Origin of the sequence: Olleya sp. Ti.3.14 (assembly GCF_038154885.1) — a bacterium.
Lineage (GTDB): Bacteria > Bacteroidota > Bacteroidia > Flavobacteriales > Flavobacteriaceae > Olleya.
On the sequence record NZ_JBAKAO010000002.1, the window covers coordinates 288,358 to 346,028 of the forward strand.

Annotated in this window: 51 protein-coding genes and 1 tRNA gene (2 of these 52 only partly in view); 32 read left to right on the plus strand and 20 right to left on the minus strand. The window is 32.0% G+C overall.

The features are described 5' to 3' along the window. Positions 1–512, plus strand: the 3' end of a protein-coding gene (locus tag V6251_RS05465; protein WP_341587346.1) for an alpha-amylase family glycosyl hydrolase. It extends 910 nt beyond the left edge of the window; only the last 512 of its 1,422 coding nucleotides appear in the window; the start codon falls outside the window, past its left edge; its stop codon occupies positions 510–512. A 138-nt stretch (positions 513–650) separates the two neighbouring features. Next, the gene (locus tag V6251_RS05470) at positions 651–3,032 is read left to right on the plus strand and encodes a GAF domain-containing protein (RefSeq protein ID WP_341587347.1); all 2,382 of its coding nucleotides are present in this window, start codon (positions 651–653) and stop codon (positions 3,030–3,032) included. Here V6251_RS05470 and V6251_RS05475 read toward each other — a convergent pair. Next, on the minus strand, positions 3,029–4,294 hold the full coding sequence (locus V6251_RS05475) for a Pycsar system effector family protein (RefSeq protein WP_341587348.1): 1,266 nt from the start codon (positions 4,292–4,294) through the stop codon (positions 3,029–3,031). The genes V6251_RS05470 and V6251_RS05475 overlap by 4 nt on opposite strands. A gap of 55 nt (positions 4,295–4,349) precedes the next feature. On the opposite strand from V6251_RS05475, the gene V6251_RS05480 reads away from it, so the two are divergent. After that, entirely contained in the window at positions 4,350–8,060 is a 3,711-nt protein-coding gene (locus V6251_RS05480; RefSeq protein ID WP_341587349.1) for a metallophosphoesterase, read from the plus strand. Between the two features lie 10 nt (positions 8,061–8,070). Further along, positions 8,071–9,357, plus strand: a complete 1,287-nt coding sequence (locus tag V6251_RS05485; RefSeq protein ID WP_341587350.1) for a DUF2254 domain-containing protein — start codon at positions 8,071–8,073, stop codon at positions 9,355–9,357. Here the strand turns inward: V6251_RS05485 and V6251_RS05490 are convergent. Continuing rightward, positions 9,352–10,158, minus strand: a complete 807-nt coding sequence (locus V6251_RS05490) for a hypothetical protein (RefSeq protein ID WP_341587351.1) — start codon at positions 10,156–10,158, stop codon at positions 9,352–9,354. The two genes, V6251_RS05485 and V6251_RS05490, sit on opposite strands and share 6 nt — an antisense overlap. Positions 10,159–10,243: 85 nt before the next feature. On the opposite strand from V6251_RS05490, the gene V6251_RS05495 reads away from it, so the two are divergent. Genes V6251_RS05495 through V6251_RS05505 form a run of 3 tightly spaced genes read left to right on the plus strand, consistent with a single transcriptional unit; the run spans position 10,244 to position 12,673 of the window. Further along, a complete protein-coding gene (locus V6251_RS05495; protein WP_341587352.1) occupies positions 10,244–10,930 on the plus strand; it encodes a glycerophosphodiester phosphodiesterase in 687 nt (228 codons plus the stop codon). After that, positions 10,927–12,138 (plus strand): NAD(P)/FAD-dependent oxidoreductase, encoded by a 1,212-nt coding sequence (locus V6251_RS05500; protein ID WP_341587353.1) that lies wholly within the window; start codon positions 10,927–10,929, stop codon positions 12,136–12,138. Before V6251_RS05495 ends, V6251_RS05500 begins: the two co-directional genes overlap by 4 nt. Position 12,139: 1 nt before the next feature. Beyond that, complete coding sequence (locus tag V6251_RS05505) at positions 12,140–12,673, plus strand: DUF1697 domain-containing protein (protein ID WP_341587354.1); 534 nt, start codon at positions 12,140–12,142, stop codon at positions 12,671–12,673. On the opposite strand, the gene V6251_RS05510 is transcribed toward V6251_RS05505, so the two are convergent. Then, positions 12,670–13,230, minus strand: a complete 561-nt coding sequence (locus tag V6251_RS05510) for a TetR/AcrR family transcriptional regulator (RefSeq protein ID WP_341587355.1) — start codon at positions 13,228–13,230, stop codon at positions 12,670–12,672. The two genes, V6251_RS05505 and V6251_RS05510, sit on opposite strands and share 4 nt — an antisense overlap. 207 nt (positions 13,231–13,437) lie before the next feature. On the opposite strand from V6251_RS05510, the gene V6251_RS05515 reads away from it, so the two are divergent. The 4 genes from V6251_RS05515 (at position 13,438) to V6251_RS05530 (ending at position 17,453) form a co-directional block, all read left to right on the plus strand. Continuing rightward, a complete protein-coding gene (locus V6251_RS05515; RefSeq protein WP_341587356.1) occupies positions 13,438–14,520 on the plus strand; it encodes a diphosphomevalonate/mevalonate 3,5-bisphosphate decarboxylase family protein in 1,083 nt (360 codons plus the stop codon). 27 nt (positions 14,521–14,547) lie between these two features. Next, a complete protein-coding gene (locus V6251_RS05520; protein WP_341587357.1) occupies positions 14,548–15,477 on the plus strand; it encodes a mevalonate kinase family protein in 930 nt (309 codons plus the stop codon). 145 nt (positions 15,478–15,622) lie between these two features. After that, complete coding sequence (locus tag V6251_RS05525) at positions 15,623–16,528, plus strand: geranylgeranylglycerol-phosphate geranylgeranyltransferase (RefSeq protein ID WP_145006087.1); 906 nt, start codon at positions 15,623–15,625, stop codon at positions 16,526–16,528. Between the two features lie 76 nt (positions 16,529–16,604). Next, the gene (locus V6251_RS05530) at positions 16,605–17,453 is read left to right on the plus strand and encodes a pseudouridine synthase (RefSeq protein ID WP_341587358.1); all 849 of its coding nucleotides are present in this window, start codon (positions 16,605–16,607) and stop codon (positions 17,451–17,453) included. 91 nt (positions 17,454–17,544) lie between these two features. Here the strand turns inward: V6251_RS05530 and yihA are convergent, their stop codons facing one another. Both yihA and V6251_RS05540 read right to left on the minus strand, forming a co-directional pair. After that, positions 17,545–18,150, minus strand: coding sequence for a ribosome biogenesis GTP-binding protein YihA/YsxC (yihA, locus tag V6251_RS05535; RefSeq protein ID WP_292946873.1), 606 nt, complete (start codon positions 18,148–18,150; stop codon positions 17,545–17,547). 72 nt (positions 18,151–18,222) lie between these two features. After that, positions 18,223–18,987 (minus strand): alpha/beta fold hydrolase, encoded by a 765-nt coding sequence (locus tag V6251_RS05540; protein WP_145006095.1) that lies wholly within the window; start codon positions 18,985–18,987, stop codon positions 18,223–18,225. A gap of 279 nt (positions 18,988–19,266) precedes the next feature. On the opposite strand from V6251_RS05540, the gene mraZ reads away from it, so the two are divergent. From mraZ to V6251_RS05625, 17 genes are all read left to right on the plus strand, one after another. Then, on the plus strand, positions 19,267–19,737 hold the full coding sequence (gene mraZ / locus V6251_RS05545; protein WP_341587359.1) for a division/cell wall cluster transcriptional repressor MraZ: 471 nt from the start codon (positions 19,267–19,269) through the stop codon (positions 19,735–19,737). Beyond that, positions 19,721–20,620 carry a 16S rRNA (cytosine(1402)-N(4))-methyltransferase RsmH gene (gene rsmH / locus V6251_RS05550; protein ID WP_341587360.1) on the plus strand — a complete coding sequence of 300 codons (900 nt, stop codon included), beginning with the start codon at positions 19,721–19,723 and terminating at the stop codon, positions 20,618–20,620. The genes mraZ and rsmH overlap by 17 nt, the downstream gene beginning before the upstream one ends. Positions 20,621–20,622: 2 nt before the next feature. Then, positions 20,623–20,940 (plus strand): FtsL-like putative cell division protein, encoded by a 318-nt coding sequence (locus V6251_RS05555; protein ID WP_145006103.1) that lies wholly within the window; start codon positions 20,623–20,625, stop codon positions 20,938–20,940. A gap of 62 nt (positions 20,941–21,002) precedes the next feature. Then, positions 21,003–22,955, plus strand: a complete 1,953-nt coding sequence (locus V6251_RS05560) for a penicillin-binding protein (RefSeq protein WP_341587439.1) — start codon at positions 21,003–21,005, stop codon at positions 22,953–22,955. Next, on the plus strand, positions 22,952–24,415 hold the full coding sequence (locus tag V6251_RS05565; RefSeq protein WP_341587361.1) for a UDP-N-acetylmuramoyl-L-alanyl-D-glutamate--2,6-diaminopimelate ligase: 1,464 nt from the start codon (positions 22,952–22,954) through the stop codon (positions 24,413–24,415). The genes V6251_RS05560 and V6251_RS05565 overlap by 4 nt, the downstream gene beginning before the upstream one ends. Positions 24,416–24,480: 65 nt before the next feature. Continuing rightward, positions 24,481–25,713, plus strand: a complete 1,233-nt coding sequence (gene mraY, locus V6251_RS05570; RefSeq protein WP_341587362.1) for a phospho-N-acetylmuramoyl-pentapeptide-transferase — start codon at positions 24,481–24,483, stop codon at positions 25,711–25,713. A gap of 43 nt (positions 25,714–25,756) precedes the next feature. Next, positions 25,757–27,094: a UDP-N-acetylmuramoyl-L-alanine--D-glutamate ligase gene (gene murD / locus V6251_RS05575; RefSeq protein ID WP_341587363.1), complete on the plus strand. Its 1,338-nt coding sequence runs from the start codon at positions 25,757–25,759 to the stop codon at positions 27,092–27,094. 45 nt (positions 27,095–27,139) lie between these two features. Continuing rightward, positions 27,140–28,348 carry an FtsW/RodA/SpoVE family cell cycle protein gene (locus V6251_RS05580; protein WP_341587364.1) on the plus strand — a complete coding sequence of 403 codons (1,209 nt, stop codon included), beginning with the start codon at positions 27,140–27,142 and terminating at the stop codon, positions 28,346–28,348. A 53-nt stretch (positions 28,349–28,401) separates the two neighbouring features. After that, complete coding sequence (gene murG / locus V6251_RS05585; RefSeq protein WP_341587365.1) at positions 28,402–29,508, plus strand: undecaprenyldiphospho-muramoylpentapeptide beta-N-acetylglucosaminyltransferase; 1,107 nt, start codon at positions 28,402–28,404, stop codon at positions 29,506–29,508. Further along, a complete protein-coding gene (gene murC / locus V6251_RS05590; RefSeq protein WP_341587366.1) occupies positions 29,508–30,860 on the plus strand; it encodes a UDP-N-acetylmuramate--L-alanine ligase in 1,353 nt (450 codons plus the stop codon). The genes murG and murC overlap by 1 nt, the downstream gene beginning before the upstream one ends. Then, entirely contained in the window at positions 30,850–31,569 is a 720-nt protein-coding gene (locus tag V6251_RS05595; protein WP_145006118.1) for a cell division protein FtsQ/DivIB, read from the plus strand. The genes murC and V6251_RS05595 overlap by 11 nt, the downstream gene beginning before the upstream one ends. 3 nt (positions 31,570–31,572) lie before the next feature. Continuing rightward, positions 31,573–32,898, plus strand: a complete 1,326-nt coding sequence (ftsA, locus tag V6251_RS05600) for a cell division protein FtsA (protein WP_341587367.1) — start codon at positions 31,573–31,575, stop codon at positions 32,896–32,898. Positions 32,899–32,969: 71 nt separating this feature from the next. Continuing rightward, complete coding sequence (gene ftsZ / locus V6251_RS05605) at positions 32,970–34,943, plus strand: cell division protein FtsZ (RefSeq protein ID WP_341587368.1); 1,974 nt, start codon at positions 32,970–32,972, stop codon at positions 34,941–34,943. Between the two features lie 152 nt (positions 34,944–35,095). Beyond that, a complete protein-coding gene (locus V6251_RS05610; protein WP_341587369.1) occupies positions 35,096–35,545 on the plus strand; it encodes a GatB/YqeY domain-containing protein in 450 nt (149 codons plus the stop codon). Between the two features lie 10 nt (positions 35,546–35,555). Next, positions 35,556–35,629: transfer RNA gene (locus V6251_RS05615), tRNA-Arg, on the plus strand. Between the two features lie 170 nt (positions 35,630–35,799). Continuing rightward, positions 35,800–36,681, plus strand: a complete 882-nt coding sequence (locus V6251_RS05620; RefSeq protein WP_341587370.1) for a zinc-dependent peptidase — start codon at positions 35,800–35,802, stop codon at positions 36,679–36,681. 80 nt (positions 36,682–36,761) lie between these two features. Next, positions 36,762–37,181, plus strand: a complete 420-nt coding sequence (locus tag V6251_RS05625) for a CBS domain-containing protein (protein WP_341587371.1) — start codon at positions 36,762–36,764, stop codon at positions 37,179–37,181. A 64-nt stretch (positions 37,182–37,245) separates the two neighbouring features. Here V6251_RS05625 and rpe read toward each other — a convergent pair whose 3' ends face one another. The 4 genes from rpe to V6251_RS05645 all read right to left on the minus strand — a co-directional run bounded on the left by rpe (position 37,246) and on the right by V6251_RS05645 (position 40,542). After that, complete coding sequence (gene rpe, locus V6251_RS05630) at positions 37,246–37,908, minus strand: ribulose-phosphate 3-epimerase (RefSeq protein ID WP_099568010.1); 663 nt, start codon at positions 37,906–37,908, stop codon at positions 37,246–37,248. 43 nt (positions 37,909–37,951) lie between these two features. Continuing rightward, a complete protein-coding gene (locus V6251_RS05635) occupies positions 37,952–38,359 on the minus strand; it encodes a BLUF domain-containing protein (RefSeq protein WP_341587372.1) in 408 nt (135 codons plus the stop codon). Between the two features lie 139 nt (positions 38,360–38,498). Continuing rightward, positions 38,499–39,362, minus strand: a complete 864-nt coding sequence (locus V6251_RS05640) for a sigma-70 family RNA polymerase sigma factor (protein ID WP_038527047.1) — start codon at positions 39,360–39,362, stop codon at positions 38,499–38,501. A gap of 211 nt (positions 39,363–39,573) precedes the next feature. Next, positions 39,574–40,542: a hypothetical protein gene (locus V6251_RS05645; RefSeq protein ID WP_341587373.1), complete on the minus strand. Its 969-nt coding sequence runs from the start codon at positions 40,540–40,542 to the stop codon at positions 39,574–39,576. Positions 40,543–40,659: 117 nt separating this feature from the next. On the opposite strand from V6251_RS05645, the gene V6251_RS05650 reads away from it, so the two are divergent. Continuing rightward, the gene (locus tag V6251_RS05650; protein WP_292946969.1) at positions 40,660–41,322 is read left to right on the plus strand and encodes a hypothetical protein; all 663 of its coding nucleotides are present in this window, start codon (positions 40,660–40,662) and stop codon (positions 41,320–41,322) included. A 58-nt stretch (positions 41,323–41,380) separates the two neighbouring features. Here V6251_RS05650 and V6251_RS05655 read toward each other — a convergent pair whose 3' ends face one another. The 6 genes from V6251_RS05655 to rpsO all read right to left on the minus strand — a co-directional run bounded on the left by V6251_RS05655 (position 41,381) and on the right by rpsO (position 48,777). Further along, a complete protein-coding gene (locus V6251_RS05655) occupies positions 41,381–42,580 on the minus strand; it encodes a glutamate-5-semialdehyde dehydrogenase (protein WP_341587374.1) in 1,200 nt (399 codons plus the stop codon). Positions 42,581–42,596: 16 nt separating this feature from the next. Further along, a complete protein-coding gene (gene proB / locus V6251_RS05660) occupies positions 42,597–43,376 on the minus strand; it encodes a glutamate 5-kinase (protein ID WP_145006143.1) in 780 nt (259 codons plus the stop codon). Then, positions 43,366–44,184 (minus strand): pyrroline-5-carboxylate reductase, encoded by an 819-nt coding sequence (gene proC, locus V6251_RS05665; RefSeq protein ID WP_341587375.1) that lies wholly within the window; start codon positions 44,182–44,184, stop codon positions 43,366–43,368. Before proC ends, proB begins: the two co-directional genes overlap by 11 nt. A 281-nt stretch (positions 44,185–44,465) precedes the next feature. Next, positions 44,466–45,890 carry a glycosyltransferase gene (locus tag V6251_RS05670; protein ID WP_341587376.1) on the minus strand — a complete coding sequence of 475 codons (1,425 nt, stop codon included), beginning with the start codon at positions 45,888–45,890 and terminating at the stop codon, positions 44,466–44,468. Positions 45,891–46,084: 194 nt separating this feature from the next. Beyond that, complete coding sequence (locus V6251_RS05675) at positions 46,085–48,337, minus strand: polyribonucleotide nucleotidyltransferase (protein WP_292946983.1); 2,253 nt, start codon at positions 48,335–48,337, stop codon at positions 46,085–46,087. A 170-nt stretch (positions 48,338–48,507) separates the two neighbouring features. Continuing rightward, positions 48,508–48,777 carry a 30S ribosomal protein S15 gene (rpsO, locus tag V6251_RS05680; protein WP_145006839.1) on the minus strand — a complete coding sequence of 90 codons (270 nt, stop codon included), beginning with the start codon at positions 48,775–48,777 and terminating at the stop codon, positions 48,508–48,510. 158 nt (positions 48,778–48,935) lie between these two features. On the opposite strand from rpsO, the gene V6251_RS05685 reads away from it, so the two are divergent. Together V6251_RS05685 and def are read left to right on the plus strand one after the other, a co-directional pair. After that, positions 48,936–50,036, plus strand: a complete 1,101-nt coding sequence (locus tag V6251_RS05685; protein WP_341587377.1) for a sensor histidine kinase — start codon at positions 48,936–48,938, stop codon at positions 50,034–50,036. Positions 50,037–50,078: 42 nt separating this feature from the next. Beyond that, entirely contained in the window at positions 50,079–50,702 is a 624-nt protein-coding gene (gene def / locus V6251_RS05690; protein WP_341587378.1) for a peptide deformylase, read from the plus strand. A gap of 47 nt (positions 50,703–50,749) precedes the next feature. Here def and accD read toward each other — a convergent pair whose 3' ends face one another. From accD to tamL, 3 genes are all read right to left on the minus strand, one after another. Then, positions 50,750–51,607: an acetyl-CoA carboxylase, carboxyltransferase subunit beta gene (gene accD / locus V6251_RS05695; RefSeq protein ID WP_145006161.1), complete on the minus strand. Its 858-nt coding sequence runs from the start codon at positions 51,605–51,607 to the stop codon at positions 50,750–50,752. Positions 51,608–51,926: 319 nt separating this feature from the next. Further along, positions 51,927–52,994, minus strand: a complete 1,068-nt coding sequence (gene fbaA / locus V6251_RS05700; RefSeq protein ID WP_028284305.1) for a class II fructose-bisphosphate aldolase — start codon at positions 52,992–52,994, stop codon at positions 51,927–51,929. A gap of 115 nt (positions 52,995–53,109) precedes the next feature. Beyond that, positions 53,110–55,647: a translocation and assembly module lipoprotein TamL gene (gene tamL, locus V6251_RS05705; protein WP_341587379.1), complete on the minus strand. Its 2,538-nt coding sequence runs from the start codon at positions 55,645–55,647 to the stop codon at positions 53,110–53,112. Between the two features lie 163 nt (positions 55,648–55,810). On the opposite strand from tamL, the gene V6251_RS05710 reads away from it, so the two are divergent. After that, entirely contained in the window at positions 55,811–56,521 is a 711-nt protein-coding gene (locus V6251_RS05710; RefSeq protein ID WP_341587380.1) for a TrmH family RNA methyltransferase, read from the plus strand. A gap of 27 nt (positions 56,522–56,548) precedes the next feature. On the opposite strand, the gene porT is transcribed toward V6251_RS05710, so the two are convergent. Then, positions 56,549–57,274, minus strand: a complete 726-nt coding sequence (gene porT / locus V6251_RS05715) for a type IX secretion/gliding motility protein PorT/SprT (RefSeq protein WP_145006170.1) — start codon at positions 57,272–57,274, stop codon at positions 56,549–56,551. Next, positions 57,274–57,671, minus strand: the 3' portion of a protein-coding gene (gene ubiE, locus V6251_RS05720; RefSeq protein WP_445933616.1) for a bifunctional demethylmenaquinone methyltransferase/2-methoxy-6-polyprenyl-1,4-benzoquinol methylase UbiE. Its footprint extends 331 nt past the window's final position; 398 of the gene's 729 nt are visible here — the last part of the coding sequence; the start codon falls outside the window, past its right edge — the gene reads right to left on this strand; the stop codon is at positions 57,274–57,276. The genes porT and ubiE overlap by 1 nt, the downstream gene beginning before the upstream one ends.

The following is a 57,671-nucleotide window of genomic DNA, read 5'->3' on the forward strand; positions in this document are numbered from 1 at the left end:
CAAGTGACGATATTTTAATGAATTTTGTTACCAATCACGATGAAAACTCATGGAATGGTACCATTAAAGAACGTATGGGAGAAGCTAGTGAAATGATGACTGCTTTAGCTTATGTAACTCCAGGAATGCCATTAATTTATTCTGGTCAAGAGTATGATTTAGACCATAGATTATTATTTTTTGAAAAAGATAGTTTCCCTCATACCAAAGGAACCACTTGGAAATTATTAGAAAAATTAGCAACATTAAAACAGAATAATGCAGCTTTACATGGCGGAAAAGCTTCCGCTAAATACAACGCAATTGATAATGGAAAAGATGTAATTTCATTTTCAAGAACAAAAGATAATGAAGAGGTTGTATTTATTGCAAATGTTTCAAAAGAGAATACTAAAGTAAACCTTGTACAAAAAGGAACATATTTAGATTATTTGTCTAATAAAACCGTAGAATTAGATGGTGATGCAATCCCTTTAGCGGTTAATGAATTTAAGATTTTAGTTAAAAAGTAAAAGAATTAATAATTCTACTTCATAAAAATATAGAAAAGTGCCTGATGGTGCTTTTCTGGTTTAATTAATTGTCAGTTTTTACAAGAAAATGCGACTAATCATAATAATGCGTATTTTTGCATTACATTATTAGTATAAATGATCGATTTAAACGACAATATAAATTTACCTTTTTCGTTACAAATAAGTTTTAACAAACTTATTGAGCGCTATAATGACTTGGCTAAAAGTGAAGATTCCTTTATCGCAGCCAAAGCAAATCGCATATTAGAAATAGGACAGGCTAATCCTTTATTAAAAGAGGGATTTAGTAAGATTTCTGTATTGAAAAAATATGAGAAAGAAATCGCAATATTATTGGAAGATTCGTTTAGCGAGGTTTTAAGTCTAAATGAAATTAAAACAGCAAGTGTACCTTATCATAATTTTATTTTTAATGCTTCAAAACGTTTTGAAAATATAATAAAATCAGCTGGTCCTGATTTTGAATTGGTAATTAAAAATATGCCAGAAAATGATTGGTATATTCTTGGTTGTACGATTATAATGAGTTTTTGTTATAACTATGACACTAATTTTAAAAGGCCATTATATTATGAGATTCCGAATGAAAATGGTATTGTAAGAATTTACAAGATTACTTATAATGCAGATTTTATGGAAATTATTCCTACTGAAGCTGCTCCTAAATTAACTGATAAAGATTTTGACGAATTATTAGATAATTTTGAAAATATAGAGTTGTGGAAAGAAAAATTTCCTCCTAACAGTTATGTGTCAAAAGGATTTGTAATATCTAATATATTTGATGTTACGGACGACCAGTCTATTTCAAATATAAAAACAACCTTAATAAAAAACAGTAAACGTAAAGACGAAAGTTTTATGGTAGATTTTCAAAAAGTCTTCCGTTCGCTATTAGGGGTTACTGATTTGGAGGTCGGATTTTCTATTTATAATAAAGAAGAAAATACCTTAATGAAGGTGCATGATTCTAGTATTAATAGTTTCTTGCTTAAAGCTAAAGAAGAGTTTAAGTGTGAGAACTTATTTTGTCATTATAGTTATGATAAGATTTTAAAAAGTAAAACAAACTTTGCTATATCAGATGTAGATGCTAATTTAAAAAAATCAAAAGGTAAGTCTCCGCAGGTTAAAGTTTTAAAAGATCAAGGTTTTAAAAGTGCTATTTTTGCTCCAATAGCAGAACAAGGTGATTTACTTGCTGTTTTGGAGTTAGTATCTAAGACGCCCAAAGCATTAAATAGCATTAATGCAAATAAACTAGCAGACGTTATGCCTTTTATTTTATCTGCTGTCAAGCGTTCTAAATTAGACGAGGAAAACTTAATTCAAGCTATTATACAACGCGAATGTACTTCTATACATCCAAGTGTAAAATGGAAATTTGAAAGTGCTGCACGTAAGTTTATGCAAGAGGAGTATAATGGTAATGAAAACCCATCTTTTAATAAAATTAGTTTTGATAATGTTTATCCATTATTTGGTCAGATAGATGTTAAAGGGTCGTCTGATGCTAGAAATAATGCAACACAAAAAGATTTAGCACTTCAATTAAAATTAGTAGAAAAGATTGTTGAAAAAGCTTTTGATCATCAAAATTTACCAATTTTTGAGCAATTATTATTTCAGGTTAAAAGTTATCAAATTGCTTTAAAAAATGATTTTAAAGTTGATAGTGAGCAAAAAATCACTCATTTTTTTAAATATGAAATAGAGCCACTTTTTAAATTTCAACTTAAATCAAAATCATTTATAACCCAAGACATTGACGATTATTTTGCTAAAGTAGATGCTAATCTTGAAGTTATATATTATTATCGTAAAAATTATGATGATACTATTAGCTTGATAAACAAAAATATGTCTGCCTTGTTAGATAAAAAACAAGTAGAAGCACAGGCTATGTATCCTCACTTTTTTGAGCGTTTTAAAACGGATGGTGTTGAGCATAATATGTACATTGGAGAGTCCATTACAAAAGAAGATTCGTTTAACGAGTTGTACTTATATAATTTAAGATTGTGGCAAATGCAAGTCATGATTGATATGGAAACGTCTTTTTACACCAAACAGCACAAATATCCTATCGCGCTTGATGTTGCATCAATGATTTTAGTGTTTAATCAACCGTTATCTATTAGATTTAGAGCAGATGAGAAACACTTTGATGTGGATGGTACTTATAATGCAAGATACGAGGTGGTTAAAAAACGTGTTGATAAAGCTAATATTAAAGGTACAGACGAGCGCATTACTGCTAAGGGTAAGTTAACAATTGTCTATTCTCAGCAAGAAGATGAATTTGAATACTTAAAATATGTTAGATTTTTACAATCAAAGCATAAATTAGGTGATGAGGTAGAAATATTAGAGTTAGAGGATTTGCAAGGAGTAACTGGCTTAAAAGCTATTAGAGTTAATATCTTGTATCAAGACCAAAACAATACAAAGCAGTTTTACACGTATAACGATTTAATGCAGGCTATAAAATCCTAACCAACTAAAAGTTGGTTAAGATTTTGAGGTAATATGTATTGTATTTGCGATGTTGTATCTAATACATCCTGAATATTGACACCTGGATTGTTTTTTACAGCAATACCAAACGCAAGTAGCGATATAATAATACCTATCATAAATACAGTGTATGTTATTCTTAATAAACGGTATTTTCGTTCTAAAACAATTCCTAAAAAATACAAATCTTTAGTCAGAGACTTGTAAATGTACTCTTTGTCATTTATCATTTCATTAATAGCCCATTCAAATTCGTTGAGTTTCATTTTATGAAAATTCCCAAAAAACGTTAAGTTAACTTCTTTGTTTTTTACATCTTCTTTAGTGAATTGACCACTAGTTACATTTGGTCGTGTAGCAATTATAGACATTACCATTGATACAACACTAAACAGAGTAAAAATCACAGTAGGCCAAGTTAGATAAGGGTTGGTGTCTAATTTAGAAATTAAATTAGCCAATACAACCGATATTATAATAGCATTAACAGATAATAAGATGTTGGCTTTAGTGTCCGCAATGTCACTTAATTTAATGTGATTTCGTAACGCAGTTCTGTAAAACGACTGAATAGCACGTTCTGGACTTTCGTTTTTATATTGGGCTTTGTACTTAGCCTTTAGCTCTTCTGTGTTTTGTTTCTTTTTTTGTTTCTTCTTTGCAAGGATTAGCTTAGCAAGATTTTTCTCTTTTCTTTGTTGCCAATTTTGTAAGGCATAATCCGTATAATAACTGTGTTTTTTAGATAAGACTTTAATGTTCTCGTCAAGCCATTCTCTTGGTGTGTAGTTTGCAATACCTGCTAATTCTAACTCTTTTCTTAAAAACTCGCTAGCTTCCGGAAAATATTTTTTTCCAAAATGAGAGGCATCAGCATCGCGTAAAATTTTCTCTAATTCGGTTTCTGGCTTACTATCAAATTTTGTAGCTAGTATACAATCTTCAACAGCTTTAATAGTTTTTTCGTCTACATTTTCTGTAGTCAAAAATTCTCTAGCTATTTGTGCACTAACCTCCTCATGGCCTTCTCTTTTTTTAGTATAGCCTACATCATGTAATAATGCTGCTAATTGAAGTATTTGCGCATCATTAACATCAATTTTAGAGTTTTCTATAATTTCTTTCGTACTTTTAAATACTCGTAAGGTATGCGTGTGATTGTGATAGACTATCGTGTTTGGTAGCTCATTTTTAAGGAGTTCAAATACAAAAGCTTCGGTTTTTTCAATTAGTTTTGACATGAGTGCATAATTATTCTTATCCAAAGTACTAAAAAAATAAAACTCTCAACCTTTAATGACAAAAAATAACATATTTCTAACGTTTGTTTTAGCTTTTCTATTGACTAATTGTGCCAGTTTTGAGGCGCAATATAAATCAGAAGATAAAACAGTAGTTGCATTACCAAATAAACCAATTGACAAAACGTTTTACTTGGTTGGTGATGCAGGAAAATCACCAATGGGTGGATTTAGTAGTGGGTTAACTGCATATAAAAATCTAATAAAACAGAAAGATACCAAAGGTGATTATACTATATTTTTAGGAGACAATATTTATCCTGCAGGTCTACCAACAAAGGAAGATCCTTATTATGACGAAGCTAAAAACCATTTGCAAGCACAAGTAAATGCTGTTTCTGGTTTTAATGGTGAAGTGTTGTTTATTCCTGGAAATCACGATTGGTATGCAGATGGTTTAAATGGTTTAAAAGATGAAGAAAAATTTATTGAAGACGCATTGGGTAAAAACACATTTCAGCCAGAAAACGGTTGTCCGTTAGAAGTGGTCGAGGTTAGTGATGGTATTGAGTTAATTATCATTGACACACAATGGTATTTAGAAAACTGGAATGATCATCCAACTATAAATGATGAGTGTGAAATTAAAACAAGAGAACGTTTTTTATTAGAATTAGAAGGCGAGTTTAAAAAAGCACAAAATAAAACTGTTGTAGTTGCTATGCATCATCCCATGTATACTAATGGTACTCATGGTGGATTTTATAGCGCAGATAAACATTTGTACCCTACACAAAGTAAAATTCCAGTTCCAATATTAGCTTCTTTTTTAACGCAAGTTAGAACACAAGGTGGTGTGTCTATTCAAGATAGGTATAACGAGCGTTATAATAAGATGATGAATCGTATTGAAACCTTAGCTTTAGAGTATACAAATATAATTTTTACATCTGGACACGAACACAATTTACAATACATAGAAAATAATGGAATCAAACAAATTGTATCAGGTTCTGGCGCTAAACAATCTGGAGCAGCCTTAAGTAATAATGGTTTATTTGCCTATGGTAAACAAGGTTTTGCAACACTAACAGTATATAAAGACGGAAGTAGTTATGTTAGTTTTTATGGTGAGGATAATGAGCAGCCAAAACTGTTATATACCAAACAGATTGCTGAAAAAAACGCGTCTGAATTTGATTTATCAACATTACCAGATAGCTTTTTACCGACTATTCAAGCCTCAATTTATACTGAAGAAGAAACCAAAAAAACAGGTGTTTATAAAACATTTTTTGGAGAGAAATATCGTGATATCTATAGCCAAAAAGTAGAGGTTCCTGTTGCTACATTAGATACGCTTTATGGTGGTCTAGAAATTGTAAGAGAAGGTGGAGGTCACCAAACACGATCTTTAAGATTGCAAACAAAAGATGGTCGACAATTAAATATGCGTGCGTTGCGTAAAAGTGCTACACAGTATTTGCAAACGGTTTTGTTTAAAGAAACATACTTAAAAGATGATTTTGATAAAACTAAAGTCGAAGATTTAATATTAGATTTTTACACAGCAGCACATCCTTATGCGTTTTCAGTAGTTCCAGATCTGTCACATGCAGCAGGTGTGTACCATACTAATCCTAAATTGTTTTATATACCAAAACATAAATATTTAAAGGATTACAACTATAACTATGGTGGCGAATTATATTTAATTGAAGAACGTCCTGAAGATAATTATACAGATGAAAAAAACTTTGGTTATGCAGATGATATTGAAAGTACGCATGACATTATTAAAAAAATTAGAACTGATGAAAAATATAAAATAGACGAAAATGCTTTTATTAGAGCACGCCTTTTTGATATGCTTTTAGGAGATTGGGATAGACACCAAGACCAATGGAGATGGGCTCAGTTTAACCAAGATAATGGAGATAAATTATATAAACCTATTCCTAGAGATAGAGATCAAGTGTTTTCTAATTTTGATGGTGCTTTATTAGATTTTATGCGTTTTATTTCTGGATCAACTAAACAGCTTCAAGTGTATGATGGTGAGTTGAAGGATATAAAATGGATGAATAGTGCAGGTATTAAATTGGATAAAGTGTTAATTCAAAATTCTGATAAATCTGTTTGGATTAAGCAAGCACAATACTTGCAAGATAATATTACAGATGCTGTTATTGAAGAAGCTTTTAGTAAAGTTCCAAAAGAAGTACAAGAAGAATCTTTATTGCAGATAAAAACATTTTTAAAAGAAAGAAAAAATAACTTACTAGATATAGCAGAGCGTTATTCTGATTATCTTAATCAATTGGTGATACTAACTGGTACAGATAAGGATGATTATATTGAAGTTAATAGGATTGCAGATAATAAAACGCAAGTTGTAATTTCAAGAATAAAAGATGGTAAAAAAGCAGATGTTATAGTAGATCGTACTTTTGATAAGGATATAACTAAGGAGTTATGGATTTATGCTTTAGATGATGATGATATAATTGAAGTTAGCGGTAAAGCTAGTAACTTGATTTTTACACGTATTATTGGTGGGCAAAATAACGACGAATATATTATTAATAATGGAAGACGTGTACGTATTTATGACCATAAATCAAAACCAAATACCATAACAAAAAACAATGGAGCTAAGGTTAAATTTACAGATATTTACAACAATAACCTGTTTGATTTTCAGAAAAATATAGTTAAAACAAGTGTGGTTACCCCAAGTCTTGGGTATAATCCAGATGATGGTTTTAAAGTAGGTGTTGGCTTAAATTATACTGTCAAAGGATTTTCTCGTAACCCATACTCGCAACAACATCGTTTTAAAAGTGGTTACTTTTTTGCAACTAGTGGTTTTAGTTTAAATTATGATGGTGAATTTGCAAACCTTTTTGGCGAATGGAACTTACATGTTGCAGGACAGCTAACCAGCGAGAATTTTACTAATAACTTTTTTGGTTATGGTAATGAAACCGTTAATAATGATGATGACTTAGATTTAGATTATAATAGAATTAAAACAAGTATTTATGCTGCTAGTGTAGGAGTCCTTAAAAAAGGAGATTTTGGATCTGATTACGGAATAAAAATAACTACAGAAGCTGTAGAGATTGGAGAAACACCAGACCGTTTTATTGAAACACAAGAACCGTCTGTAAACACAACAGACTTTTATAATAGACGCTTTTTCGCAGGTTTAGAAGGGAATTTTAATTATCATAGTTTTGATAATGCTATAAATCCATCCAGAGGGATGACCTTTGATTTAGGTGTAGGAGGTAAAACCGAAGTTAAAGACTCTAAATATACATACGGATTTGTAAATACTGCTTTAGGGTTTTACAACGCGCTGTCTACAAACAGAAAACTAGTTTTAAAAACAGATGCAAGAGCACAAATGCGATTTGGTGATGATTTAATATTTTATCAAGCAGCAAATATTGGTGGAGCTAATGGACTACGTGGTTACAGGTTACAACGTTTTACAGGTCAAAACAGTTTAACTGGTAGTGCAGATATTAGATATAGCTTTAATCAGTTTAAAACAAAAACGTTACCATTACAATTAGGTGTCTTTGTTGGAGGTGATGTAGGACGTGTCTGGACAAAAAATGATGCATCAAAAATTTGGCATAATGATTATGGTGTTGGATTTTGGGTAACTGCAGCAGACAGCGTTTCTGGGACATTTAACTTTTTTAATAGCGAAGAAGGATTACGTTTTTCTTTTGGATTTGGATTAAATTTTTAAAACCCAATTAATGAAAAATGTTATAGTTAATGGTTTTGAATATTTAAAAAAACTTGAAAGTAAAATAGCTTTTTACCCTTCGGTTTATAGCCTGACAGGGTTACTGTTTACATTTTTTATGTACTATGCAGAAAATAGAGGTATATCGTCTTATTTAGTAGACAACGTACCTCTGTTGGTTATAAATAATTCAGAAACTGCATTTAATATTTTAACTACGTTTATTGCTGGACTAATCTCAATAATGGTTTTTAGTTTTTCCATGGTAATGATATTGTTAAATCAAGCATCAAGCAACTTTTCGCCTAGAGTATTACCTGGTTTAATATCTAATAAGCGTCATCAAAAAATATTAGGTATATATAACGCAACGTTACTATTTTGCATATTTACTATGGTAGGTATAGAGCCTGATGGAGGTGAGAACCAATTGCCTGGCTTTTCAGTATTATTGGCTATTGTATTTATGGTTATCTGCTTAGGTGCTTTTATTTATTTTATACATTCCATTTCGCAAGAGATTCAGGTTCATAGTATCATGCAACGTATATTTGATGAGGCTAAAAATAGACTTGATAAACTTATACATTCAGAAGAAGATACAACTCAAGGGTTTCCAAATACGGATGAATGGACGGTTTATAAGTCTCCAACAACAGGCTTTCTACAAGATATTATATTAGACCCTTTTAGTCAACATGCAAAACAAAATGACAATCAATTTGAAATTGTAGCAATTAAAGGACAATACATATATAAGGACAAGCCTTTATTTAAATGTAAAACAAAACTTAAAGACGAAGCTCTTGAAGATTTACTAGCTTATTTTCTTTTTTCTAGAGACGAGATTATAGAAGATAACTACGTTTTAGGCTTTAAACAAATTACCGAAATTGCTGTAAAAGCGATGTCTCCTGGTATTAATGATCCTGGAACAACTATTATTGCGATAGATTATCTTGCAGAACTTTTTCAAAGCAGAATGTTTAAAAACGATATAAGTATCTTGTTGGAAGATAATAAACCAGTAGTAAAAATTTCCTCTGTGACATTTAAAGAGTTACTGTATTTTGTAATGGCTCCAATTAGGACTTATGCAAAGCACGACGTTATTATAGTTAATAAATTAATTAACCTATTTCAGCATTTAGCATTTAATATAGATTGTGATAATAAAGGCTATTTAGCAGATATTGATAACGAAGTTAAACGCTTATCAATAGATGCTAATAGTGCTATAAGTAATCAGGAGGATTTAAAATTAATAAACGACAGGTTAAAATCTTTTAATCTATAATTTAAACTTATAAATATTATTATCTTCTTTACCAGAGTCCTCGTCTGTAATATAAATAGACGTGTTATTTATAAAGCAAATACCTTCTTTTTGACTATCATGATTTAATGAGATGCTCTCTACATTACCATCAAAAAAAGCATCGAATTTAAAGTTTGTAAGTTTCCAAATTCTATCATGATTTAATAGTATAATGGTAGAGCCATCAGGACTGATGTCTGCAGATGTTACACGTGTATCTTTTCCTTTTAGTTTGTAGTCTGTAACGTGCGTTGCCACGTGAGACCCAATGGTATTTGGTACTTTAATAACCATTGTTTTTTTATTCTCTTTACTAAAAATATAAAAGTCATTATTCCATAAAAAGAAAGCTTCAAAATCTTCAGACTTAATATCATCAGGTAATGTAAAGCGTATAGTTTCAGCTTCGGTTTTGTCCTTAATGTTTGCTATGTTATTGACTTTATATATAAAAAAGTGGTCTCGTTTTCTTGAGTTATTTCCAAAATCTCCAATGTATAAATTACCATTGGTGTCAGCAGCTAAGTCTTCCCAGTCATGGTTTTTAATATTGCTAATATCTATATCTTTAATAATATTACCTTTTTTGTCTAAACCATACACATTGTTTTTATTACCTGCATCCTCAATAGTCCAAATTAAATCAGATCCACTAATTAATTGTGCTGCAGAAGCTTCGTCCAAATCACCATCTATGGATCCTACTACAGTTAGTTTTCCTGTATTGCAAGACATAAAAAGTAATGCTAAAACTAGTATTGGTTTTAAATGAAAAGTCATAAATTGTCATGTTTAAAATAAGATTAAATATAGGCATATAACAAGTCAGACTAAAGTTTGTAATCTTAAAGTATTTATAAAATTAATGAACAAAATATTAAAATTTGGTCATAGAGGAGCAAAGGGTCATGTGACAGAAAATACCATGGAGTCAATCCAAAAGGCTTTGGATTTGGGTGTCGATGGGATCGAAGTTGATGTACACGTGTGCAAAACAGGAGAGCTAGTTGTTTTTCATGATTTTACGTTAGATAGAATTACGGATGGTACAGGAGAAATTGGTAAATTTTCGTTATCGGAATTAAAGCATTTAAAGGTTGAAAATCTATATAGCATCCCAACGCTAACTGAAGTATTAGATTTAATTGATAATAAAATTTGTATAAATATTGAATTAAAAGGCGAACATACCGCTAATCCAACTTGTGCTATAATTAAAGATTACGTGGATAATAAAAATTGGACAATGGACCATTTTATTGTTAGTAGTTTTCAAGAAAAAGAGTTGCTTGACGTGTTTAGTTGCAACCCTAATATAGCATTAGGCGTTTTAACAAAAGCAAGTGTAAATCAAGCAATTGCTTTAGCTAAGCGGATTAATGCAAAAGCAATACACCCTAATTTAGCATTGTTAAGCAAGGACAATGTTAAACAAACACAAGATCAAGGTTATAAAGTTAATGTGTGGACAGTCAACACTAAGCAAGCTATTGCACGTATGAAAAGCTATAATGTTGATGCTATAATAAGTGATTTTCCAGATAGATTATGAAACAGTACGATGTAATAATAATAGGTGGTGGTGCAGCTGGTTTTTTTGCAGCAATTAATATTGGCGAGTTGTATCCCAATTTAAAAATAGCTATTTTAGAAAGAGGTAAAGATGTACTAGGTAAGGTTAAGGTCTCTGGTGGTGGACGTTGCAATGTAACACATGCCGAGTTTGTTCCGCAAGAATTAACCAGTTACTATCCAAGAGGAGAAAAGGAACTTTTAGGACCTTTTCATACCTTTATGACAGGAGATACTATGGAGTGGTTTGAAAATAGAGGTGTGTCATTAAAAATTGAAGACGATGGACGCATATTCCCAACCAGTAATAATTCGCAAACCATTATTGATTGCTTTTTAAACGAAGCTGATAAATATAATGTTGAGGTATTAACAAATCAATCCGTAACAAGTTTTAGTCCAATCGACCAGCAATGGGAAGTGGTTACAAAATCGGACCAATTTACAGCTCAAAAACTTATTGTTGCTACAGGAAGTAATCCTAAAATTTGGTCTTTTTTAGAGCAGTTAGGGCATACTATTATTAAGCCAGTACCTTCATTGTTTACTTTTAATATTAATGATGCAAGGATTAAAGATATTCCAGGTGTTGTGGCTCAAAACGTAACAGTTAAAGTAATAGGGACTAAGTTAGAGTCTTCTGGTCCTTTATTAATTACACATTGGGGAATGAGTGCGCCTTCCATATTAAAACTATCAGCTTTTGGTGCTTTAGATTTGGCTAAAAAAGAGTATAAATTTGATATTGAAGTTAATTTTGTTAACCAAGATTTTGAGGACGTGCTGTCAGATTTAAAAACATATAAGCAAGACTTGTCTAAAAAAACAGTGTTTAAAGCAGCGCAATTTGATATGCCAAAACGGTTATGGAAAACGTTAGTTGAAGCTGCAGGAATAACTGAAGATACGCGTTGGGCAGATTTAAATAAATCCCAATTAGATGATTTAGCTGGTCAATTAACTACAGCAATTTTTAAAGTAGACGGGAAAAGTACGTTTAAAGAAGAATTTGTTACAGCAGGAGGAATAGATTTAAAGGAAGTTAATTTTAAAAATTACCAAAGTAAATTGCATAGTAACCTATATTTTGCTGGCGAAATTATTAATGTTGATGCCTTAACAGGTGGGTTTAATTTCCAAAATGCATGGACAGGAGCTTACATTGTGGCTAAAAATATTGAGATTTAGTATGGAGACTTTTTTTATATTTTTAAGAGGTATTAATGTTGGAGGACACAACAAAATAAAAATGCTAGATTTACGTCAAGTGTTATCAGATATAGGCTTTAATGATGTAAAAACGTATATTCAAACAGGTAATATTATACTAAAAACGGATTTAAAAGACAAAGCAATTATAACCAGTAAAATAGAGGAGTCTATTTTAAATCATTTTGGTTTTAACATACCAACTCTAGTAAAAACAAAAGCAGACCTTGATTTAATTTTAAAAAAATGTCCTTTTACTGATGCAGAAAAAGAAAACAGCTATTTTGCTCTACTTTATAACGCTCCAAGTCAAAGTCAAATCACAACATTATCAAGTTATGATTTTCCAAATGAAAAATTTACAATAACTAACCAGTGTATCTATCTTTATTCAAGTGTAGGTTATGGAAGGACTAAGGCAAACAGTAATTTTTTTGAAACTAAATTAAAAATCAAAGCTACCGCCAGAAATTTTAAAACACTTACTAAGGTAGAGTCGCTAATAAAAAATTAGTTTTTGTTTCTAATAGCATCCCAAGACATTTCTATTGCTAGATCTATTTCGGCTTTTGTCATTTCCAATTCTTCGTTACTCTTAAGTCTAACTGCAGATATTACGGTTCCAAAAGCCATTTGCAAAATTAATCTTATAGGTACATTTCTAACATGCTTTTCTTCAATTCCTTTTAAAAAGAAATCTCTAATGTTAGCAATATAAGGTACAGATTGATTAACAATCTCTTTAGATATAATTGGTGGTGCAGCAACGTACTCGATAAATTGAAAAGCTAAGGGGTTTCCAACAAAGTAGTTGTACAAATTGGACCACATGGATTCAAATTGTGCTTTAAAATCGCCTTCAGGTAAATTAGCCATTAAAACCACACCATAATCTTGAACAATCATCATGTATAGTTCTTGTATAACCTCATTTTTATTTTCAAAATAATGGTATATCGTACCAACAGCTACATTAGCTTCTTTGGCGACTTGAGACATAGGTGTAGCGTGTACACCTTGTTTAACCACTAATTCTAACATAGTGATTATTATGCGTTGTTTTTTGTCCATTTAGACAGGTTGTATTTTATGGTAAAAAGCGGTGAGGCGAAGTTTTAAGGGAACTTTTTTACCTATCAGTTAACATTATATATTTTTTTAGAAAGACAAACGATTTGTTAAGGGTTGTTAATAAGTAAATTGAATGTTCATTCGGTAGTCAAAATTAATAAATTAGTTTAAATATTAAAGCTATATTTGTATAAATTTAATTATTAGATGGATTTATCACGTTTTTTATTAAAAAACTATCAAAATAAGCTAAATAACGGAAGTGTAACTTGGTCTTCTCCAAGTAATATTGCACTAGTTAAATATTGGGGAAAAAAAGAACATCAAATTCCAGAAAACCCATCAATCAGTTTTACTTTAGATTCTTGTAAAACAATTACTGAGTTGCACTATATTAAAAAGCAAAAAGGTAATAATAGTTTTGATTTTAAGGTTTTTTTAGATGAAGAATTAAAGCCTGACTTTCATCCTAAAATCGAAACGTTTTTTAAGCGTATTGAAAGTTATGTGCCTTTTTTAAAAGAATTTGAGTTTACTATTAAAACTAAAAACACGTTTCCTCATAGCTCTGGTATTGCATCTTCCGCATCAGGTATGAGCGCTTTAGCTTTGTGTATAATGAGCATAGAAAAACAATTAAATCCAGAATTATCTCAAGCGCATTTTATCCAAAAAGCATCCTTTTTAGCAAGATTAGGATCAGGTAGTGCTTGTAGGAGTTTGGAAGGCGATTTAGTAGTTTGGGGTAAACACCCAAAAATTGAAGGTAGTAGCGATTTGTTTGGTGTAAAATATCCGTATAAAGTTCACGATATTTTTAAAAACTATAACGATACCATATTATTGGTCGATAAAGGAGAAAAACAGGTAAGTAGCACAGTTGGTCATAATTTAATGCATGGACACCCATTTGCTAGCCAACGTTTTGATCAAGCAGTAGACAACATAACTGCAATCAAATCAATTTTAGAAACAGGAGAATTAAATCAGTTTATTGCTTTAGTCGAAAGTGAAGCCTTGACGCTACACGCTATGATGATGACAAGTATGCCTTATTTTATTTTAATGAAACCTAATACGCTAGAAATTATTAATAAAATCTGGCAATTTAGGAAAGATACAGGGTTGCCTGTTTGCTTTACTTTAGATGCTGGTGCTAATGTACATGTCTTATATCCAGATAAATATAAAGATAAAATTTATGAATTCATTAAGGAACAGTTAGTTGCATATTGTCAAAACGGTCACTATATTTGTGATAAAATTGGTTTTGGCGCAAAACAGTTGTAACTTTATAAAACCAATGCTTAATTGCTTATGAAAGGCCCTTTATTTTATTCAAAAATTTTATTATTCGGAGAGTACGGTATTATTAAAGACTCTAAGGGTCTGTCAATACCTTATAATTTTTATAATGGTGCGCTAAAAATGGAGGACAATCCATCGGAAGTAGCGCAACAATCAAATCAAAGTTTACAACGCTTTGCAGACTATTTATCTAAAATAGACGATTCATTAGTCGTTTTTGATATACAGTCATTAAATAAAGACGTTAAAGCAGGTATGTACTTTGACTCTTCAATTCCCCAAGGATATGGAGTTGGTAGTAGTGGTGCGTTAGTTGCAGCTATATATGATAAGTATGCGCAAGATAAAATTACTGTCTTAGAAAACTTGACACGTGAAAAGTTGTTAACGCTTAAGGCTATTTTTTCTGAAATGGAATCTTTTTTTCACGGAAAATCTTCGGGATTAGATCCTCTTAATAGTTATTTAAGCTTACCAATTTTAATAAATTCTAAAGAAAATATTGAAGCTACAGGTATACCAACGCAAAGTAGCGATGGTCAAGGTGCTGTGTTTTTGTTAGACTCTGGTATTATTGGAGAAACTGCTCCAATGGTAAGTATCTTTATGGAAAACATGAAGCAAGAAGGGTTTAGAACAATGCTTAAAAATCAATTTATAAAGCACACAGATGCGTGTGTAGATGACTTTTTAAAAGGAGATATAAAATCGCTGTTTAAAAATACCAAGCAGTTATCTAAAGTAGTGTTAAATAACTTTAAACCAATGATTCCGGCTCAGTTCCATGAGTTATGGAAAAACGGAATAGAGACTAATGACTATTACTTAAAACTTTGTGGTTCTGGTGGTGGAGGTTATATCTTAGGTTTTACACCTGATATTAAAAAAGCGCAATTAGCCTTAAAAGACTATAAATTAGAAGTGGTTTATAATTTTTAATTAACACCATTATTTTTTGAAAACAGAACTAAATCATTTTTCAATAAGCTTATTCGTTTGGCAATTATTCATGATTTTGCTGTTATTAGCATTCATCGTTTTGGTTTATAAGATTTATAAAAAAATTACATCTAATAAATAGTTAATGCTCACTAGAAAGCAAAAACATATACTTATCAAGTTTTTTAGTATGTTTTCTGTAATTAGAGGCTATAATATACTAGTTGTAGTCCTTGCGCAATATTTAGCGTCAATTTACATTTTTGCTTCGGACAAACCACTAAAAAAGGTGTTGTTTGATGTTAATCTGCTAATGCTAGTGTTAGCAACAGCAGCTGTAATTGCTGGAGGATATATAATTAATAATTTTTACGATTCTGAAAAAGATTTAATTAACAGGCCTAACAAAACAATGTTGGATAAGTTAGTAAGTCAAAATACTAAGTTGTCTTTTTATTTTGTGCTTAATTTTTCAGCAGTAGTGATGGCTAGTTACGTGTCTTTTAAGCCAGTATTATTCTTTTCGTTTTATATTTTTTCAATTTGGTTTTATTCACATAAACTAAAAAAAATGCCTATTGTAGGTAATGTTGTGTCGTCAATATTGACATTAACACCATTTTTTGTAATTTTTGTCTACTATCATAATTTTAAGTCAGTAGTATTTGTTCATGCTACGTTTCTATTTTTAATAATTGCTATAAGAGAATTAACTAAGGATTTGGAGAATATAAAAGGAGACTTAACACTAAACTATAGGACTATCCCAATTGTATATGGTGAGCGCACATCCAAAAAAATGATTAGTGTTTTGGTAATAGCGACGTTGTTTCCGGTTTATTTTTTAATAGCAAAATTTGATATTGGATACATGTATCTGTATTTTTATGTTTGCGAGGCTCTTTTGGTTGTCTATTTATTTTTATTATGGCGATCAGTGACTAAAACACACTATTTGTGGTTGCATAATATCTTAAAAATAATAATCGTAGCAGGAGTGTTTAGTATACTGCTAATCAATATTGATTTAGTTTTAAATCGAATTCTTTAATGGTTAAATCATTAACATTCATACGATAATTAACAACAGATGAAAAATTCGTTGTAGATTTGCAAAAAATTATATTATGAGTAGACATAAAGGTGGTAATGATAAAGGAAAGTCTTCAGGACGAGGAAGTGATAATGCTAAAAGCAAAACTTTTGCTAGAGGTAATGCACCTATAAAAAAGAAAGTCACTCCAAAAGCAAAGCCTACAAGCGCTACTAACTCTGATTTAATCAGGTTAAATAAATACGTTGCTAATTCTGGGATGTGCTCTCGAAGAGAAGCTGATCAACACATTGCAATGGGTTTAGTTACCGTAAACGGTAAAGTTGTGGTAGAGATGGGTTATAAAGTTAAGCTAGAGGATGAAGTAAGATACGATGGAGCTAGAATTAATCCAGAAAAGAAGGCTTACGTTTTATTAAACAAGCCAAAAGGGTTTGCTACAACTACAAGTGAACAAAAAGGTAGAACCGTTATGGACTTAGTAGCTAATGCTTCAAGTTCTAGAATTAAGCCAATAGGACGTTTAGGGCGTAACTCTACAGGTTTATTACTTTTTACTAACGACGAAAAGATTGTAGCACGTTTTACTAATTCTAATAAAGGTGTTGAAAGATTATTTCATTTAGAGTTGGATAAAAACTTAAAAATGGAAGATCTTAAAAAAATTAGAGAAGGTTTTAAGGTTGAAGGTAAACAAGTTGGTGTTGAAGAAATTGACTATGTAAATAATACAAAGAATGAAGTTGGTGTAAAAATTAAAAACACAGGAAACACTATTTTGCATACAATATTTGAGCATTTAAAATATGAATTAGTTAGAATTGATTGTGTTCAAATAGCGCATTTAACTAAAAAAGATATACCACGAGGTAATTGGAAAATATTATCAGAGCAAGAGGTTAACACATTAAAAATGATGTAGTTTATACCCTTGATAAAACAAAAAAAACTCGCTTTAATAGCGAGTTTTTTTGTTTGTTATAATTTTAAGTTGGTAACGTTTTTGGCGGATACTATTCAATTATGATGTTTTCATTTAATCCATCAATGTAGTTTAGTACGTCATCTTTGCCAATGTCTTTACTAGAAGATGTTATAAAGTAATTTGGCATTTCTTCCCAAGTTTCTAACAGTATTGTTTTGTAGTCTTCAACGTGGTTTTCAATAGCTTTTGGTTTTAACTTATCTGCTTTTGTAAAAATGATAGAAAAAGGTATTCCGCTTTCTCCTAAATATTGCATAAATTCTTGATCTATAGGCTGTGGTTTATGTCTAATATCTACAAGTACAAATGCAGTTACTAATTGCTCTCGGTTTTCAAAATAATGTGTTATAAATTTTTGAAAAACCTTCTTTGTGCTCTTGGATACTTTAGCATAACCATAACCTGGTAAGTCAACTAAAAACCAATCTTTATTTATTATAAAATGGTTGATTAGTTGGGTTTTTCCTGGTCTTCCAGATGTTTTAGCTAGACTTTTTCTGCTTGTAAGCATATTGATTAAAGACGACTTTCCAACGTTACTTCTACCAATAAAAGCATATTCTGGTATGCGATCTTTAGGACACTTTGAAGCATCAGAATTACTGGTTACAAACTCGGCAGATTTAATATGCATGTATTACTAGTGTTTTGATTTCGGTTAAACCGAAAATCTTATATTAAGTTATATTGTAAGACTGGTAAGATATTAAATATCACGTTTTTTAAACCAATCAAATAATATTTGATTAAAAGTTTCTGGATGTTCCATCATCGCAGCATGACCACATTTTTCGATCCAAAATAAATCAGAGTCAGGAAGTAATAAATTAAATTCTTCTGCAACTTCTGGTGGTGTAACGCCATCATTTCTACCCCAAATTATACAAGTCGGAACAGTCATTTTAGGTAAGTCTTTAGCCATATTATGTCTAATGGCACTTTTTGCGATAGCTAAAGTTTTAATAAGTTTATTTCGGTCGTTAACGGTTTCATAAACTTCGTCTACTATTTCTTTTGTGGCTACTGCAGGATCGTAAAACACCTCTTGCGCTTTCTTTTTAATTACCTCGTAATCACTTCGCTTAGTGTATCCTCCACCCATTGCGCTTTCGTACAATCCAGAGCTACCAGTTATTACTAAAGCTTTTACCTTGTCAGGATGCATTTTTGTGTGATATAAGCCAATGTGTCCTCCTAATGAGTTACCTAGCAAAATGACGTTATCAAGTTCTTTAAAAGCTATAAAATCGTATAAGTATTTAGCAAATGCTTTGACATTTGTTTTAAGTAAGGACATGCTATAAATAGGCAGTTCTGGGATAATTACTTTGTACCCATTTGTGCTAAAAAAAGTGGTCACAGCATCAAAATTACTTAAACCTCCCATTAGTCCGTGAAGTACAATTATTGGTTGTCCTTCACCAACTTCAATATAGTTGAATTTTCCTTCTTTTTTAAGTATACGCGTCATTAATGGCTAGTAGTTTACATCAAAAGCAAATATAACTAATTCATTTAAAAAACAGACATTTTAATCATTTACTTAAGTGTTATTCGTGTTAATAAAATGCAAAATTTCCCACCTAAGATTTAGGCTTGGTTTGTTGACTTTGTTTAAGCTTGGACTTGATTTGTCTCTTAAAAGGTGTTAAAATTGGAATACTTATCAACAAAGTGGTAAAATGTGGTAAAATGTGGTAAAATTTTCAATATATTTGATTTTTACAAATTCTGACAATTAAAAACGGTTGTGAACTCATTAATAGGAACATACGAATGTAAAGTAGACGCAAAAGGAAGGCTTATGCTACCTGCTGCGCTGAAAAAACAGTTGGCTCCTGAGTTGCAAAATGGCTTTGTTTTAAAACGTGCAGTGTTTCAGGAATGTTTGGAGTTGTATCCAATGCAAGAATGGAATACTTTAATGCAAAAAGTGAACAAACTTAATCGTTTTAAAAAGAAAAACAATGACTTTATCCGCAGGTTTACTGCTGGAGTAAAAATTGTTGAAGTCGATGCTAACGGTCGTTTGCTAATACCAAAAGATTTAGTTGCGTTTGCATCTATTGCTAAAGATATCGTGATGTCTTCAGCGGTTAATATTGTAGAAATTTGGGATAAAACGAAGTATGAAAAAGCTATTGATGATGCAGCAGATGATTTTGCTGATTTAGCTGAAGAGGTAATGGGTCAAGATGAAGAGTATGACAGCATATCATAATCCAGTATTATTAAACGAAACAGTAAATGGTTTGGCTATTAAGCCAGACGGAATTTACGTGGATGTTACTTTTGGAGGTGGTGGACACAGTAAAGAGATTTTAAGTCGCTTGGGTGAAAACGGAAAGCTATATGCTTTTGATCAAGATGTTGATGCATTAGAAAATGCAATCGATGATCCACGATTTACTTTAATACATGAAAACTTTAGATATATCAAACGTTTTTTGCGTTTTCATGGTGTAAAACAAGTGGATGGCATTTTGGCTGATTTTGGTGTGTCATCACATCAATTTGATGTTGCTTCTAGAGGGTTTTCGACGCGTTTTGAAGCAGATTTGGATATGAGAATGAATCAAAATGATACTTTGTCTGCGTTTCATGTAATTAATGAGTATGATGAGGAGCAGTTAAAACAAGTGCTATCGCAATATGGAGAGCTTCGTGCTGCACCAGCAATGGCAGGTTTAATTGTAGAGCATCGTAAAAACCAAATAATTAAAACTAGTGATCAGCTTAAAAAGGTGTTACAAAGATTTTTGTCGCCTAAGCATGAAAACAAAATATTAGCTCAGATTTATCAAGCAATCAGGATTGAAGTAAATCAAGAGATAGAGGCTTTAAAAGAATTTTTACAACAAACACCTGAGGTTTTAAAGTCAGAGGGTCGTTTAAGTTTGATTTCTTATCACTCCTTAGAAGATAGATTGGTAAAACGATTTATTAGAAATGGATTATTTGAAGGAGAGCCAGAGCGTGATGTTTTTGGTCGTTTTGAAGTGCCATTAAAAAAAGTTGGAGGATTAATAATCCCAACTAAAGAAGAAATTAAAATTAACAACAGAGCGCGAAGTGCAAAGTTGCGTATTGCTGAAAAGATATAACATTGAAAAAAAGTATCTATAGCATATTAAGAGGGACTTTTTTAGTCAGCGAAGATTCATTTAAAAACTGGAAGCTTATCATATTTCTTTCGGTTTTAGCAATAGTAATGATTGCAAGTTCGCATAGTCTAGATAAAAAAGTTCATCAAATTGCAAAGCTTAACAATCAAGTTAAAGAGTTGCGATCCGAGTTGTATGATGGAAGAACCAAACTTATGCAGTTAAAAATGGAGTCTTCTGTTGTAAAAAAAATGAAAGAAAAAGGTTTGGCGCCTTCTGTTATTCCGCCAAAAAAAATAATTGTTAAACCGCAAACTTAGTTCCACTCGTGGCAGTAAACGAAAAGAACATATTAAACAAATTATATTTTGTCGCAGGATGTATGTTCATCTTTGGGCTGCTTGTGGTTGGAAAATTGTTAACCATTCAGGTTGTGCAAGGTGATAAGTATAGGGCTTTGGCAGATAAGCGTGCTATTAAGGACGTTGTTATTCCAGCAAACAGAGGTAACGTTTATTCTGCAGATGGTAGTTTGTTGGCAACATCAATACCTAAGTATGATATCTTGTTTGATGCCATTACACCTTCAGACAAAAACTTTAAAGCTAACTTAAAACCATTAAGTGATGCCTTATCAAACTATACAGGTAAACCTTCAAGTTTTTATCAAAAAGAATTAGGAAAAGCTAGAGCTAATAAAAATCGTTATTTTTTATTAGCTAGAAATATTGGCTACTCGGAGTATTTGAAATTTAGAGAATTTCCTTTATTAAAATTAGGAGCTTTTAAAGGTGGTTTAATAGTAGAACAGAAAGTTAAAAGAGAACATCCGTTGGGTGAAGTTGCGCAAAGGACTATTGGTTATGAGCGTACTGATGACGAAGGTAATGTGACTAGAGCAGGTATTGATGGTGCTTTTGGTGTCGATTATTTAAGAGGAAAAGATGGTAAGCGTCTAAAACAAAAAATAGGTAAAGGACAATGGAAACCTATTTTAGATTACGATCAAGTAGAGCCTAAAGATGGGTTTGATGTGTATACTACTATTGATGTTAATATACAAGATATTGCGCATCATGCATTACTGGAGCAATTAGAGTTGTATCAAGCAGAGCATGGAACAGTTGTGGTGATGGAAGTTGAAACAGGTGAAATTAGAGCTATTTCAAATTTAGGTAAAACAGCATCAGGTCATTATTGGGAAAAAAGAAACTATGCGGTTTACGAAGCGCATGAGCCTGGATCTACTTTTAAGCTTATGGCTTTAATGGCTGCTCTGGAAGATAACAAAATTGATACGTCAGATGTTATTGATACGGGAAATGGTTATAAGGTGTTTTATGGTAGAGGTATAAAAGATTCTCATGGTAATGGAAAGATATCTGCAGCCAGAGCATTTGAAGTGTCCTCTAATATTGGGATAGCAACAATTGTAGATAATGCTTATGCAAAAGATCCAAACCGTTTTATAGATATTTTAAGTAACTGGAATTTAGATAAAAAATTAGGGATTTCTATAAAAGGTGAAGGGCAACCAATGATTCCTAGACCAGGAGATGGTAAATGGAGTCGTAACGCTTTACCGTCTATTGCTTATGGTTATAATCTTAAAATCACACCTTTACAAACTTTAACATTTTATAATGCTGTTGCAAATAATGGTGTTATGGTTAAACCAAGATTTATTAGAGAGGTAAGGGATTTAAATAAGCAAATAGAGGTTTTTGATAAAACTATTATCAATGAAAAAATATGTTCAGACAAGACCTTACGCGCAGCTCAAGAAATGCTTAAAAATGTGGTTGTAAAAGGGACAGGTAGATCATTGTACTCGGACTATTTTTCTATGTGTGGTAAAACAGGAACTGCAAGGGTAGAATATTGGATGGATGATTGGGCAAAAAATCCACGTTACATTTCTTCGTTTGCTGGATATTTTCCAGTGGACAAACCTAAATATTCGTGTATTGTAGTGATCCATAAGCCTAGTGTTAAAAAAGGATTTTATGGTGCTGATGTTTCTGGTCCAGTGTTTAAAAAAATAGCTCAAAAAATATTTACAGATACGCCATTAATTGATCAAGTAGCATCACTAAATGTTAAGGATGTAAAAGTAGAGAAAGAGTATGAAAGCTATTATAAAATAGCAAATACTTATAAAACAATTATGCCAGATGTAACAGGATTACCTGTTATGGATGCTATGGCTTTGTTAGAAAACATGAACGTAAAAGTAAATGTTAAATGTCAAGGTCAAGGGACTGTAAAAAGTCAGTCAGTTAATAAAAACACCAAATTAAAAGATAATCAAACTATAGTTTTAGAGGCCTCGTGATTTCATTAAAAGACATATTATATAAAGTAACGCTAGATGCAGTTGTAGGAAGTACAAATATCTTAGTGCGCAATATTCATTTTAATTCTCGTAATGTAGCAATTAACGATGTTTTTGTGGCTGTCAAAGGTAGTCTTACAGATGGACATCAGTATATTGAAAGTGCAATCCAACAAGGCGCAATAGCTGTTGTTTGTGAAGAGTTTCCAAGTGTGACTAAAGCTGGAGTTACTTATGTTAAAGTGGATGACTCAAGTGCAGCTTTAGCAATAATGGCTTCAAATTTTTATGGTAATCCTTCAGATAACTTAAAGTTAGTTGGTGTAACAGGTACCAATGGAAAAACCACGATTGCCTCGCTTTTGTATCAATTGTTTAAAAAAGCAGGATATAAAGTTGGTTTGCTTTCAACAGTAAAAATTATGGTGGATAATCAGGAGTTTTCTGCAACGCATACTACACCAGATTCTTTAACTATCAATAGGTACTTAAAGCAAATGAATGATGAAGGTGTTGAGTTTTGCTTTATGGAAGTCAGTTCTCATGGAATACATCAAAATAGAACATTAGGATTAACGTTTGAAGGCGGAATATTTACAAACCTTTCTCATGATCATTTGGACTATCACGATACGTTTGCTGAATATAGAGATGTTAAAAAAAGATTTTTTGACGAATTGCCTAAAACAGCATTTGCATTAACAAATGGTGATGATAAAAACGGAAGTGTAATGCTTCAAAACACTAAAGCAAAACAATATACTTACGCTTTAAAAAGTTTTGCAGATTATAAGGCTCAGATTTTAGAAAATCAGTTTAATGGTTTGTTATTAAAGCTTAATGATAATGAGGTTTGGGTTAGACTAATCGGGAACTTTAATGCTTATAATATCCTGGCAATTTTTGCTACTGCAGAACTTTTAGGATTGGAAAAAGAAGAAACTTTAAGGTTGATAAGTGAGTTAGAGAGTGTAAGCGGACGTTTTCAATTTTTAATTTCTGACCAAAAAATAACTGCAATTGTAGATTATGCTCATACACCAGATGCATTACAAAATGTTTTAGAAACTATTAACGATATCAGAACCAAAAATGAAGATGTAATTACTGTGGTTGGTTGTGGTGGAGATAGGGATAAAACTAAGCGTCCCAAAATGGGTCACATAGCTTCAGCGCTTAGTACTAAAGTTATTTTTACAAGTGATAATCCGCGTACAGAAGTGCCAGAAGTTATTATTGAAGATATTGAAAAGGGTGTCGAGCCTCAAAACTTTAAAAAAACAATGTCAATTGTGGATAGAAAACAAGCTATTAAAACAGCTTGTCAGTTAGCAAACCCTAACGATATTATTTTAATAGCAGGTAAAGGACATGAAACCTATCAAGAGGTAAATGGAAAACGCCATGATTTTGACGATTTTAAAATAGTTCAGGATTTTTTAAAACAATTACAAAAATAATAATTGAAGTTAAGCTAAACGTAACACCATTTAAAACGGTTTAGCTAAATAAAAAAGCAATATAAATGTTATACTACTTATTTGAATTTTTAGAAAAAAACTACCAATTTCCTGGTGCTAGTGTGTTTCAATTTATCACATTTAGGGCAGCTCTGGCTATTATTTTATCATTGTTATTTTCTACAATATTTGGTAAGCGTATTATTGTAGCGCTACAAAAAAAGCAAGTAGGAGAGTCGGTTAGAGATTTAGGTTTAGATGGACAGTTAGAAAAAGCAGGCACACCAACAATGGGTGGGATTATTATAATTCTAGCTACGTTATTGCCTGTACTATTACTAGCTAGATTGGATAATATATATGTCATCATGTTAATTGTAACCATGTTATGGATGGGAGCAGTTGGATTTACAGATGACTATATAAAAGTGTTTAAAAAAGATAAAAAAGGCCTTAGCGGAAAGTTTAAAGTGTTAGGGCAAGTGGGTTTAGGGTTATTTGTTGGTTCGATAATGTATTTCCATCCAGGAATTACTATCAAAACAGAAAAAGTTAATCCAGTTTTTGAAACAGAATTAATAACTCAAAGTTCTGAAAGAGAATTTAATGTGGAGGAGCAGTCGCTAAAAACAACCATTCCTTTTGTAAAAGATAATGAGTTTGATTATTCAAATTTGGTGACGTGGATGGGAGAAGATTATGCTAAATATGCATGGTTGGTGTTTATACCAATAGTAATATTTATAATCACAGCAGTTTCTAATGGTGCTAATTTAACGGATGGCATCGATGGGTTAGCAGCAGGTAGTTCGGCAATTATAGTCTTTGTACTAGCAATATTTGCTTTTATCTCTGGTAACATCGTTTTTTCAGATTATCTCAATGTTATGTTTATACCACGACTGGGTGAAATGGTTGTGTTTATAGCTGCTTTTGTCGGAGCATTAATCGGGTTTTTATGGTACAATACATATCCTGCTCAAGTATTTATGGGAGACACAGGTAGTTTGACAATAGGTGGTGTTATCGCTGTAATAGCAATAGCAGTAAGAAAAGAGTTGTTGATTCCTGTGTTATGCGGAATCTTTTTCGCTGAATCTTTGTCTGTAATTTTACAAGTTAGTTATTTCAAATTTACACGTAAAAAATATGGAGAAGGACGACGCATATTTTTAATGTCTCCTTTGCATCATCACTATCAAAAAAAGGGCTATCACGAAAGTAAAATAGTAACTCGCTTTTGGATTGTTGGAATTTTTCTTGCAATACTGTCGATAGTAACATTAAAGTTAAGATAAAAGCTAAGACTTAAATTAATAAAGTCTATACGTTAAAATATAAATGAAAAAACAAAAACTAGTCATATTAGGAGGTGGAGAAAGTGGTGTTGGTACAGCGCTTTTAGGAAAGGCAAATGACTACGCAGTATTTGTTTCTGATAAAGGAAAAATAAAAGAAAAGTACAAGCAAGTTCTTATATATAATGAGATTGAATGGGAGGAAGAGCAGCATTCAGATAATAAAATTTTAGAAGCTGATCTTGTTATGAAAAGCCCAGGAATTCCTGAAAAAGTGGCAATAGTTAAAGCACTTATTAATAAAGGAGTGCCTGTAATTTCAGAAATCGAGTTTGCAACTCAATTTACCAACGCAACCATTGTGGCTATAACAGGTAGTAATGGTAAAACAACAACAGCTATGTTAACACATCATGTGTTAAAACAAGAGTTGGACGTTGGGTTGGCAGGTAATATTGGAGATAGTTTTGCAAAACAAGTTTTGGAACATAATTACAAAAATTATGTTTTAGAGATTAGTAGCTTTCAATTAGATGGTTGCATCAATTTTAAGCCAAATATTGCAGTAATTACCAATATAGTTCCAGATCATTTGGATAGATATGATTATAAGTTTGAAAATTATATCGCTTCAAAATTTAAGATTACCCAAAATCAAACAAAAGAAGATTACTTAATATATGATGCAGATGATGAGGTGATTTTGCAGTATATAAATAACAATAACATTCAAGCTACATTATTACCGTTTTCGTTAACTAAAACAATAGAAAATGGTGCGTATTTGGATCAAGACAACATTATAATAACAATTGATAATAATCAGATAATTATGCCAACAAAAAATATCGCTCTAGAAGGAAAACACAATACTAAAAATGCTATGGCTGCTTCAACAGTAGCGCATTTATTACAAATTAGAAAACAAACAATACGCGAAAGTTTAGAAAATTTTCAAGGTGTTGAGCATCGTTTAGAAAATGTACTTAAAATTAATAAAGTGCAGTACATAAACGACTCTAAAGCTACCAATGTAAACGCGACTTATTTTGCTTTAGATAGCATGGAGTCTCCTACGGTATGGATTGTTGGAGGTGTAGATAAAGGGAATAATTATCAAGAATTATATCCACTTATTAACGAAAAGGTTAAGGCTATCATTTGTCTTGGTGTTGATAACGAAAAGCTGTTGGCAAGCTTTGGTAAAATGGTTGATGTTATTGTTGAAACACAGTTTATGAGTGAAGCTGTTAAAATAGCTTACAAGTTGGCAGAGGCTGGAGATAGTGTGTTGTTGTCTCCCGCATGTGCAAGCTTTGATTTATTTGAAAATTATGAAGATAGAGGTCGACAGTTTAAAGAAGCTGTAAGAAACCTTTAATATTATATCAAGTTGTTTAAAATCTAGTTAGTACTAAATAAGTAAATGCAAAACACAATAATAAATAATATAAAAGGCGATAAATTAATATGGGCAATTTCTGCGCTATTAGCTATATTTTCGTTTTTACCAGTATATAGTGCTGCAAGTAATTTGGCATATATTGGTGGAGACGGTAATACCTTTGGTTTTTTTATTAAGCATTTAATGCACTTGTTTTTAGGTTTTTCAATTATGTACGGAGTGCATAAAATCCCTTATCGTTATTTTAGGGGATTATCAATGGTCATGATGCCTATTGTATTTGTATTGTTAATTTTAACAATTCTTCAAGGGACTACGATTGATGGTGCCAATGCTAGTCGTTGGATAAGGATTCCGTTTGTAAATATGTCATTTCAAACATCAACGTTGGCAGCTGTTGTTTTAATGGTGTACATTGCTAGGTACCTGTCTAAAATTAAAGATAAAACAATAACTTTTAAAGAGTCTGTTTTACCCTTATGGGTTCCAATTTTTATAATTTTGGCATTGATATTGCCATCAAACTTTTCGACTACAGCAATAATTTTTGTAATGACTAGTGCTTTGTTGTTTTTAGGAGGTTATCCTCTTAGATATTTAATAGCAATGGGTTTTGCAGGTATCGTTGGGTTAACCATGTTTATATTGGTGGCTAAAGCATTTCCAGATGCAATGCCAAATCGTGTTGATACATGGATGAGTAGGATTGACAGTTTTTTTAATGGTGAAGATTCAGAAGAAGATTATCAAATAGAAAAAGCTAAAATTGCAATAGCCTCAGGAGGTATCGTAGGTGTTGGTTCAGGAAAAAGTATTCAAAAAAACTTTTTACCTCAATCCTCTTCCGATTTTATTTACGCCATTATTGTTGAAGAATATGGTTTAATTGGTGGATTAGCATTGATGATTTTATACATGTGGTTATTATTTAGAATTATAATTGTTGCACAAAAAGCCGATACCGTTTTTGGAAAATTATTAGTGCTAGGAGTTGGTTTGCCTATCATTTTTCAGGCTATGATTAATATGGCTGTGGCTGTAGAGTTGTTTCCTGTAACAGGGCAAACATTACCATTGGTTAGTAGTGGAGGAACAAGTATATGGATGACGTGTTTGGCAATAGGAATAATTTTAAGTGTAAGTGCAAAACGAGAAGAAATTATAAAAAAAGAAAAAGATTCTGATGACACAAATCCGTTAGATATCTTATCGGAAACATTAGAAGATTAATTTTAAAAAAATATAGGCTAAATCTATTTTCAATACGTAGTTTAAAAAGTAAAGTGAGTAATACAAATAAAGCATATAAGATAATTTTATCAGGTGGAGGCACAGGAGGCCATATCTATCCTGCAATTGCAATTGCTAACGAGTTGAAGTTGCGCTATCCAGAATCAGAATTCTTATTTGTTGGTGCAAAAGATAGAATGGAGATGGAGAAGGTGCCACAAGCTGGCTACCAAATTAAAGGATTATGGATTACAGGAATTCAGCGTCAATTAACGCTTAAAAATATGATGTTTCCATTTAAACTAATTAGTAGTTTATGGAATGCAAAAAAAATAATCAATCAATTTAAGCCAGATGTAGCTATTGGTACAGGTGGTTTTGCTAGCGGTCCATTGTTACATGTTGCTGCTTTAAAAGGCATTCCAAGCTTAATTCAAGAGCAAAATTCTTACCCAGGAATAACTAACAAATTATTGTCTAAAAAAGTAGCCAAAGTATGCGTTGCTTATAATGGTTTAGAGCGATTTTTTCCTTCAGAAAAGATTATCAAAACGGGTAATCCTGTTAGACAAGATTTATTGGATATTTCTTCTAAAAGAGCAGAAGCGATTAAGTATTTTAATTTAATTGAAGGTAAGCAAACCTTATTAGTTTTAGGCGGAAGCTTAGGTGCAAAAGCAATTAACGAGTTGATGGTTGATGAGCTTGATTTTTTACAAACACTAAACGTCCAAGTAATATGGCAATGTGGTAAGTTGTATTATCAAACGTACAAGTTATACGGTAACACAAAACATGTACAAGTCCATGAGTTTATTAATAAAATGGATTATGCATATGCTGCAGCAGATTTTATAATATCACGTGCAGGAGCAGGATCGGTAAGCGAGTTGTGTATTGTTGGAAAACCGGTTGTATTTGTGCCTTCTCCATACGTTGCAGAAGACCATCAGACTAAAAATGCAAATGCCATAGTTAAAGAAAACGCAGCACTATTAATTGCTCAAGAAGATTTAAAAGTTGACTTTAAAAATAAATTTGGACAATTAGTAGCTTCTAAAGAAAAACAAGAAGAGTTAAGTCAAAATATTAAAAAATTAGCATTAGTAAATGCAACTAAGGATATAGCTGACGAAGTTGAAAAACTATTAAATAAATAATGAACTTAAACAACATACATAACATCTATTTTATCGGTATTGGAGGTATTGGTATGTCTGCTATTGCGCGTTATTTTAATGCTAATGGTAAACAGGTTGGTGGTTATGATAAAACAAAAACAGATATTACAGATAGTTTAGTTGCTTTAGGTGTTTCTGTAACTTTCAAAGACGATATTAGTAATTTAGAATCTCATTATTTAAATCCAGAAACAACGTTAATAGTTTATACGCCTGCAGTGCCTAAAAACCATGTGCAATTAAACTATTTTTTAGATAATACATTTAAAGTGCTTAAGCGATCTGAGGTTTTAGGTTTAATTACAGAGCATTCGTTTTGTTTAGCAGTTGCTGGTACACACGGTAAAACAACTACAACAAGTATATTAGGGCATTTACTAAATGAGTGTGACGTAAAGTTAACTGCATTCTTAGGTGGTATAAGTGAGAATTATAATTCTAATCTTATATTAAATGGTGATAAAGTAAGCGTTGTAGAAGCAGATGAGTTTGATAGATCCTTCCTTACTTTAAGTCCAGATATGGCATGTATTACATCCATGGATGCAGATCATTTAGATATATATGGTGACGCTTCAGAGTTAATAAAAACGTTTGAAGATTTCACTAAAAAGCTAAAACCTAACGGTAAATTGTTTGTTAAAAACGGATTGCCATTAAATGGAATTACCTACGGTATTGAAGATAACGCAGACTATTCTGCACAAAATATAACCATTAAAGATGGTGCTTATGTTTTTGATGTTAAAACGCCAAAAACGGTAGTAAAGCAATTTAAATTTAATCTACCTGGTAGACATAATTTGTCAAATGCTTTAGTTGCTTTAGCAATGTCATTAGAGTATGGATTGCCTCAAGACCAACTAATAAAAGCATTAGCGACTTATAAAGGTGTTAAGCGCAGATTTACATATCAAATTAAGACAAATGACATCGTTTTTATAGATGACTATGCGCATCATCCAGAAGAGATAAATGCAGTACATCAAGCAGTCAGAGAGATGTATCCAAATGATAAGGTTGTTGCAGTATTTCAGCCTCATCTTTTTTCAAGAACTAAAGATTTTGCACAAGACTTTGCAAAAAGTTTAGCACAGTTTGATCAAATCTTGCTTTTAGACATCTATCCAGCAAGAGAATTACCAATAGAAGGCGTAACGTCGGACTGGTTATTAGGTATGATTGACAATAAAAACAAAAAATTAGTCACTAAACAAACAATGATTCAGCATATTAAAGCAAGTAATGCTAGAATAGTGTTGACCATTGGAGCAGGAGATATTGGTGCAGAAGTATCAAAAATTAAAACAGAATTATTAAATGAAAGCTAATTGGAGCTATATAAAAATGGGATTACTACTAGGTTTAGTAGTATTTTTGTATGCCTTCTCTTCAGCAAGAAGTGGTAAAAGATTAGTATCAAAACCTAACATAGAATTTATAGGAAATAAAAACCTATTTATCACGCATGAAGATGTTAGTAAGTTGTTAATACAAAATCAACAAAGTGTAACCAACAAGTCCAAAGAAATTTTAGATTTGAATTTGTTAGAGACAACCCTAAATGCAAATCCAATTGTCGAGTTTGCAGATGTTTACGTTAGTGTGACAGGTAAGTTAACAGCCAAAGTAAAACAAAAAACGCCTATTGCCAGAGTGGTAACAGACGCATCTTTTTATGTAGATAGCAATGGTGGCTACATGCCACTATCAAATAACTACACAGAGCGTGTACCAATGGTAACCGGTTTTGTCAATAAAAAAGATTTAGAAAAGGTTTATACCATAGCAACAAAAATTCAAGAAGACACGTTTTTGAAGACGCATGTGGTGCAAATTCATCAAAATAAAAACAGTACAATTAATCTTAAGTTAAGACAGTGTAATTTTGTAGTCAAATTAGGCAGTTTAGAACAGTTGGACAAAAAAATTAATAATCTAAAGGCTTTTTACTTAAAGGCTACAAAAGATAAAGCTTTAGATAATTACAGTATAGTAAACTTACAATTTGGTAATCAAGTTGTATGCACAAAAGCATAAGTTATGGAACAAAACATTGCAGTAGGATTAGACATAGGAACCACAAAAATTGTGGCTATGATTGGTCGTAAAAACGAATATGGTAAAGTCGAAATTTTAGGCATAGGTAAGTCTAAAAGCTTGGGTGTGCATCGTGGTGTAGTAAATAACATAACGCAAACCATACAATCTATACAGTTAGCCATCAACGAGGCAGAAGCTGCAGCAGCAACAAAAATTGAAGGTGTTACAGTAGGTATTGCAGGACAACATATTAGAAGTTTACAACATAGCGATTATATCACTAGACCAAACAGCGAGACTGTTATTGACGAGGAGGATATAGAGCGTTTAATCAATCAAGTACACAAATTGGTAATGCTACCAGGAGAAGAAATTATCCATGTGTTGCCTCAAGAATATAAAATTGACGGTCAAGCCGAAATTAAAGAGCCTATCGGTATGTATGGTGGTCGTTTAGAGGCCAACTTTCATGTTGTAGTAGGTCAAGTATCTTCTATCCGAAACATAGGACGATGCGTGCAAAGTGCAGGATTAGCATTAGAAGGAATTACTTTAGAGCCTCTAGCTAGTGCCAATGCAGTATTAAGTCAAGAAGAAAAAGAAGCAGGAGTAGCATTAATCGATATAGGAGGTGGTACAACAGACTTAGCTATTTTTAGAGACGGAATCATACGTCATACAGCAGTTATTCCTTTTGGAGGAAATGTAATAACAGAGGACATAAAAGAAGGTTGTTCCATTATTGAAAAACAAGCCGAACTTTTAAAAATAAAATTTGGTAGTACTTGGCCAGGAGAAAATAAAGACAATGAAATTGTCTCAATTCCAGGATTAAGAGGACGTGACCCTAAAGAGATAACTTTAAAAAACTTATCTAAAATAATCCATGCAAGAGTTGTAGAGATTATTGAGCAAGTGTACGTCGAGATCAAAAATTACGGTCACGAAGAACAAAAAAAGAAACTAATCGCAGGAATCGTTTTAACAGGAGGAGGAAGCCAGTTAAAACATTTAAAGCAACTGGTAGAATATATAACAGGTATGGATACCAGAATAGGCTATCCAAACGAGCATCTTGCAGGAGATAGTGATGACGCAATAACCAGTCCTTTATTTGCAACAGCAGTAGGATTAGTTATGGACGGATTAAAACGTCAAGACCGCAAAAAAGCAGAAGCAGTGATTGAAGAAGAAATTCAAGCACAAGAAATTGCAAACGAAGAAGTGTCAGAAGTAGAAAAAATTGAACCACCTAAAAAACAACGCAAGTCGTTTTTAGATACGTTAACAGAAAGAGTAAAAGACTTTTTGGATAACGCAGAATAATAAATATATAAGAATACTAAGCGATGTATGTATCGCTAAAAAATAATAATTGATCCAGTAAAATAGAATTTATGAGCAGCAACAACGAATTCGAAAACATAGCATTTGACTTACCAAAAAACCAATCTAATGTCATTAAAGTCATTGGTGTAGGTGGAGGAGGTAGTAATGCCATAAACCACATGTTTCTTCAAGGAATAAAAGGTGTAGATTTTGTCATTTGTAATACAGATGCACAAGCACTTCAAAACAGTGGTGTACCAAACAAAATCCAATTAGGTTTAAACTTAACAGAAGGATTAGGTGCAGGAGCAAATCCAGACGTAGGAGAGCAATCAGCTGTAGAGAGTTTTGATGATTTACAACGCATGTTAGATACTAACACAAAAATGATATTTATAACAGCCGGAATGGGTGGAGGTACTGGTACAGGTGCAGCTCCAATCATAGCAAAAATGGCTAAAGATTTAGATATCTTAACCGTTGGTATTGTAACAATGCCTTTTCAGTTTGAAGGTAAAATGCGAAATGCTCAAGCCCAAGAAGGAATTGAAAAATTACGTAAAGAAGTAGATAGTTTAGTTGTAATTAACAACAACAAACTACGTGAAGTATATGGTAACCTAGGATTTAAAGCTGGTTTTTCTAAAGCAGACGAGGTCTTATCTACTGCAGCACGTGGTATTGCAGAGGTAATTACACATCACTACACACAAAACATCGATTTACGTGATGCTAAAACAGTACTTAGTAATAGCGGAACTGCTATTATGGGATCTGCCTCAGCATCAGGTCAAAATCGTGCGCACGAAGCGATTTCTAAAGCATTAGATTCACCTTTATTAAACGATAATAAAATCACTGGAGCCAAAAACGTATTGTTGCTAATCGTTTCTGGTGCTCAAGAAATTACTATTGATGAAATTGGAGAAATCAATGACCATATTCAAAACGAAGCTGGTCATGGTGCAAATATTATAATGGGTGTTGGTGAAGATGACAATTTAGAAGAGTCAATTTCAGTAACAATTATTGCAACTGGTTTTGATGTAGAACAACAAAACGAAATTTCTAATACTGAAACTAAAAAGGTAATCCATGCATTGGAAGATGATCAAAACATGGAGCAGGATTTAAACAAAAAAGAAAAAGAGCCTGCGATAATCTTACCAAGTATTGAATTAGAAGAAAAGAAAGAAACACCTAAAGCAGTTGTACATACATTAGATTTAGAAGAAGATACGGATGACCAATTATCAGCTTTTGAAATCGCGCAAGTAAACAAGCAAAAAAGTACAACACTTAACGATCAAGATTTAGTTCAAACCACTCAGTCAATAAAAAATATCGATGTTAACTACACACAAGTTAATGCCTTAATAGACGAGACAGAAGAGTTTAATATCACTTCTTCAAGTGCTACAGTAGATCAGGTTAATCATATTGAAGAGACAGAAAAGAAACAACAAATTACCTTAAGTTTTGATATGCCATTATCAGAGCCAGAAGTAGAGCCTGTTGTGGAAGAAGAAAAACCTGTTATTATGAATTTAACAGATGAAATCAGCAACTTAGAAGTTAATGATTTTGTAGAAGTTGTTCCAGTAACAGAAAACTCGCAGTCAGGAGAAATTAGATATGCGTTAGACGACTACGATGAGCTAGAAACTAATACAACTAAAGTGTCAGAAGCTAAAGTTGAGGTTGATAAAGAAGTGGTTTTTGAGAAAAAACAAATTGAAGCTCAAGAATTAGAAGTTGATATTGATGCTGAAGTTGATCCAATGAATACTCCAATTTCTGAGTTACTAAAAAGTAGAGCAGATGAGCGTAGAAAGAAAATGAAAAATTTTAATCATAAATTCAATAGCTCAAAAATTGAAGATATAGAAAAGATTCCAGCATATAAACGTCAAGGTTTAGAGCTAGAAGACAGACAACACTCGTCAGATAATAATATTTCAAGAACATCTTTAGGTGTGGATGAAAATGACGACATACAATTAAGAAGTAATAATTCTTTTTTACATGACAATGTAGATTAATAATCAATTAGATTAATCCATTTTTTGACCCGGAAAGTTCCCTCAAGCTTTTCGGGTTTTTTGTAGCTTATCAACTAGTCATGACTTGGAGTTAGCCTACTTAAATAAATACTTTTAACTATCTTCGTAATAAATATTAAATAATACATACAATGAGTCTATCTACAGATATAATGACAGCCTTAAAAGAGGCAATGAAAAGTAAAAATACAGTTGCTTTAACAGCTTTAAGAGCAGTCAAGTCAGCTATATTATTAGCTCAGACAGAAAGTGGTGCAAAAGAAGAATTAACAGAAGAGCAAGAGCTTAAGATTTTACAAAAGCAAGTAAAACAACGTAAGGACAGTGCAGCTATATTTTTAGAACAAGGACGTGAGGATTTAGCAGCTCCAGAGTTAGCTGAGGCTGAAGTGATTTCTCAATTTTTACCAGAAGCTATGAGTGAGGAAGAGGTCGCTAAAGTTGTTGATGACGTAATAGCAAAAACAGGAGCAGAAGGCATGAAAGACATGGGTAAAGTCATGGGAATGGTTAGTGGTCAATTAGCTGGAAAAGCAGATGGTAAAACTATATCTACCATAGTTAAGGCTAAGTTGTCTTAAACATAAGTTGGGCCTCGTAGTTCAACTGGATAGAATATCAGATTTCGGCTCTGAGGGTTGGAGGTTCGAATCCTCTCGAGGTCACAATTTTAATTAAAACCAAACGCTGTTTCAAGTTTTCTGAAATAGTGATTTGGTTTTTTTATTATCAATAAAAATAATCTTAATTTAAGTACGTGTAATATATAAAAATCACTTTCTTTATTTTTAATTTACATTTTATCAATAAATATTTTAAAACCAGATAATAATTAATGTTATTACAAGCTAAGGTAGAATTAGACGAAAACCCATTGGTGTACAAATATGTCTTAGGTGTAATGTCTGTGTTGTTAGTATGCTTTTTGGTAATAGCTGGCTCTATTTGGTTATTTAAATTGGTAGAAAGTATTTATATTGACTATATCGCTAGAAAACCATTATTCCGTCATTTTTATCTTAAATTAAACGACTTAACTCCAGGACAAAGACAAATACTAGAAAGTAATTTTAAGTTTTATAAAAGACTTAATTTAAAAGAACAAGGCTACTTTAGGCATCGGCTTCATAAATTTTTAAATAATACCGAGTTTGTTGGTAAAGAGCATTTAGAAATTAATGATACACATCGTATTTTAGTTTCTGCAACAGCAGTAATGCTAACCTTTGGGTATAGAGATTATAAAATCGGATTAGTAGATAAAATATTAATTTATCCCACGACTTTTTACTCTAGTTTAGATAAGACCTACCATAAAGGTCATTTTAATCCTGCTTACAGAGCTGTGATATTATCTTGGGAAGATTTTATGATTGGCTATAAAATAGAAGATGATAATCTTAATTTAGGTATACACGAATTTATACACGCACTACACTTAAGTTATTTGCAAACCGAGTTTAAAAACGATGTAACTGCATTTCTATTTTTAACAGGTTTAAAGGAGTTGCAAAGTTATATTAATGACAATCCAGTTTATAAAAGTAAACTAGTAAATTCAAATTATTTTAGGGCATATGCTTTTGAAAACAACTTTGAGTTTATTGCAGTTGTTGTTGAGTCTTTTATTGAAACACCACAAGATTTTAAAGCGCAATTCCCAGAACTTTACAAAAAGGTTAAGCAAATGCTTAACTTTAATTTTAAAGGCTACTAAATAGGTTTTTACTGACTTTTGTCATGTTTTTTTAAGTTAATAAAAGGTAACTTTAATACTATAATTTAAAAGCCAATAACATGAAAAAAAGAACTCCAGTCTCAGACATAATGACTAAAAATGTCATTACTTTAAATACAACTGACGATTTAGATAAAGCAGAAAATTTATTTAAGCTTCATAGCATTAGACATATACCTGTTGTTAGTGGAGAGGCTATAATTGGAATGTTAAGTTATACAGATTTACTTAGGATTAGTTTTGCAGATGCTACAGATGAACAGGATAGTGATGTAGACACAGTAGTATATAATATGTTTACCATTGAGCAAGTTATGGCTAAAAATTTAATAAGTGTGTCTAGTTGTACAACAATAAAAGAGGTTGCAGAGCTATTGTCTAAAAAAGAATTTCATGCATTACCTGTTGTAGATAACAATGTTTTGGTTGGGATTGTTACTACTACAGATTTAATTAATTACTTAATTAATCAGTTTTAGGGTTAATAATAAATAATTAAGTAATTAAAAAGGCTCCATATTATGGAGCCTTTTTTTATATCAATTAACCGTTAGCTAAAGCTTTTAGGTTTTTTATAGCGTCTTTTTGATTTTCGCTTTTAAAAACATGACTACCAGCAACAAAAACATCTGCACCAGCTTCAACTAGTTTTTCAATGTTTTTATCTGTTACACCACCATCAATTTCTATTTTGGTATCAAGACCTTGCTCGTCTATCATTTTTCTAAGTTTTTTTACACGTTGGTAAGTAACGTCTTCAAACTTTTGACCTCCAAAACCAGGATTAATGGACATAAGTAAAACCATATAGCATTCTGGAAGTATATCCTCTAAAACAGATACAGGAGTAGTAATATTAAGGACAACACCAGCTTTACAGCCAGCATCTTTAATTTGTCTTAATGTACGATGTAAATGTACAGTAGACTCGTGGTGTACAGTAATAATATCTGCACCTACTTTTGCAAACTCTTCAATATATCGTTCTGGTTTTTCAATCATCAAATGCACATCTAATGGTTTAGTGGCATGTTTTTTAATGGCAGCAATTACTGGCATTCCATAAGATATGTTTGGGACAAAATGACCGTCCATAACATCTATATGAAACCAATCGGCATCACTATTGTTAACCATTTCTGTATCGCGCTGTAAGTTGCCAAAATCGGCAGCAAGCATTGAAGGAGCAATTAATTTAGAAGACATTTATTTTAGTTTTGTGTTGTTTGCACAAAGCTAACATTTTTTATTAGTGCTCGCTTAGTAGCTCTTCAATAATTTGCAAAAACAGTGGACTATTTTCAATATTGTTTTGTTGTAAATCGCTTACAAATTTTTGTAATCCATAAAGTGTATCTGTATCCTTAATTACAGCATAGCCAATATCAAAGGATTTAAAACTTAATTGCGATATGGATTTATTTAAAAGTTCTAATATATTAAAGTGTCTACGATCCTTTTTAATCTCTTCGTAAACTGTGTCAATTATTATAGGATTACCTTCAAGTATCTGAAAAAACACATCATCTCTTTTAACTAAAACACCTGTAATGTTATGGCTATTGTTTTTTAACTGAGTTTGATTAAATAGTGCCTCAAACTCTAGTAACTTTAGGTTAGCATTAGCTTGGCTTTTATAGCAAATGGTTTTTAACATAAATAAATATAGTGATAAAATTTAAATAATAATACTGTGGTGTTTTAAATGAGTGAACCCGAAGTAATCAGCTTCGGGTTCTTTCATCAATCAAAAAACGAACAGTTATGAATAACTGTTTGTTACCATAACTTAAGTTTTATCCTAAGTAAGTTTTTAATATTTTACTTCTAGACGTATGTTTTAATCTACGTATAGCTTTTTCTTTAATTTGTCTTACACGCTCTCTAGTAAGGTCAAAAGTCTCACCAATTTCTTCTAAAGTCATTGGGTGTTGGTTGCCTAAACCAAAGTATAATCTAATAACATCAGCTTCACGAGGCGTTAGTGTTTCTAAAGCACGCTCAATTTCAGTACGTAAAGATTCGTGTAATAATTCACGATCTGGATTTGGTGACTCACCAGAATTTAATACATCATATAAGTTAGAGTCTTCACCTTCAACTAAAGGCGCATCCATACTTACGTGACGACCAGAATTTTTCATAGACTCCTTAACATCGTTAATAGTCATGTCTAATTCCTTAGCAATTTCTTCTGGACTTGGTGGACGCTCATGCGCTTGTTCCAAGAAAGCAAAAGTTTTATTTATTTTATTAATAGATCCAATCTTATTAAGCGGTAAACGCACAATTCTAGATTGTTCTGCTAAAGCTTGTAAAATAGATTGTCTAATCCACCAAACAGCATACGAGATAAATTTAAATCCACGCGTTTCATCAAAACGTTGTGCAGCTTTAATTAATCCTAAGTTACCTTCATTTATTAAATCCGGAAGCGTTAACCCTTGGTTTTGATATTGCTTAGCTACCGATACTACGAAACGTAAATTAGCTTTAGTCAATTTTTCAAGTGCAATCTGGTCTCCAGCCTTGATACGTTGTGCTAATTCTACCTCTTCATCTGCGGTAATTAAGTCAACTTTTCCAATTTCTTGTAGATATTTATCTAACGATGCGGTCTCACGGTTAGTAACCTGCTTGGTAATTTTAAGTTGTCTCATCTAAAAAAGTGTGATTATTTTCTTTGTGAATATTTTGCTATCAATAGTTATACGTATACAATCCACTTTTTGTTACAAAAATTAGTAATTATTTTTTTAGCGTTACCCATTTAAGCTTTTTTGTAAACTTAAATGCGTCAGGCTGTACGTTATATCTTTTTTGAAAAAAAAAGGATGCCACTTCCATCCTTAACGCGCTTACTGTTGCGACTTACTCAAAATCTAATAGCTGTGTGGCAGCAATAAGTTGCTTTAAAGCGTCAATTTTACTAAACAGTTTATTAAAAAAACGATTACGTTCTTTTTCTCCAGCAGTATTTAATAATTTACTATTCTGTAACTGCTTTTTTAAAAAGCGTTCAGCTTCCTCACACGTGTGTCTGTCCTCAGTTTTATAATAAGATAGCAAAGTAAAAGGCACATATAACATTTGGTTATTAGGCGTACTAACCAGAACATTGTTATTCATTAAATGTAACTCATTATAATACAGTGAAAAAGGATGGTCTTCCGACGTTAATTTATTAAAAATAGATGTGATTAATTGTTTTAATAAATCACATAACTGTAATGCAGATTTAGAGCTTACTTGTCCAGCCTGAAAGTAAAAATGTATTTGTTTTAAAGTACTATTAATAGTTGTAATGTCCCAAACTTCCTGCGTGTTTAAGGTGTTATACAAACTACCTAGTCGCTTTCCGGCTTCAATTAAAGATGGGCTTGTAGCAAAATTATCAAAACTTTTACTGGCTAATTTAGGGTTTAGTAACTTAAGCCAAACATAATATTTAAACTGGCTTAAAGCATCGCCATTTAAATTGTAAAATAACGGTATATCCTTAGCCGAATATAATATGGTACTATCCTTTTGCTTTAATAAGGGTAATAAAGACTGATAAGAATCTTCAAAATAGTGTTGCAATTCTGTTTCGTTCTCTATTTGCTTCGTTTTTTCAATGGTTACAAACTCATTAGCAGTGGTTTCAAATAACCTATCTAATGACACATTGTAGTATTTAGCCAATGCAACACTTTCATCTAAAGATAATTTACTTTTTAAGCTAACACGTCTATGTGCAGCATCATAACTAATATCTAACGCAGTTGCAACAGCATCTATTACAGAAGTATTATTTGGCAGTTGTGCTTTTAAATAAGCTAAAAATGAAGTTTGAAACATGTAGTAATTTACTATTAATTTGCGAAAATCGCAAAAATTACTTTTACTATTGGCGGATTAGCAAAAATTTTATGTGATTATAACAATAATTTTGAATCAAATTTTAAAACTATAATCATGAAAAATTTATTAATTACCATTATATTTTTTGGAGGTTTACAGCTATGTATAGCGCAAAAGGATACTATTTACGTGACCAATAGTAATCAATATCATAGTTATATGGACGACTACTTTAAAAAAGTGACGTTTAAAATTGGAGGAGGTGTTATGTTGCCTCAAGGTAAACTGAAAAATTATTTTGGAGTCTCTCCATTAATCGAGCTAAGTTTGGACTTTCCAGTTACTAATAAAAAGTCTTTAGAATTAGCTTTGCAATTTGTCGTTCCGGATCAAAAACAGTCTTTTAAGTATGTTAGAGCTTTGGATACTATTCAGGCTAAAGCTGCTTTTATGTTTAATCCTATGCTGAGGTTTAAAAAAAACTTGAGTCAAAATGTTAATTCGCAATTACACGTTAGCTTTGGTATTGGTGCTTCAATTATTAAAACAGATGCAAGAAATCCCTTTTATACAGGAGACAATGATACAGAAGAAAAGTACGAAGTTATTACTGCATTTTTAATTTCGCCAACTTTAGATTACGTCAAAAAATTTAGAAATAATGAAGAGTTAACCTTTGGTCTAGGTTTAAATTATGCACCTTATAAAATTGAAGGTGCAGTTCAGGAAAATGTGGGATCTGTGTATATAACACCTAAAATATTATACAGTTTTTAGTTTGACATTATAAAAAAAATCCGATGAATGTAATCATCGGATTTTTTAAATAGTTTTTTTAAACTCTAACTTGGCCATCACCAAATACATAGTATTTATTGGTTACTAATTGTTTTAGTCCCAAAGGTCCTCTGTGGTGTAATTTGTCTGTGCTTATGGCTAACTCTGCACCAACTCCCATTTGTCCTCCATCTGTAAATCTAGTAGAAGCATTATGGTATACAGCAGCACTATCAATATGATTCATAAAATGTAGTGCTTCAGTACTGTTTTCGGTTATAATAGCAGCAGAATGTTTACCAGAGTGTGTATTAATCATATCTATAGCTTCGTCTAATGTACTTACTTCACCTATAAGTAGCTTTAGGGCTAAAAACTCTTCCTTCCAAATTGCATCTTCTGTTATTTTTTCAGTAGAATCTAAAACTTTAGCAACGCTATTATCAGATAGTATAGTGACATTATATTGCTCCAGCTTTTGCTGAAGCATTTTAAGTTTTAATTGGTATTCTGGGATGTTTTTATTTATTAATACCTTGTCTAAAGCATTGCAGCCAGAGATTTTATCTGTTTTTGCATTTACTATTACTCCAACCGCTTTGCTCCAATCGGCTTGTTCTGAAACATATAAAAAATTGTTACCTCTACCGCTAACTAATACAGCACAGGTAGCATGTGTTTTTACAAAATTAATTAAACGCTCTCCACCTCTTGGTACTATTAAATCCAATGGTTCTGTTGGGTTTTTTAAAAAGGCTTGTGTTTCTTCTCTTTTTAGATGTAAAAGTTTAATCCAATCTTTAGATAGTCCGTTATCTTCTAACGCTTGATGCCAACATTTTTCTAAAATAAGGTTACTGTTTAACGCTTCTTTACCACCTTTTAATAAAATTTTGTTGTTGGCTTTAAAAGCTAACACTGCAGCTTCAATGGTGACATCTGGTCTAGATTCGTAAATGATTAATATGGTACCAAAAGGAGCAGTTGTATTAACAACATTAAGCTGATTTTTAAGGGTCAAATTTGACAGCTCTTGACCAACAGGATCATCTTGACTTAATACTGCTTTAACAGCCTCAATCATTTCATTTACCTTTTTATTATTTACAATCAGTCGGTCAAACAATGCTTGATCGTCTTTGTTAAAAGTGTCTAGGTCTTTTTGATTGGCAGCAATAATATGTTCTCTTTCATGGTCTAAAATCTGTATCATTGATTTTAAAACATTATTTTTTATATCTGTATTTAATAGTTTCATTAATTTAAATTTTTAGTTAGGCACAAATAAACTTTGTACCAATTTGTTTATTATCTATAATATCTACCATTACATTTTCGCGTTTACCATTAGCAATATATGTTGGTATGTTTTTACGTGCTGTGACTTTTGCTATTCTTAATTTTGAAGCCATTCCACCACGACCTTCTCCTTCTTTTTTGCCAGAAGCACACACGTATTTTTCTACATTTTGGTTAGTTTTAACTTCATGTAATTTAACCGAGTCTTTATGGTCAGGATGACCTGTATATAATCCATCGGTATCTGACAAAATAATTAATCTATCAGCATCAATTAATTCAGCAACCAAACTAGCCAGCTCGTCATTATCAGTAAACATAGACATGGTTAAGGATACAGCATCATCTTCATTTGCAATAGGTGTAATGCCCTCAGACAACAAACCTTCGTAACAGTTAATCATATTCTCTCTGTATTTTCCTAAGTCAAAATCACGTTTTGTGGCTAAAACTTGAGCGCAACGCATTCCGTAATCATGAAAAATGCTATAATAATGTCTCATCATTCTGGGTTGGCCAACAGATGAGTAGACTTGACGTCGTATTGACGAGTCTTCAATTTGCGTGTTACCTAAAATTTCTTTTCCAGCAATTGCAGATCCAGAAGAAACTAATACGACCTTAATACCACGTTCGTACAATACTGCAATTTGTCTAACTAGTTCTCTTAATACAGGTCCTAATATTCTGTTGTCTTTATTTGTTAGCACGTTGGTACCTACTTTAACTACTACGCGCTTTATATTATCTTCCATTATTTTTTTCTTTTCCTAATTCAACAGCTCTATCAAACGCAGCGTAAGCAGCATCTTGGATAAGTTGTTTTACATTATTATCTTCCATACTATCAATTGCAGCTTGAGTAGTCCCTCCTTTAGAGGCTACTTTGTCAATCCATTTTTCTGGAGATATATCGTTTTGACTAAATAATTCTATAGCACCTTCAAAGGTGTTACTTACTAAAACTTTAGAGTCATAATCCGAAAAGCCCATTTTTAAAGCAGCTTCTAACATGGACTGCATAAAATAAAACACATAAGCTGGACCACTTCCGGAAATTCCGGTTGAAGCATCTATAAAGTTTTCGTTACTAACTTCAATCGATGTTCCTGTGGTATCTAATAAATGTCTTATCATTAAAAGCTCTACTTTAGAAACAGATGCGTCACCAGTGTACGAGGTCACACCTTTACCAACCTTAGCTGGTAGATTAGGCATGGTTCTGATCACTTTTTTTATACCCAAGCCTTTTTGAATGGCATTTATAGTAACTCCTGCCATAAGAGACACAAAAATTTGATCTTTATTTACCATGCGCTTCATTTCTGAAAATAGATTGTCACAATGGTAGGGTTTTACTGCTAAAAAAATAATGTCTGCCTGTGGTAAGCAATCTTTTAAAGAGGTGTAAACATTAAATTTTGGTTCTTGTCTTAAGGTTTCAATTTTTTTAGGATCGGTATCAAATATTCTTAATTTGTGTTTGTTTAATAATGAAGAATTTATCATTCCTTCAGAATATGTTAAACCCATGTTTCCGGCTCCTATTACTAATACTTTCATAATTTGTTTTAATTAATAAATTAACTGTCAGTATCATAATAGCCACAATTACTGTGCGATAGTGCCAAAACGAAATTTTGATTTAAAGAATTTAGATTTTTACAAAGATTTGTATTGATAATTATGATATTGAAAATTTAAGAAGTAAATAGCTGGCAATATCTAAATGATAAAATTAAGAAACGGGTTAATTGTGACAGTCTGTCGGTGACAAATTTTGATGTTTGTACCAATCTGAAACAATTAACCCGTTTAAAATAGGGGTGTTTATTTAAAAAAATCTATTTTTTTTCGACTAACCCTCTTGTTAGCCAGCCTCTTCTATTTGCTGTTGCAATTGCGTAAGGTGTAATCCAAAACAATCCAAAGGTGTATAAAATACTATATGAGTAGGCCCAAAACCCTTGGTAAGTTTTATATTTTTTAGTGAAAAATAATAAAGAAAACGTTGATAATATTAAGATACTTACTAGAGTAGATCCAAAAAATAACAATGGATGTACCATAACAAAAAACAACATAAATATTATTAAAGGATAACTCATGATTAGTTTAGAAAATTGACTAAAAAATAATAATCTAGTTCCTAATTTATTTCCTTCTCTAAAGTTAGTGAATACATATTTAGCCATTTCTAAATTTTCTCTAACATTACTTCTTCCCCAACGTATAAACATTTTGTATAGTCCTAAATACTCTTCAGGTACATTTGTGTAGGCAATAGCATTACTTTGAAATAAAACATGATCACCTTGTTTTAAAATCATATTAGTCATAGCTCTGTCCTCCCCAATATCTGAAGGTTGTCCCATAAAGGTTTGATTAATCCATTCTGGTAAGACTTCAAAAACAGCAGTTCTTTTATATGCAGCTAATGCTCCTGGAGTACATAAAACAGAGTTTAAATTGCTTTCTGCAGAACGTACAAATTCAAAACTCATTACAAAACTTACGTCAAGCATTTTAGGAAGCATCTCTGATTTGTTATTTAGTACCCTAATGTTTCCAGCTACAGCTCCACATTTTTCATTACCTACAAATGGACTAACTAAATTTCTTAAAGTATCCTTAGTAACAATGGAGTCGCTATCTACGGTTACAAAAACATCTCCTTTACCAAGGTTAAAACCACGATACAAAGCATGGCGTTTCCCTTTGTTTTTAGGTTGTTTATATATTTCTAAACGGTCTCCTAATTGTTTTTTAGCATCAACCATCCAATCCCAAGTGTCGTCTAAGCTACCATCATCTATTGCTAATAGTTGTAATTTATCTTTTGGGTAGTCGCTTTTATCTAAACTCATAAGCGTATCCCAAACTTGTTTACCTTCATTATAAGCTGGTACTATAATAGTACAGGTTGGTAACTCTTGGTCAGTCACAGATGTAACTGGTTTGTACTTAAAATAATTATAGGCTGTGTATAAAAAGAATAAAACTTTGTATGCAAATAAAGTAGTTGCCACGTATATAAAAGTAAGCCCAATTTTAGTGCTCATTTGTGACGTATTAAATGCGTCAAAATCGTTATGGAATACATAAAAGAAATAGACACCTAAAATAATAAGTAAAAAGGTGCTAATTAACACTAATCTATTTTGTGGACTTCCAGTGATGCCTTTACTATGAAAAAACCCGTTGATTTTATTTACTATTTTTTTTCTATTTGATACAGTTTTAATTGTGTTGGTAGTTTTTGTAGCCATAAAAATTGTTTGTCTTTAAATTAGTGTAATATTAGATTTACGCATCAAAATTTAGTTTAGATGTTTTTTAGTATTTATTTAAGAAAACTTTTTTACTGGTCAAATAATTGAAATTTAGTATTAAGTTAAAAACGTAAAAAAGCCCAAATAGAAGTTAATCTATTTGGGCTTTTTTTATTAAAGTTTAAAAAGAATTAATCTTCTTTTTTATCTTCTCTAGGTTTTCTGTCGTCACGTTTGTTATCACGTCCACGATTATCTCTACCTCTGTTATCACGTCCACCACGATCATTGTTTTCTCTTGGTGGTCTAGCTACATAACCTTCTGGTTTTGGTAAGATTGCTTTTCTAGATACTTTTTCTTTGCGTGTTCTTGGGTCAAGACCAAAATATTTAACGTCAAAAACGTCTCCCATGTTTACAACATCAGTAACATTTTCAGTACGTTCCCATGCTAATTCACTTACGTGCAATAACACTTCGTTTCCTGGTGCATCCATATACTCTACAACAGCACCAAAATCTAACATTTTGATAACTTTTACTTGGTATACTTTACCAACTTCAGGTTTAAATAATATAGCATCAATTTTTGCCATAACTGCATCAATACCTTTTTTACCAACACCTAAAATCTCAACAATACCTTCTTCTGTAACAGGATCTTCGTTAATTACGATAGTTGTTTCAGTTTCTTTTTGCATTTCTTGGATTACTTTTCCTCCAGGTCCAATTAAAGCACCAATAAATGCGTTAGGTACACGTCTTGTCACCATTGTAGGTGCATGTTCCTTAACTTCTTCATTTGGTGTAGCAATTGTATCTGTAAGTTTACCTAAGATATGTAAACGTCCATCACGAGCTTGTTTTAGAGCATTTACTAAAATCTCATATGATAAACCTTTTACTTTAATATCCATTTGACAAGCAGTAATACCATCTGCAGTACCTGTAACTTTAAAGTCCATATCACCTAAGTGATCCTCGTCTCCTAAAATATCAGATAATACAGCGTATTTTCCTGTTTCTTGGTCAGAGATTAATCCCATTGCAATACCAGAAACTGGTTTTTTAAGCTTAACTCCAGCGTCCATAAGTGCCATAGTTCCTGCACATACAGTAGCCATAGATGATGATCCGTTAGATTCTAAAACTTCAGACACTACACGTACTGTATAAGGACAGTCTGCTGGTACCATGTTTTTTAATGCACGTTGTGCTAAATTACCATGACCAACTTCACGTCTAGAAGTTCCTCTTAAAGGTCTTGCTTCTCCTGTTGAAAAAGGAGGGAAGTTGTAGTGTAGATAAAAACGCTCTTCTCCTTCAAAAGAGGCCATGTCTATTTGATTTGCTTCTCTAGATGTACCTAAAGTAACTGTAGCCAATGCTTGCGTTTCTCCACGAGTAAAGATAGACGATCCATGTGTAGATGGTAAATAGTTTACCTCACACCAGATTGGTCTAATCTCGTCAGTCTTACGACCATCAAGACGTAATCCTTCATCTAAAGTTAAATTTCTAATAGCAGCTTTTTCTGCTTTAGCATAATATTTAGAGACTAAATCTCCATAATCTGCTAATTCTTCTTCAGTAAATGTTGCTTTAATTTCTTCTTTAATTTCAGAAAAAGCATTGCTTCTTTCTTTTTTAGAAGATCCAGCTTTAGCGACAGCGTACACTTTATCGTATGCTAAGTCGTAAATCTTTTTTGCTAAATCGTCATCAGAACGTTCTGCATCGTACTCACGTGTTTCTTTTTTACCAAAAGCTTCTGCTAATCTTACTTGAGCAGCACATTGTACTTTAATAGCTTCATGTGCAAATTTAATTGCTTCAGCCATTTCTTCTTCAGAAATTTCTAACATTTCACCTTCAACCATCATTACAGAGTCAGCCGAAGCACCAATCATCATATCTAGATCAGACTCTTCTAACTGCGCACGTGTTGGGTTGATAATAAACTCACCATTAATACGTCCAACTCTAGCTTCAGAGATAGGCGTTTCAAATGGTACGTCAGATAGTTGGATAGCAGCAGATGCAGCTAATCCAGCCATAGCGTCTGGCATAACGTTGTCGTCATGAGACATTAATTGGATCATCACTTGCGTTTCTGCGTGATAATCTTTTGGGAATAATGGACGTAAAACACGGTCAACAAGACGCATAGTTAATACTTCACCATCACTAGGTCTTGCTTCTCTTTTAAAGAAACCTCCAGGATAGCGTCCAGCAGCAGCAAATTTTTCGCGGTAATCTACTGTTAACGGTAAAAAGTCAACGTCACTTTGTTTGTAGTTAGATACTAATGTACATAACAACATACAGTTTCCTGACTGTACAACAACAGATCCATGTGCCTGTTTTGCTAATTTTCCGGTTTCGATAGAAATAGTTCTACCGTCTCCAAGGTCAATAACCTCTTTAAAAACTTGTGGAATCATAAATTTTTTTAATTCTAATTAAACAATGGTCGTTGTGTTGTGGTAGTAGTAGTTGTGATTGACCAATGAAAAACTGTAATTAGCTTCTTCAATTTTGATTATTATACTCGTTCAAATCGAGTTGTTTGGTATCAAAAAACCACGCTAAAAAGCGTGGTTTTATATTATGATTATTTTCTTAATCCTAATTCTTTAATAATTGCACGATATCTTAAGATATCTTTCTTAGTTAAGTAATCTAGTAAGCTTCTTCTTTTTCCTACTAGTTTTACTAAAGAACGCTCAGTGTTGTAATCTTTACGATTTTTCTTTAAGTGCTCAGTTAAGTGGTTGATACGGTAAGTAAATAAAGCGATTTGCCCTTCTGCAGTACCTGTGTCCTTTGCATTTTTACCGTGTTTAGTAAAAATTTCTTCTTTTTCTTTTTGATCTAAATACATTCTAATATTATTATAAATGATTGTTATGTACACGAAAGTTTATCTTTCGAGCCGCAAATATAGTTATTTTTAATGATTTCGTAATTTTTAAAACAAATTCTTCTAAAATTTTTTTAAAAATGCAGTATGAACTATTTTTATGTCAACATTATATTACTATGTACAAAGAGAGCCTAGAAGATCTAAAATCCAATTTTTTGCCTGATGTTTTTAATCATGCTTATCATGGTATTGCAATTGTAGGATTGGATGGTAAATGGATAAAAGTTAATAAAAGTATTTGTGATCTTTTTGGCTATACTGAGGCAGACCTTTTAGACTTAACGTTTCAGGATATTACCCATAAGGAAGATTTAGATATTGATTTGGATAGGTTTGACAAGTTGAAAAGTGGTGTGATTAATAGTTATACTTTGCCAAAAAGATACTTTGCTAAAAATGGGAGTATTATTTGGGCACAATTATCTGTGTCTTTAGTTAGAAATGAAAAGGGAGAACCAAAGTATTTTATATCTCAAATACAAGATGTAACAGATTTAAAGAAGGTTGAGAGTGAAAAAGAGGTTTTTACGGAAGTTATTAAAGAACAAAATGAAAGGTTATTAAATTTTTCTAGGATTATCTCTCATAATTTAGGTACGCACGCTGGAAATTTAAAGACTTTAGCAAAATTTACTAAAAATGAAGTTCCAGAAGTTAAAACAAATGAAAGTTTTATTTATCTAAATGAAGCTATTGCTAATTTAAATGAAACGGTAAAACATTTAAAAAGTATTGCAGAGTCTACTTGGTTTGAAAATGAAGATTTAAAACCGTTGCATCTTAGTAAGTATATTAATAATGCTATTTATAGTGTTACTGCTTTGGCTAAAAATAATGCTTGCCAGATTAAAAATTTAGTTATCGACAATGTTAAGGTGGTTGCTGTTGAAGCGTATTTGGATAGTATAATCCTTAATTTGTTGACCAATGCCATAAAGTATAGAGATGCTAATAAACAATCTGAAGTAGTTTTAAGCACTTATGTTCAAGACGACTTTATTGTTTTGAGTGTTAAAGACAATGGTTTAGGTTTGGATATGAATAAGTATGGTGATAAAATGTTTTCGTTGTATCAAACATTTCATAACAATAAAAATGCAAGAGGTTTAGGTTTGTTTATTACAAAAAGTCAAGTGGAATCCATAGGAGGTAAGATAGAATTTAAAAGTCAAGTAAATATTGGAAGTCAGTTTTTAGTTTATTTTAAAACAGCTTAATCCAATGTATTATTATTATTATTATTTAAAACTTCAACAGTAATGAGACCTATCATAAATGTATTATTTATTGTTTTTGCATTAGTAAGTTGTGCTAATCAAAAGGATTTAAAGCTTGGTAATTTTACTAAAAATCAAGTCGCATTAATAACTGCTTTAGACTCTGATAAACCTATGCGTGTATTTAAGATTAATAATACTAAAGATTCCATTTTATTAAGACAACAAAGTGGATATGTTAAACCAGATCCAAATGATATAACTTTAAAACACTTTACTAATCGTTTGTTCGCAACTGTTAGAGATAGTATGTCCTTAGGTGTTGGTATTGCAGCACCACAAGTTGGAATATTAAAAAATATTATTTGGGTACAGCGTTTTGATAAAGATGATGCACCTTTTGAGGTGTATCTTAACCCAAAAATTATTAATTATTCTGAAGAAAAGCAGACTAGGAGAGAAGGTTGCTTATCGATTCCTAATCGTGCTGAAACCTTAAATATACGATCTAAAGTTATTACAATTGAATACGACACATTGAATGCCGAGCATGTAACGGAAGATGTTGCAGATTTTACATCCGTAATTTTTCAGCATGAGATAGACCACTTAAATGGTATTTTGTTTTTGGATCATTTGAATAAAGACATTAAAGATGCTAAATAATAAAAAAGCCTTACTAAATAAGTAAGGCTTTTTTTATGGTTTATCAATTAAGCTCTTAATGGCTTATTTGTAATTAAGTCTATATATTGGTTGACTCTGTTTTTTAAATCTTTACGTTGTGTAATAAAATCCAGAAAACCATGTTCTAACAAAAACTCTGAGGTTTGGAAACCTTCTGGTAACTCTTGTCCTGTTGTATCACGCACAACACGTGGTCCTGCAAATCCAATTAATGCACCAGGCTCTGAGATGTTAATATCACCTAACATAGCAAATGATGCTGTTGTACCACCTGTTGTTGGGTCTGTTGCTAACGATATGTATGGTATACCTGCATCTGCTAGTTGTCCAAGTCTTGCAGATGTTTTTGCTAATTGCATTAAAGATAATGCTGCTTCCATCATACGTGCTCCTCCTGATTTAGAGATGACCATTAATGGTACGTTGTGTTTTAAAGAATACTCTGCAGCACGTGCTATTTTTTCTCCTACAACACTACCCATTGATCCTCCAATAAAAGCAAAGTCCATACATGCGATTACTAAATCCTGACCTTTTGACTTACCAACTGCACATCGTACAGCGTCTTTAAGGTTTGTTTTAGCTTCGGCAGCTTTTAAACGGTCTGGATATTTTTTTGTATCCTCAAATTTTAATGGGTCTTTCGAGGTTAGATTTGCGTCTAACTCCTTAAATTTATTGTCATCAAATAGTATTTCAAAATACTCTTTGCTTCCTATTCTTACGTGGTAACCATCTTCAGGGCTTACGTAAAAGTTTTTTTCTAGCTCTTTAGAGTCTACTATTTTTCCTGTTGGAGATTTGTACCACAATCCTTTTGGAATGTCTTTTTTCTCTGCAGTTTCGGTTGTTATTCCTTTTTCTTTTCTTTTAAACCAAGCCATATTGATTTACTATTTTGGGATTAAGATTAGTAGATGTTTTCTAGTAATCTATTCTAATTTTAGTTTTAGTTTGCTTTATACAAGCGTACAAAATTACATTTTTTATTAATCAATCTCAAAAATTGATGTCTCTATCTGTTTTTTTATTGCTTTTTGGGGATAAAAAAATTCCGTTTAGTGCTGAGGTTAATCAGTTTAAACGGAATTTTATTTTATGCACTTATGTTGGCTGCGTTAGGGATTGTAGTGGCATCCTTTTTTGTCTTTTTTCAAAAAAGATATAACGGAAAGCCCGACCCTTGGGTAACGCCAAAATAATTTATAGTGTATTGACGTTGTTTAGGTCTTCAAATGCTTTTTTAAGACGTTCTACAAACGTTACTTCTCCTTTGCGTAACCAAACGCGTGGGTCGTAATATTTTTTGTTAGGAGATTCTGGTCCATCTGGATTACCTATTTGTGATTGTAGGTAGTCTGATTTTTCTGCCATGTAATCTCTTACACCTGACATGAATGCGTATTGCATGTCTGTGTCAATATTCATTTTTATTACTCCGTAACCTATGGCTTCTCTGATTTCTTCTAGGGTAGATCCTGATCCACCATGAAATACAAAGTCAATATGGTTGTGTGGTAAGTTGTGTTTTTGAGATAAAAACTCTTGAGAGTTTTTTAAGATTTTTGGTGTTAATTTTACGTTTCCTGGTTTGTAAACACCATGTACGTTACCAAAAGCTGCTGCGATTGTAAATTGGTCGCTTACTTTGCTAAGCTCTTCATAGGCGTAGGCTACTTCTTCTGGTTGTGTGTATAATTTAGACTCGTCTACATCACTATTGTCTACTCCATCTTCTTCTCCTCCTGTAATACCTAACTCGATTTCTAAAGTCATACCCATTTTGCTCATTCTAGCTAGGTATTGTTTACAAATTTCTATGTTTTCTTCAAGTGGTTCTTCACTTAAATCAATCATGTGCGAGCTATATAATGATTTTCCAGTTTCTTTAAAGTGTTGCTCACTAGCATCTAATAAACCGTCTATCCAAGGTAATAGTTTTTTTGCACAGTGGTCTGTATGTAATATTACAGGTACACCATAAGCTTCTGCCATTAGGTGAACGTGTTTAGCACCTGCTATAGATCCTGCTATTGCTGCTTTTTGATTCTCGTTACTTAAGCCTTTTCCTGCGTTAAATTGAGCACCTCCATTTGAGAATTGTATAATTACTGGAGCGTTTAATGCTGCTGCAGTTTCTAGCACACCATTAATAGTGTCTGATCCTATTACGTTTACTGCTGGAAGAGCAAATCCTTTGTCTTTAGCAAGTTTAAAAATTTCTTGAACTTCTTTTCCAGTAGCAACTCCTGGTTTGATATTATGAGCCATTTTAATTTTTTTTTAGTTGAATTTGTATAGCTTCAAAAGTAATGAAAATTGCTAAATTTTAAGTCTAAATAACTATAAAACCACGCAAACGTTTTAGCTAAAGTGCTAATTTATACTAGAAAGGATAGTTGATTCCGATGTTATAAACTGCATTTGCAAAGTTATAATCATTAAACCATCTGTTACCTATTGGATAGGATGGATCGTAGGTTTTAAAGCCTATGTCACCACGAAGTACAAAAAAGTTAAAGTCATACCTAAGTCCAAAACCAGAACCTACTGCAATATCTTTAAGCGAGTCAAATCCGGATAGTGTAGCTTCGTCTTGCTCTATATCGTCAAAGACATTCCAGATGTTTCCTGTGTCAACAAAAATGGCTCCATTAAGTGGTCCAAATAAGTTAAAGCGTTGTTCTGCACTTATGGCTATTTTTAGGTTGGCCTCATTAAACTCGTTACTGGTTTCTAAGCTTCCGGGTCCTAAGTTATAGGCTGACCAAGCTCTGTTATCATTAGCTCCACCAGCAAAAAAACTTTTAGAAAATGGTATGTTTGTAGAGTTGCCATAAGGTATTGCTATCCCAAAAAAGGTGCGAAAAGCTAGTACGTTTTTGTACCCTAAACTCCAATGTTTGATATAGTCTAATTCTACTTTTGCGTATTGAGAATAAGCAACATTAAACATTTCGTATTTTCCGTTTGCATTTTTTTGTAATCCTAAAACTTTAGAGGTTAGTGAAAAGAAATTTCCTGCTAATTCTAAACGTGATTTAAATATTGAAAAATCCTCATCACCTAAGTTGTCTCTTCTGTCTTTAGTAAAACTGAAACTAGTTGCAAAAATAAGGTTGTCTTCCGTTAGTCTTTGTTTTCTTTCATTTATAGCATTTACGGTATCTATATCGTCATTGGATAGTATGGTGTTGTAGGATCCACTTGCTACTTGGTCTAAGAAGTTATTGGCTTGAGTAGGTATGCCTAAATTTTGGCTAGAATTAATAAATCCTGAGGTTTGTGCAATTTCATTTAAAGAATCAAATGAATTATCATAGACATTAAAATAGTTAGCAGTATTAAGGTTTTTTACAAATTGGATATTAAATAAATCTAATTTGTTAGTTATAGTATTATTGGGATACCATCTGTAATTAAATGATCCTGTAAAGGTTTGCTTGTCCAAACCTATGTTAGTTTGACTAGATGTTGCTACTGTAAGCCTTGTGCTAGGAAACATGTACTTAGGTATGATTTTCTCTGTATTAAAAGGAGAGAATAATCTTGGAATGGTAAGTTTTAGGTTGGCTCCAATCTCGTTAATATCAAAAAACTGATCTTTTATATTGCTAGCATCTTTGGAGGAACCAATGGATGTAAATCCAGAAATTTCCAAAGTCTCGGCAGCATTAAAAACGTTTCTAATTAATAAGCTTGGATTAATAGAAAAACCAATGGTTTGAATGTTACTTTGTAGTGCTTCTGCGCTAAACTCTAATTCAAACTTTTTTAAAGGTGTTAAAAATATATTAGCGGTTAACGTCGTGTCTGGATTTTCTACGTAAGTAATGTTTGGATATTTAAACGTGCGTAAATCACTAATTTTTCTTGATGTTAAGGGTCTGTTTTTGTCTTTAAAAACAGTGTTTGGTGTTATAAATACCGAGTTTGTTAATGCTCTTGGTTTGTACTTTAATTTACCAATACTATAGATGTTATAACCATCATAATAAGTGGTGTCGTTTGTAGATTGGTTTCTGTTTTTAAATGAGCTATTGGTATAAATATTGACATCCTTTACCTTGAAAATTTTAAAAGGCTCTCGTCTAGAAACGTCTTCTTCTCTAATTAATCGGTTTTCAATAATGGTTTCAATATTCATTTTGTTGGTACCAAAAATGGTATCGCCTTCAAACTCTATATAATCTTGACTAAAGTGATAAACCCCATTATCACGCATTAGTTCTACAATACGGTCTGCTTCATTATAAACGTTGTTAATACGGTATTGTGACCCAGATTTTATTAGTGATTGGTCTTTAAACTGGTTGTAGATTTTTTCGACTACGGGAGATTTAATATGGGAAGCAACTGTGTCAAACTTATAAGCGTTTTTTGTTTGGATAGTATAATCTATTGTCGCTTTTTTGTCGTCACCTTTATTAATTTTATAGTCTGCTGTGGCATTAAACCAACCGTTAGTTTTGTAATAGTTTTCTATCCTTACTAAGGATTTATTAGTTAATGCTGTGTCAATAATAACAGGTGCCTCACCAGTACGTTTTAACCAACTGTTAAAACTTTTTTTAGAGTCTAAATACTTATCCAATTGTTTTCTTGACAGTAATTTAGATTTACGTGCCATTTTTTTTGGATTGCTATAAAATCTAGCATTTAAAACAGAGTCAATATTTGGTCTAGCACTATTATATATATAAAGCTTTAATGGTATTGTAGTAAATGGTATTGGTAATCTAGAGTTTGGTTTTTGGTAAAACAAACTAGATATTGTGTCATTTGTTACGCTTTCTCCATTAATAGTTATCGTGTTTTTAGTTAATAGATGCTGGTTTTGAGCTACGCGTTTAACGGAGTCACAAGCATTTAACAACATGGTAATTGCTATTAAAACTATTATTTTAAATTGAATTTTTTTCAAAAGAATACTAAATAATAAGGGTGTTTATTACTGATTTGATGTACTGTATATACATCATATTCAAAAATACACTATTTATTGAACAAATAAATTTTAAATAAATAGAAACACACAAATGCGAACTCCTTTTTTTTCTTTTTCTTTATAAAAAAATATTAAAAGCGTGCTTTCTAAAAATCAAATTAAAAATATAACGCGTTTAAAGCAAAAAAAATATAGACAACAAGAAGGTTTATTTATTGCTGAAGGCGGAAAAGTCATCAAAGAGTTTTTAAACTCTACTTTTAAACTTGTGGATTTATTTACAACAGAGACCTTTAATGTAGAAAACGAAAGCATCGTGTCCGAAGCTGATTTAAAAAAAATTAGCTGTTTAACTACGCCTAATACAGCCTTAGCTATTTTTAAAATTCCAGAAATAGACACCTTAATAAACGAAGGTCTGATATTGGCGTTGGATGATATACGTGATCCTGGTAATTTAGGTACCATTATACGTTTGTGTGATTGGTTTGGAATCAAGCAATTAGTATGTAGTCTTAAAACTGTGGATTGTTATAATCCAAAAGTAGTGCAGGCAACTATGGGATCTTTGACTAGAGTAAATATTGTTTATACCGACTTAAGCATTTATTTAAAAGAAGTCGATGTACCTGTTTTTGGTGCCTTTATGGATGGTAAAAATGTGTACCAAACAAAGTTGCCAAAAGATGGGATTTTAGTTTTAGGAAATGAAGCCAACGGAATATCTTCAATAATTGAAGCTAGCGTAACAGACAAAATTAGTATTCCAAGATTTGGAGATCTTCAAGCAACAGAAAGTTTAAATGTAGCCACTGCTGGAGCTATTTTGTTAAGTGAGTTTAGGCGTTAATTTTTTAAACCTAAATAACTTAAGTTTTTATTGAACCGTAAAATTGATAAAAATACCACGTGTTTGCATTTGACTAATATTACCTGTCCAAGGACTGTTAATATCTTTGTCTCTAACCAGCTCGTCTTGCATTGCAAAAACACCTCTAATGGAAGGAGTAAACTTAAAACGGTCTAAGTAAAAATCTATACCAAAGCCAAGCTCAAAAAACTGCATGTTTTTTACCATTCTAAAATCTCCAGCCGAGTTATCGTCTGGGTTTTTCTCGTTACTAGATAGGTTAATAGCAGTGGATACACCTGCTAAAACAAATGGTTTAAAGTTATTAATGCGTTTAGTCGACATTTTAAGTAATAGCGGAAAGTATACATAGGTTGACTTAACCTCACGAAGTAAATCCGAGTCTGTAATCTCTTCGTCAAAACCGTCAAAATAGTTTTCTGGATACATCAGGTTACGTTGCGAGATTACCAAACCTGGTTCAAAACGGACATCAAAATAATCGTTAATACGTACGTTACCTAACAAACCTACATTAAAACCAATCGTGCGTTCTGTTTGTATATCGCCAAGATTATTATTGTAGTCAAATTTAAAATCTAAGTTATTAAATCCTAAATAATAACCCCAACTTAATGTCGCTTTATCTACAGTTTCTAGGTTTTTTACTTTTTCTTTAGTGAAAAGCTGCGCTTGAGAAGCTGTGGCTAAAAATAGAGCAATCAGTAAGGTTGATATATGTTTTGTATTCATTATTTTTTAAATGCTTTGTAAATTGTAGCAACACCAAATGTCTGAGGCATGTCTGTAACATTACTAAACCCAATTTTACGTAAAATATTGTTTAAAGCCTCTCCATATGGAAACGCATTAGCGCTTTCGCTTAAATATTTGTAAGCTGTTTTGTCCTTAGAAAATAATTTTCCGACGGTAGGTAAAATAACCTTGGAATGGAATTGATACCCTTGTTTAAACGGGAACTTAGTTGGGACAGAAGTTTCTAAAATAACAAAAATACCACCTGGTTTTAAAACACGTAAAATGTCTTTTAGACCATTTTCTAAAGTTTCAAAGTTACGCACACCAAAAGCAACAGTAATGGCATCAAAGGTATTGTCGTCAAAAGGCATGTTTTCGGAATCACCAATAA

Excerpts from the sequence above, each read along its gene's own strand:
- V6251_RS05470 (WP_341587347.1), top strand. The coding sequence starts at position 651 with ATGATCGATTTAAACGACAATATAAATTTACCTTTTTCGTTACAAATA.
- V6251_RS05475 (WP_341587348.1), bottom strand. The coding sequence starts at position 4,294 with ATGTCAAAACTAATTGAAAAAACCGAAGCTTTTGTATTTGAACTCCTT.
- V6251_RS05480 (WP_341587349.1), top strand. The coding sequence starts at position 4,350 with ATGACAAAAAATAACATATTTCTAACGTTTGTTTTAGCTTTTCTATTG.
- V6251_RS05485 (WP_341587350.1), top strand. The coding sequence starts at position 8,071 with ATGAAAAATGTTATAGTTAATGGTTTTGAATATTTAAAAAAACTTGAA.
- V6251_RS05490 (WP_341587351.1), bottom strand. The coding sequence starts at position 10,158 with ATGACTTTTCATTTAAAACCAATACTAGTTTTAGCATTACTTTTTATG.
- V6251_RS05495 (WP_341587352.1), top strand. The coding sequence starts at position 10,244 with ATGAACAAAATATTAAAATTTGGTCATAGAGGAGCAAAGGGTCATGTG.
- V6251_RS05500 (WP_341587353.1), top strand. The coding sequence starts at position 10,927 with ATGAAACAGTACGATGTAATAATAATAGGTGGTGGTGCAGCTGGTTTT.
- V6251_RS05505 (WP_341587354.1), top strand. The coding sequence starts at position 12,140 with ATGGAGACTTTTTTTATATTTTTAAGAGGTATTAATGTTGGAGGACAC.
- V6251_RS05510 (WP_341587355.1), bottom strand. The coding sequence starts at position 13,230 with ATGGACAAAAAACAACGCATAATAATCACTATGTTAGAATTAGTGGTT.
- V6251_RS05515 (WP_341587356.1), top strand. The coding sequence starts at position 13,438 with ATGGATTTATCACGTTTTTTATTAAAAAACTATCAAAATAAGCTAAAT.
- V6251_RS05520 (WP_341587357.1), top strand. The coding sequence starts at position 14,548 with ATGAAAGGCCCTTTATTTTATTCAAAAATTTTATTATTCGGAGAGTAC.
- V6251_RS05525 (WP_145006087.1), top strand. The coding sequence starts at position 15,623 with ATGCTCACTAGAAAGCAAAAACATATACTTATCAAGTTTTTTAGTATG.
- V6251_RS05530 (WP_341587358.1), top strand. The coding sequence starts at position 16,605 with ATGAGTAGACATAAAGGTGGTAATGATAAAGGAAAGTCTTCAGGACGA.
- yihA (WP_292946873.1), bottom strand. The coding sequence starts at position 18,150 with ATGCATATTAAATCTGCCGAGTTTGTAACCAGTAATTCTGATGCTTCA.
- V6251_RS05540 (WP_145006095.1), bottom strand. The coding sequence starts at position 18,987 with ATGACGCGTATACTTAAAAAAGAAGGAAAATTCAACTATATTGAAGTT.
- rsmH (WP_341587360.1), top strand. The coding sequence starts at position 19,721 with ATGACAGCATATCATAATCCAGTATTATTAAACGAAACAGTAAATGGT.
- V6251_RS05560 (WP_341587439.1), top strand. The coding sequence starts at position 21,003 with ATGTTCATCTTTGGGCTGCTTGTGGTTGGAAAATTGTTAACCATTCAG.
- mraY (WP_341587362.1), top strand. The coding sequence starts at position 24,481 with ATGTTATACTACTTATTTGAATTTTTAGAAAAAAACTACCAATTTCCT.
- murD (WP_341587363.1), top strand. The coding sequence starts at position 25,757 with ATGAAAAAACAAAAACTAGTCATATTAGGAGGTGGAGAAAGTGGTGTT.
- V6251_RS05580 (WP_341587364.1), top strand. The coding sequence starts at position 27,140 with ATGCAAAACACAATAATAAATAATATAAAAGGCGATAAATTAATATGG.
- murC (WP_341587366.1), top strand. The coding sequence starts at position 29,508 with ATGAACTTAAACAACATACATAACATCTATTTTATCGGTATTGGAGGT.
- V6251_RS05595 (WP_145006118.1), top strand. The coding sequence starts at position 30,850 with ATGAAAGCTAATTGGAGCTATATAAAAATGGGATTACTACTAGGTTTA.
- ftsA (WP_341587367.1), top strand. The coding sequence starts at position 31,573 with ATGGAACAAAACATTGCAGTAGGATTAGACATAGGAACCACAAAAATT.
- ftsZ (WP_341587368.1), top strand. The coding sequence starts at position 32,970 with ATGAGCAGCAACAACGAATTCGAAAACATAGCATTTGACTTACCAAAA.
- V6251_RS05610 (WP_341587369.1), top strand. The coding sequence starts at position 35,096 with ATGAGTCTATCTACAGATATAATGACAGCCTTAAAAGAGGCAATGAAA.
- V6251_RS05620 (WP_341587370.1), top strand. The coding sequence starts at position 35,800 with ATGTTATTACAAGCTAAGGTAGAATTAGACGAAAACCCATTGGTGTAC.
- V6251_RS05625 (WP_341587371.1), top strand. The coding sequence starts at position 36,762 with ATGAAAAAAAGAACTCCAGTCTCAGACATAATGACTAAAAATGTCATT.
- rpe (WP_099568010.1), bottom strand. The coding sequence starts at position 37,908 with ATGTCTTCTAAATTAATTGCTCCTTCAATGCTTGCTGCCGATTTTGGC.
- V6251_RS05635 (WP_341587372.1), bottom strand. The coding sequence starts at position 38,359 with ATGTTAAAAACCATTTGCTATAAAAGCCAAGCTAATGCTAACCTAAAG.
- V6251_RS05640 (WP_038527047.1), bottom strand. The coding sequence starts at position 39,362 with ATGAGACAACTTAAAATTACCAAGCAGGTTACTAACCGTGAGACCGCA.
- V6251_RS05645 (WP_341587373.1), bottom strand. The coding sequence starts at position 40,542 with ATGTTTCAAACTTCATTTTTAGCTTATTTAAAAGCACAACTGCCAAAT.
- V6251_RS05650 (WP_292946969.1), top strand. The coding sequence starts at position 40,660 with ATGAAAAATTTATTAATTACCATTATATTTTTTGGAGGTTTACAGCTA.
- V6251_RS05655 (WP_341587374.1), bottom strand. The coding sequence starts at position 42,580 with ATGAAACTATTAAATACAGATATAAAAAATAATGTTTTAAAATCAATG.
- proB (WP_145006143.1), bottom strand. The coding sequence starts at position 43,376 with ATGGAAGATAATATAAAGCGCGTAGTAGTTAAAGTAGGTACCAACGTG.
- proC (WP_341587375.1), bottom strand. The coding sequence starts at position 44,184 with ATGAAAGTATTAGTAATAGGAGCCGGAAACATGGGTTTAACATATTCT.
- V6251_RS05670 (WP_341587376.1), bottom strand. The coding sequence starts at position 45,890 with ATGGCTACAAAAACTACCAACACAATTAAAACTGTATCAAATAGAAAA.
- V6251_RS05675 (WP_292946983.1), bottom strand. The coding sequence starts at position 48,337 with ATGATTCCACAAGTTTTTAAAGAGGTTATTGACCTTGGAGACGGTAGA.
- rpsO (WP_145006839.1), bottom strand. The coding sequence starts at position 48,777 with ATGTATTTAGATCAAAAAGAAAAAGAAGAAATTTTTACTAAACACGGT.
- V6251_RS05685 (WP_341587377.1), top strand. The coding sequence starts at position 48,936 with ATGTACAAAGAGAGCCTAGAAGATCTAAAATCCAATTTTTTGCCTGAT.
- def (WP_341587378.1), top strand. The coding sequence starts at position 50,079 with ATGAGACCTATCATAAATGTATTATTTATTGTTTTTGCATTAGTAAGT.
- accD (WP_145006161.1), bottom strand. The coding sequence starts at position 51,607 with ATGGCTTGGTTTAAAAGAAAAGAAAAAGGAATAACAACCGAAACTGCA.
- fbaA (WP_028284305.1), bottom strand. The coding sequence starts at position 52,994 with ATGGCTCATAATATCAAACCAGGAGTTGCTACTGGAAAAGAAGTTCAA.
- porT (WP_145006170.1), bottom strand. The coding sequence starts at position 57,274 with ATGAATACAAAACATATATCAACCTTACTGATTGCTCTATTTTTAGCC.